Source organism: Campylobacter concisus (assembly GCF_003048875.2).
Lineage (GTDB): Bacteria > Campylobacterota > Campylobacteria > Campylobacterales > Campylobacteraceae > Campylobacter_A > Campylobacter_A concisus_AU.
Genome location: NZ_CP049264.1, coordinates 1,494,954 through 1,552,624, shown reverse-complemented (window position 1 = coordinate 1,552,624; position 57,671 = coordinate 1,494,954). Strand labels below are relative to the sequence as shown.

Annotated in this window: 53 protein-coding genes and 1 tRNA gene (2 of these 54 cut by a window edge); 28 read left to right on the top strand and 26 right to left on the bottom strand. The window is 39.0% G+C overall.

The features are described from left to right. From CVT07_RS07730 to CVT07_RS07720, 3 genes are all read left to right on the top strand, one after another. Nucleotides 1–49: the 3' end of a tRNA 2-selenouridine synthase gene (locus CVT07_RS07730; protein ID WP_103642957.1), read on the top strand. Its footprint begins 581 nt before the window's first position; 49 of the gene's 630 nt are visible here — the last part of the coding sequence; its start codon lies off the left edge, out of view; its stop codon occupies nt 47–49. Between the two features lie 235 nt (nt 50–284). After that, the gene (locus CVT07_RS07725; protein WP_103608510.1) at nt 285–890 is read left to right on the top strand and encodes a tRNA 2-selenouridine synthase; all 606 of its coding nucleotides are present in this window, start codon (nt 285–287) and stop codon (nt 888–890) included. Continuing rightward, nucleotides 890–4,450, top strand: a complete 3,561-nt coding sequence (locus CVT07_RS07720; RefSeq protein ID WP_107937334.1) for an Mbeg1-like protein — start codon at nt 890–892, stop codon at nt 4,448–4,450. Before CVT07_RS07725 ends, CVT07_RS07720 begins: the two co-directional genes overlap by 1 nt. Nucleotides 4,451–5,090: 640 nt before the next feature. Here the strand turns inward: CVT07_RS07720 and CVT07_RS07715 are convergent. After that, nucleotides 5,091–5,167, bottom strand: a tRNA-Met gene (locus CVT07_RS07715). 115 nt (nt 5,168–5,282) lie between these two features. Beyond that, a complete protein-coding gene (gene yedE / locus CVT07_RS07710) occupies nt 5,283–6,341 on the bottom strand; it encodes a YedE family putative selenium transporter (protein ID WP_107937336.1) in 1,059 nt (352 codons plus the stop codon). Nucleotides 6,342–6,477: 136 nt separating this feature from the next. Between yedE and CVT07_RS07705 the strand changes: the two genes are divergently transcribed. Next, nucleotides 6,478–7,677, top strand: a complete 1,200-nt coding sequence (locus CVT07_RS07705; protein WP_107937338.1) for a molybdopterin molybdotransferase MoeA — start codon at nt 6,478–6,480, stop codon at nt 7,675–7,677. An 8-nt stretch (nt 7,678–7,685) separates the two neighbouring features. Here CVT07_RS07705 and CVT07_RS07700 read toward each other — a convergent pair whose 3' ends face one another. The 3 genes from CVT07_RS07700 to CVT07_RS07690 form a co-directional block, all read right to left on the bottom strand. Then, complete coding sequence (locus CVT07_RS07700; RefSeq protein WP_107937340.1) at nt 7,686–10,874, bottom strand: Mbeg1-like protein; 3,189 nt, start codon at nt 10,872–10,874, stop codon at nt 7,686–7,688. Nucleotides 10,875–10,883: 9 nt separating this feature from the next. Next, nucleotides 10,884–11,507 (bottom strand): tRNA 2-selenouridine synthase, encoded by a 624-nt coding sequence (locus CVT07_RS07695; RefSeq protein ID WP_148823918.1) that lies wholly within the window; start codon nt 11,505–11,507, stop codon nt 10,884–10,886. A 113-nt stretch (nt 11,508–11,620) separates the two neighbouring features. Further along, nucleotides 11,621–12,682 carry a TRAP transporter substrate-binding protein gene (locus CVT07_RS07690; protein WP_021089010.1) on the bottom strand — a complete coding sequence of 354 codons (1,062 nt, stop codon included), beginning with the start codon at nt 12,680–12,682 and terminating at the stop codon, nt 11,621–11,623. A gap of 92 nt (nt 12,683–12,774) precedes the next feature. Between CVT07_RS07690 and pyk the strand changes: the two genes are divergently transcribed. Next, entirely contained in the window at nt 12,775–14,226 is a 1,452-nt protein-coding gene (gene pyk, locus CVT07_RS07685) for a pyruvate kinase (protein WP_107937348.1), read from the top strand. 548 nt (nt 14,227–14,774) lie between these two features. Here the strand turns inward: pyk and dnaJ are convergent. Then, on the bottom strand, nt 14,775–15,917 hold the full coding sequence (gene dnaJ / locus CVT07_RS07680) for a molecular chaperone DnaJ (RefSeq protein WP_103596171.1): 1,143 nt from the start codon (nt 15,915–15,917) through the stop codon (nt 14,775–14,777). A 123-nt stretch (nt 15,918–16,040) separates the two neighbouring features. Between dnaJ and CVT07_RS07675 the strand changes: the two genes are divergently transcribed. From CVT07_RS07675 to CVT07_RS07625, 11 genes are all read left to right on the top strand, one after another. Beyond that, entirely contained in the window at nt 16,041–16,712 is a 672-nt protein-coding gene (locus CVT07_RS07675; RefSeq protein WP_009294394.1) for a response regulator transcription factor, read from the top strand. After that, a complete protein-coding gene (locus CVT07_RS07670; RefSeq protein ID WP_107937761.1) occupies nt 16,709–17,965 on the top strand; it encodes an ArsS family sensor histidine kinase in 1,257 nt (418 codons plus the stop codon). Before CVT07_RS07675 ends, CVT07_RS07670 begins: the two co-directional genes overlap by 4 nt. Continuing rightward, entirely contained in the window at nt 17,962–18,534 is a 573-nt protein-coding gene (gene recR, locus CVT07_RS07665) for a recombination mediator RecR (protein ID WP_107937763.1), read from the top strand. The genes CVT07_RS07670 and recR overlap by 4 nt, the downstream gene beginning before the upstream one ends. Before the next feature lie 80 nt (nt 18,535–18,614). Beyond that, nucleotides 18,615–20,219, top strand: coding sequence for an anthranilate phosphoribosyltransferase (trpD, locus tag CVT07_RS07660; RefSeq protein WP_107937765.1), 1,605 nt, complete (start codon nt 18,615–18,617; stop codon nt 20,217–20,219). Further along, a complete protein-coding gene (locus CVT07_RS07655) occupies nt 20,219–20,833 on the top strand; it encodes a phosphoribosylanthranilate isomerase (RefSeq protein ID WP_107937767.1) in 615 nt (204 codons plus the stop codon). The genes trpD and CVT07_RS07655 overlap by 1 nt, the downstream gene beginning before the upstream one ends. Before the next feature lie 5 nt (nt 20,834–20,838). Next, the gene (locus CVT07_RS07650; protein WP_103650540.1) at nt 20,839–23,196 is read left to right on the top strand and encodes an AAA family ATPase; all 2,358 of its coding nucleotides are present in this window, start codon (nt 20,839–20,841) and stop codon (nt 23,194–23,196) included. Nucleotides 23,197–23,211: 15 nt separating this feature from the next. Then, on the top strand, nt 23,212–24,393 hold the full coding sequence (gene trpB, locus CVT07_RS07645; protein WP_107937769.1) for a tryptophan synthase subunit beta: 1,182 nt from the start codon (nt 23,212–23,214) through the stop codon (nt 24,391–24,393). Further along, entirely contained in the window at nt 24,386–25,135 is a 750-nt protein-coding gene (gene trpA / locus CVT07_RS07640; protein ID WP_103650541.1) for a tryptophan synthase subunit alpha, read from the top strand. Before trpB ends, trpA begins: the two co-directional genes overlap by 8 nt. Before the next feature lie 77 nt (nt 25,136–25,212). Next, complete coding sequence (locus tag CVT07_RS07635) at nt 25,213–25,632, top strand: chemotaxis protein CheX (RefSeq protein ID WP_002942548.1); 420 nt, start codon at nt 25,213–25,215, stop codon at nt 25,630–25,632. After that, nucleotides 25,629–25,946, top strand: coding sequence for a flagellar motor switch protein FliN (fliN, locus tag CVT07_RS07630; RefSeq protein ID WP_002942551.1), 318 nt, complete (start codon nt 25,629–25,631; stop codon nt 25,944–25,946). Before CVT07_RS07635 ends, fliN begins: the two co-directional genes overlap by 4 nt. Continuing rightward, nucleotides 25,943–26,821 carry an excinuclease ABC subunit A gene (locus CVT07_RS07625; protein ID WP_107937771.1) on the top strand — a complete coding sequence of 293 codons (879 nt, stop codon included), beginning with the start codon at nt 25,943–25,945 and terminating at the stop codon, nt 26,819–26,821. Before fliN ends, CVT07_RS07625 begins: the two co-directional genes overlap by 4 nt. Nucleotides 26,822–27,278: 457 nt before the next feature. Here CVT07_RS07625 and CVT07_RS07620 read toward each other — a convergent pair whose 3' ends face one another. The 14 genes from CVT07_RS07620 to CVT07_RS07555 all read right to left on the bottom strand — a co-directional run bounded on the left by CVT07_RS07620 (nt 27,279) and on the right by CVT07_RS07555 (nt 39,361). Continuing rightward, entirely contained in the window at nt 27,279–28,727 is a 1,449-nt protein-coding gene (locus CVT07_RS07620) for a Ppx/GppA phosphatase family protein (protein WP_107937350.1), read from the bottom strand. 3 nt (nt 28,728–28,730) lie between these two features. Beyond that, on the bottom strand, nt 28,731–29,948 hold the full coding sequence (locus tag CVT07_RS07615) for a sensor histidine kinase (RefSeq protein ID WP_196375762.1): 1,218 nt from the start codon (nt 29,946–29,948) through the stop codon (nt 28,731–28,733). A 38-nt stretch (nt 29,949–29,986) separates the two neighbouring features. Next, nucleotides 29,987–30,658: a homeostatic response regulator transcription factor HsrA gene (hsrA, locus tag CVT07_RS07610; protein WP_002942555.1), complete on the bottom strand. Its 672-nt coding sequence runs from the start codon at nt 30,656–30,658 to the stop codon at nt 29,987–29,989. Nucleotides 30,659–30,734: 76 nt separating this feature from the next. Then, complete coding sequence (locus CVT07_RS07605; RefSeq protein ID WP_002942574.1) at nt 30,735–31,061, bottom strand: dihydroneopterin aldolase; 327 nt, start codon at nt 31,059–31,061, stop codon at nt 30,735–30,737. Then, complete coding sequence (plsY, locus tag CVT07_RS07600; RefSeq protein ID WP_107937352.1) at nt 31,058–31,669, bottom strand: glycerol-3-phosphate 1-O-acyltransferase PlsY; 612 nt, start codon at nt 31,667–31,669, stop codon at nt 31,058–31,060. The genes CVT07_RS07605 and plsY overlap by 4 nt, the downstream gene beginning before the upstream one ends. 59 nt (nt 31,670–31,728) lie before the next feature. Next, nucleotides 31,729–34,017 (bottom strand): ATP-binding protein, encoded by a 2,289-nt coding sequence (locus CVT07_RS07595; protein WP_107937354.1) that lies wholly within the window; start codon nt 34,015–34,017, stop codon nt 31,729–31,731. 8 nt (nt 34,018–34,025) lie between these two features. Further along, the gene (locus tag CVT07_RS07590) at nt 34,026–35,108 is read right to left on the bottom strand and encodes a PilZ domain-containing protein (protein ID WP_107930677.1); all 1,083 of its coding nucleotides are present in this window, start codon (nt 35,106–35,108) and stop codon (nt 34,026–34,028) included. Between the two features lie 122 nt (nt 35,109–35,230). Further along, the gene (locus CVT07_RS07585) at nt 35,231–35,830 is read right to left on the bottom strand and encodes a peroxiredoxin (protein WP_002942572.1); all 600 of its coding nucleotides are present in this window, start codon (nt 35,828–35,830) and stop codon (nt 35,231–35,233) included. Between the two features lie 197 nt (nt 35,831–36,027). Further along, complete coding sequence (locus CVT07_RS07580) at nt 36,028–37,032, bottom strand: beta-ketoacyl-ACP synthase III (protein ID WP_107937356.1); 1,005 nt, start codon at nt 37,030–37,032, stop codon at nt 36,028–36,030. 3 nt (nt 37,033–37,035) lie between these two features. Then, the gene (gene plsX / locus CVT07_RS07575) at nt 37,036–38,025 is read right to left on the bottom strand and encodes a phosphate acyltransferase PlsX (protein WP_012001307.1); all 990 of its coding nucleotides are present in this window, start codon (nt 38,023–38,025) and stop codon (nt 37,036–37,038) included. Nucleotides 38,026–38,028: 3 nt separating this feature from the next. Continuing rightward, entirely contained in the window at nt 38,029–38,175 is a 147-nt protein-coding gene (gene rpmF / locus CVT07_RS07570; RefSeq protein ID WP_002942540.1) for a 50S ribosomal protein L32, read from the bottom strand. A gap of 11 nt (nt 38,176–38,186) precedes the next feature. Then, nucleotides 38,187–38,546, bottom strand: a complete 360-nt coding sequence (locus CVT07_RS07565; protein ID WP_103571456.1) for a hypothetical protein — start codon at nt 38,544–38,546, stop codon at nt 38,187–38,189. A gap of 14 nt (nt 38,547–38,560) precedes the next feature. Further along, nucleotides 38,561–38,974, bottom strand: coding sequence for a nucleoside-diphosphate kinase (gene ndk, locus CVT07_RS07560; RefSeq protein WP_107937358.1), 414 nt, complete (start codon nt 38,972–38,974; stop codon nt 38,561–38,563). Between the two features lie 102 nt (nt 38,975–39,076). Beyond that, the gene (locus tag CVT07_RS07555) at nt 39,077–39,361 is read right to left on the bottom strand and encodes an NADH-quinone oxidoreductase subunit I (protein WP_002942606.1); all 285 of its coding nucleotides are present in this window, start codon (nt 39,359–39,361) and stop codon (nt 39,077–39,079) included. A gap of 173 nt (nt 39,362–39,534) precedes the next feature. Here CVT07_RS07555 and uvrA point away from each other — a divergent pair, with 173 nt between their 5' ends. Continuing rightward, on the top strand, nt 39,535–42,363 hold the full coding sequence (gene uvrA / locus CVT07_RS07550) for an excinuclease ABC subunit UvrA (protein WP_107937360.1): 2,829 nt from the start codon (nt 39,535–39,537) through the stop codon (nt 42,361–42,363). 120 nt (nt 42,364–42,483) lie between these two features. Here uvrA and rpmA read toward each other — a convergent pair whose 3' ends face one another. The 3 genes from rpmA to CVT07_RS07535 form a co-directional block, all read right to left on the bottom strand. Beyond that, the gene (gene rpmA / locus CVT07_RS07545; protein WP_002942569.1) at nt 42,484–42,741 is read right to left on the bottom strand and encodes a 50S ribosomal protein L27; all 258 of its coding nucleotides are present in this window, start codon (nt 42,739–42,741) and stop codon (nt 42,484–42,486) included. Between the two features lie 11 nt (nt 42,742–42,752). After that, nucleotides 42,753–43,067: a 50S ribosomal protein L21 gene (gene rplU, locus CVT07_RS07540; RefSeq protein ID WP_002942523.1), complete on the bottom strand. Its 315-nt coding sequence runs from the start codon at nt 43,065–43,067 to the stop codon at nt 42,753–42,755. Between the two features lie 107 nt (nt 43,068–43,174). Further along, nucleotides 43,175–44,137 carry a hypothetical protein gene (locus CVT07_RS07535; protein ID WP_107937362.1) on the bottom strand — a complete coding sequence of 321 codons (963 nt, stop codon included), beginning with the start codon at nt 44,135–44,137 and terminating at the stop codon, nt 43,175–43,177. A 144-nt stretch (nt 44,138–44,281) separates the two neighbouring features. On the opposite strand from CVT07_RS07535, the gene flhB reads away from it, so the two are divergent. Then, nucleotides 44,282–45,355, top strand: a complete 1,074-nt coding sequence (gene flhB / locus CVT07_RS07530; protein WP_002942594.1) for a flagellar biosynthesis protein FlhB — start codon at nt 44,282–44,284, stop codon at nt 45,353–45,355. A gap of 44 nt (nt 45,356–45,399) precedes the next feature. Here the strand turns inward: flhB and CVT07_RS07525 are convergent, their stop codons facing one another. Continuing rightward, the gene (locus CVT07_RS07525) at nt 45,400–47,067 is read right to left on the bottom strand and encodes an anaerobic C4-dicarboxylate transporter (RefSeq protein WP_107937364.1); all 1,668 of its coding nucleotides are present in this window, start codon (nt 47,065–47,067) and stop codon (nt 45,400–45,402) included. A 331-nt stretch (nt 47,068–47,398) separates the two neighbouring features. On the opposite strand from CVT07_RS07525, the gene CVT07_RS07520 reads away from it, so the two are divergent. After that, a complete protein-coding gene (locus tag CVT07_RS07520; RefSeq protein WP_230855695.1) occupies nt 47,399–47,698 on the top strand; it encodes a fumarate hydratase C-terminal domain-containing protein in 300 nt (99 codons plus the stop codon). A 254-nt stretch (nt 47,699–47,952) separates the two neighbouring features. Here CVT07_RS07520 and CVT07_RS07515 read toward each other — a convergent pair whose 3' ends face one another. Continuing rightward, nucleotides 47,953–48,762 carry a DUF2971 domain-containing protein gene (locus tag CVT07_RS07515; RefSeq protein WP_107937366.1) on the bottom strand — a complete coding sequence of 270 codons (810 nt, stop codon included), beginning with the start codon at nt 48,760–48,762 and terminating at the stop codon, nt 47,953–47,955. 23 nt (nt 48,763–48,785) lie between these two features. Further along, complete coding sequence (gene polA, locus CVT07_RS07510) at nt 48,786–51,422, bottom strand: DNA polymerase I (RefSeq protein WP_107937368.1); 2,637 nt, start codon at nt 51,420–51,422, stop codon at nt 48,786–48,788. Between the two features lie 175 nt (nt 51,423–51,597). Here polA and obgE point away from each other — a divergent pair, with 175 nt between their 5' ends. From obgE to CVT07_RS07465, 9 genes are all read left to right on the top strand, one after another. Then, entirely contained in the window at nt 51,598–52,656 is a 1,059-nt protein-coding gene (obgE, locus tag CVT07_RS07505) for a GTPase ObgE (RefSeq protein WP_107937370.1), read from the top strand. Between the two features lie 46 nt (nt 52,657–52,702). Beyond that, nucleotides 52,703–53,038, top strand: a complete 336-nt coding sequence (locus tag CVT07_RS07500; RefSeq protein ID WP_107937372.1) for a GDP-mannose dehydrogenase — start codon at nt 52,703–52,705, stop codon at nt 53,036–53,038. Nucleotides 53,039–53,054: 16 nt separating this feature from the next. Further along, the gene (gene fmt / locus CVT07_RS07495) at nt 53,055–53,960 is read left to right on the top strand and encodes a methionyl-tRNA formyltransferase (RefSeq protein WP_107937374.1); all 906 of its coding nucleotides are present in this window, start codon (nt 53,055–53,057) and stop codon (nt 53,958–53,960) included. Nucleotides 53,961–53,976: 16 nt separating this feature from the next. After that, entirely contained in the window at nt 53,977–54,765 is a 789-nt protein-coding gene (gene thiD, locus CVT07_RS07490) for a bifunctional hydroxymethylpyrimidine kinase/phosphomethylpyrimidine kinase (RefSeq protein WP_107937376.1), read from the top strand. 1 nt (nt 54,766) lies between these two features. Further along, nucleotides 54,767–55,402, top strand: a complete 636-nt coding sequence (locus tag CVT07_RS07485; RefSeq protein ID WP_107937378.1) for a biotin--[acetyl-CoA-carboxylase] ligase — start codon at nt 54,767–54,769, stop codon at nt 55,400–55,402. Next, nucleotides 55,399–56,181, top strand: a complete 783-nt coding sequence (locus CVT07_RS07480; protein WP_002939402.1) for a ParA family protein — start codon at nt 55,399–55,401, stop codon at nt 56,179–56,181. The genes CVT07_RS07485 and CVT07_RS07480 overlap by 4 nt, the downstream gene beginning before the upstream one ends. 15 nt (nt 56,182–56,196) lie before the next feature. Continuing rightward, a complete protein-coding gene (locus CVT07_RS07475) occupies nt 56,197–57,057 on the top strand; it encodes a ParB/RepB/Spo0J family partition protein (RefSeq protein WP_009294347.1) in 861 nt (286 codons plus the stop codon). 95 nt (nt 57,058–57,152) lie between these two features. Further along, complete coding sequence (locus CVT07_RS07470) at nt 57,153–57,575, top strand: FoF1 ATP synthase subunit B' (RefSeq protein ID WP_009294346.1); 423 nt, start codon at nt 57,153–57,155, stop codon at nt 57,573–57,575. A 9-nt stretch (nt 57,576–57,584) separates the two neighbouring features. After that, nucleotides 57,585–57,671 carry the 5' portion of a F0F1 ATP synthase subunit B gene (locus tag CVT07_RS07465; protein WP_012001332.1) on the top strand. 426 nt of this gene lie beyond the right edge of the window, so 87 of the gene's 513 nt are visible here — the first part of the coding sequence; it begins with the start codon at nt 57,585–57,587; its stop codon lies beyond the right edge, outside the window.

Below are 57,671 nucleotides of genomic sequence, written 5' to 3'. Positions count from 1 at the left end.
ATTTATACTAACTAATGGCAAATTTGAAAGAGTAAGTAAGGATAAGTAATGCAACCTAAAAAATCAAGTAAAGAGCTGATAAATTGTTTTAAAGACTACATTGATATTGCCGATGCAAGTTATGCAATGCTTCATAACATTTTTGAGAATAAAAGAAATAAACTAAACAATAGCTTCAATCAATAAAAAATTTAACAATCTACAAATAAAACATAATAAATTAATAATATTATAATTTCAAAAACAATAAAATAAGCAAAATAAAATTTCTAAAAGGATATAGGATGAAATTTATAGGCATTATACTTCTACTACTAACAAGCATATTTTTAATAGCTTGCTCTGCAAATCAAGCAAGCAATAAGATAAGCAACTCTGAGCTAGAGAATTTAGCTAGCAAATATGGTGGAGTTTATATATTTAATGAGAAATTTGAAAAAGAGATAACTACTAAAGAAAAGATAAGACGAGAAGCAGAATTGGCAATAGTGAATGCTTCAAAAACGGATGCTGAGATGAGAAAGAATTTAAAAGGATTTGATACAAAATATCCACAAACTCTCTCAAACGGCAAGCCATACTTTAAGGGTGGCACATCTAGTAAAATTTCAGAAAGCTGCTATGAAGAAATTTATAAATTCATAGGTGATGAAAATTTAAAAAAATATAAACCTTGGATATTTTCAAATCTATATTACAAAGATAAAGACGAAAGAATTGTTCAAATTTCATGTACTGTTGCATACGAAAGAGTAAAAACACAATACGGCTTATTTGGAGACGAAGCCAAAGGTATTAGTTTTAAGAAAAACAGCTTTGAAAGTGTTGGTGGTGGTAATAAATTTATACTAGTAAATGGCAAATTTGAAAGAGCAAGCAAGGATAAATAATGCAAACTAAAAAATCAAGCAAGGAACTGATAAATTGCTTTAAAGATTACATTGACATTGCTGATGCCTCTTATGCTCTTTTACATAATGTCTTTGAGAATGAAGAGGGAGAGCTAGATAGATTATCAAAAAAGCATGGGTTGGAAAATTTACCAGAAAATACAATAAACTCTTGTAAAAAAGAAGAAATTGATAATCCTGTTTGGAGATACTCGGACAATATACGACTTGGTGATAAAATAACAGAGGATAACCAAACTAGACAATCAAGAATAAATAACCGTCAGCTTGGTGATACCACTGCCTATGCTCTAGCAATAGAAGCTAACTTTATGGCCGATAAAATAGTTAAAAAGCCAGTTGGCGAAAATGGAGAATTGAAAGACGTAAAAATAGATAATGATGTTAAAAATTTTATATATTACGACAAAGACTCAAAAGAACAAAGACTAATTGTAGGTAAAGATGAAATTTATACCATTTCCCCTCGCACAAAACTCTTTGTCAATCGCTACGAGCTAGTAAAACATATACCAAACCAAAAATCAGGCTTTAGCTCGTCAGTGTTTTATGACACTGAAAAGTCAAACTATATCATAGGCTTTAGAGGAACTGAGATAAAGGGAAACGACTTTGTTGACGACTTTTTTATGGCTATTACCTCTAAGGCCATTATGCAGATATCTGCACTAACATCACTCCAATCAAGCATGGTTGAAGCTATAAATTCTCATAGTTTAAATTTAAATAGTGTGGATGGCGAGGATGAAAGCTCTTTAAATTTAGACCAAGAGCAAGCCTCTCATGGTCCTAAAGAGGTCATCCTCTCAGGTCACTCACTAGGCGGACATCTAGCACAGATATATGCTGTTACATTTAAAGATAGTGGAGTAAAAGAGCTATATACTTATAATGCCCCAGGAATTGATGGTGGGATAATTGGCTCAGCTTTTACTTGGGTGGTAAGGTTTCTTAGTCTTATAGCTAAAGGCATAGTAAGAGGGGCAAAGTATGTAGCAAGACTTGTTGATCCAGATGGCTTTTTAGGAAAGCTAGTAAATTCTGCTTTTAATAAAATAAAAGGTATGTTTGGTTTTAAAGATGACAAGAGCACGGTGAAAGAGTGTGTAAATGCAGTTGAGAAGAACGATAAGGCGTGCAAGACTCTATCAAACAAAGATACAAACCTAAATATAAAAAGAGCTAGCAAGGGTGATGATCTAGGCATAGAGATACATCATATAGAAAGTGTAAAGCAAAGCATCAGCAAAAATGAGGATGGCTATGAAAGAGATTGGCATATGTTATGGGAGCCTACGCTTTCTGCTATATCTGATCTTGGGTTTAAGCTAGGTGTTGGTATGGCTGATGAGATAGAGTATAAAAACACTGATAATAGACACTTGATCAATATATTAGTCAGGTCACACTCGCTAAAAGATAGTGTGATGGTTTTATACTTGATGTGCTATCTTTTAGAGCATAAAGAAAACGAAAGCAAGATAGAGGGTAAAGATATCGTAGGCGCTCTAGACTACCTAAATGAGTATATCCAGTCGCTTAAATTTAAACTAAGATGTATAAGGATGAAGCTAAATTTAGATGTGGATATAGATAGTATAAGCAACACCTCGATGCTTGATACACCTTTATATATATTCTATGCTTATCTAAACCTCTTTTATGAGCAAGGGAAATTTAGCGATGATAAATTTAAACAAGATATGGTTGGATATATCATCGAAAATTTAGGCAAAAATATAGATAAAAATAGCGACAAAGAGGCTCACTTAGTTAGGCTTTTGGATGCCGAGGATATAGAAAAGCTAAATGCCTCGCAGATAGTGAGCAGTGCTAGAGCTGGTGATATAGATATGCTAGTGGCGATATGTGCTTTAAATTTATTTGTCTTTGATAAGAAGATAGAAAAAGACGAACTAGGTAAATACTTCGCTTATAATAAAAATATCTATAAGAGCATAACAACCCTGTGTGATGACAAGGTGGATATGAAGCTTGCTACTACGTACGTAAAAGATAGGATAGAGATACTAAAAAGCATAATAAGCCTAAAATATGCCGACTACAAAAAACTTGAAGAAAACGAGAATTTCTTAGCTAGCGTTAGCTCTAATGAGGCAAGCTCTAGTGATGAAGCGATAGTCATAGCGCATAAACCATCAACTTTAAGCAATAACGATATAGCACGCAATAACAAACTAGCAACTGAGGATATAAGAGCTCTTGCAAATGAGAGCTTTGGGGATATCTTTCATAAAAAAGAAAACACTCTTAGTGTAAGTGCTGAAGATAAAAGCATCATAGATGTGGCGGTTTTAAATGATATATTTAAACTAGATAGTAAAAATATGGAGCAAAGAGTATATCTAGGCTCTATGCTCCTAAATACCGCCACTGAGCAATCAGACTATCCACTATACTTTAAAAAAGAAGAGGACGGGGAGGAGTCAAATTCTAGCCTGCTAAGCTTCTCTCATCAGCCAAGAGATGAGGATAAAGACAAGGGAAGACTAACTATCGATTATAAAAACCAACGAGCTTGTGTGCTAAACTACTCTTTGCTAAACAAAAGCCTAAATATAGACCTAAAGCCAACAAACAAAGAGACCAAAGAGTCACTTGAAAAGGCAAATGAGAGGCTAAACTTAGAAAAGAAAAGTAGTGCGCTAAGTGCTAGTGGTACTGCCTTTGCTAATCCAATAATAGAAGATGACGTGGTAGTTTGCCCACATGGTGGCCATGTGATCTTAAAAAGTAGAGCAGGCAAAAGCATAAGGTCAGATGATCAAGGTGTGATACTTGATGTTGATTTTATAAACTCACCGATAGTTGGCTGCTCAGCTAAAAACCCTTGCACAAAGGTAGCATACGTGCCAAGAGCGGCTCTTAGTCTAAAAAGTATGAATAACCACTATGCTGTTATGCAAGACCTAGTGCCAGCGTGCCTAAGCAACACTGGCTCACCGCTAAGGTGCATAAAAAAAGAAAACAGGATAAAGCTAGCTCATAGCATAGGTAGTCCTGCATCTCAAAACGATAACCCTGCGGTGCTAAATCCAAATTTAAATAGCGCTCACATAAGACTGCATGTAAAATCAGCCCTTAATCAAGCAGACAACCTTGCTGTTTGCATATATAAGCTAAATGATGTGGAGCATAAAAACCAAGAGGGATTTAAAGAGATGGAGCTAAATTTAGACGAGGGCTCTGACGTAAAAGATAAGAAGCTAAAAGAACATCTAAGCTCTCGCTTTAGAGATGATAAATTTAGCATCTCGTCATTTAACTTTAAATACTCGCTCATGGATAAGAATTTCATCTTTATAACACCTAAATATATAGAGGCTATATACAAAAATACAACGCTTCCAAAAAGTGGTATAGGATTTTTCCAGTTTGTAGATGATATAAGCGATGAGAGTAACCTTATCTATGTCACACCTAGCAAGGCAAAGACGGTGGATATAAAATTTGCTTGTGGGCTTGATAGCAAATATAATGACGATATAAATACAACAAAAACAGTAGTGGTGGCTTAATAGTCTATGTTCAGTGAAAGAAAATCAAACGCCACCTTTAAACAATCTGTACGCCTTTTGAAATTTTCGTCACATAACCTTTCAATATTCTTAAGAAAATTTATCTAATCCTTATAAAAAGCTTAGACGTTTTATCTGTAAAAATTAGTTTTTAGAGATAATGGTTTGTCTGAGCTTTTATATTTTTATTCTATTATGAGAATAAAAATATTGGCCGTCTGCCAAGACCTTACAGCAAACTCAATTTGAGTTTGCTAAGTAAGTATTATCATACATACTATGAAAAAAATTATTTTATGCTTGTATATTGATAGATGATATTATTTTATGAGTGTGTCAAGAAGGAAAATGGTTTCTTGACAACTTAAAATAAAATAAATATTTTTTTAATATTAAAATTTATTTTTAATATTTACTTAAATAATAGATATAATGAGTTGTTTTTTTATAATTTCCGCATAAGCTCAAATGGTTTTTGGTGTCTTGGTAAAATTTTAAAATTTTTACAAAAACGTGTTAAAATTACTGCAAGCTTAAAAATTTGCTACATAAAATTTTATTTTGCTACAAACTTTAAGCTATATTTTATGAAAGGTGACTGCAATATAATATTGTAGAAACATTGTAGTTTAGGTATTTATGGTGTCACGGGGGAGACTTGAACTCCCGACCTCCGGCTTATGAGACCAGCGCTCTAACCAGCTGAGCTACCGTGACAACTTAAAATAAGTTTTGGATTATACAACCTAAGAACTTATTTTTAGCTAAAATTTATCTCACTCAAATTTTATAGATAAAAAGCAAATTTGACTGCAAAAGCAGCCAAATTTAGTTAAGCTTTTTTAGTGAAAAATCCAACGTAAATAGCGTAGACAAAGCCGATCACTACGGCATACGGGGCAAAAGGTGTGATGCCAGCTCCTGAGCTTGCAAGCACGAAGTTGTGACTTATAGCAGCACCTGCGCCCATGCCTAAAACAAATACGGCTGAGCTTAAATTTCCAGCTCCCATTTGCACTAAATGTTTGCCAGGGCAGCCGTAGCTTAGACTAAAGCAAAGGCCAGCGAGCGTCATACCTAAGAAATTCCAAAGCATATCATTGTGAGCGATAGGTTGTCCTTCAAAGCCAAATTTGTATTGATTTAGCACTAAATTTGTGATACTTGCGCAGACGATGATAGAGATGACGCCATAAAACATCGAAAAGTCACGTTCAAAAATTTTGCTGATAGCTCCCACTGAGCAAAATTTACTTCTTTGCATAAATGCGCCGATGATGATCGCACAAATAAGTGAGATAAATAAATTTGCATGCTGTGAGCCTGGACCTTTTTCTGAGCTAAATAATGCGCCATTTTCGCCAAGTTTTAGACCAAAGATAAGTGCTAGTAAAAGCAAAATAGCGATGATCAGTGGCAAAAACCCTATCGCCTTTGCAGTGGTTTCATTTTCAGGTAAAACGTAGCCATTTTTCTTAAAAGCTCGTCCCACAAAGACACCAGCAAACAAGCCAACAAGCCCTGCGATGGCGGTCATATCTCCGCCTCCAAGACGCAAAAACGCCCTCCAAGGGCAGCCTAAAAATATGAGGCAGCCTATCATCGCAAACACGCCTAAGAAAAACCTAGAAAATGCCGCGCTACCAGATACTGGAGTGAAATTTCTACTCCAAAGCATGCTAGCTAGAAAGCCTCCGATGATAAGCCCTAAAATTTCAGGCCTTAGATACTGCACGACTTTGGCCTGGTGAAAGCCAAGCGCACCCATGCTATCTCGTAAAAAGCAAGCCGCACAAACGCCCATATTTGCTGGGTTGCCAAAATGAACGAGCACCGGACCAAGTATGCCAAGGCTCGCACCTGCGATGATGTAAAGTAGTGTTTTGTTCATGTAAATTCCTGTGTAAGGGTAAAACCAGACTGGTTTCTTAAACGACATTTTAATAATCATTAAATAAAACAAAGATTAATTTTTTGTAAAACAGAAGTGGCTAAAATATGCAAAAATTTCATAAAAAGGACAAATGATGAAAGATTTTATGAGCTATGCAGATAGCCTGAAAATTCTAAAAGATACGATAAATGCGTGGGAAAAGGTCGAAAAAGTAGCCATCACAGATGCGCTTGATAGAAATATCGCCTATGATGTGAAAGCCGCTGAAAACTACCCAGCAAAGCCAGTTTCGGCGATGGACGGCTACGCTTTTGCCTTTAAAGATGGACTAAGTGAGCTTGAGCTCATCACAGACCTTCCAGCAGGTAGTGACAAAGGGCTGCATGTGGAGAGCAGTAAATGCGTCAAAACCTTCACCGGCTCGCTAATGAGCGAAGGTACCGACACTCTTGTGCCGGTTGAAAATGTCGAGGTTAGCGGCTCAAAAATAATCATCAAAAAGAGCGTGCCAAAGGGCTTTGCCGTGCGAGCAGTGGGTGAGAGCTACAAAAAAGGCGAAATTTTAATAAAAAAAGGCACACGTCTAACTTATGCTGAGATCGCACTTCTTGCCGAGCTTGGCGTCTTTCACGTAAGCGTCTTTATCCGCCCAAGAGTGGCGATACTAGCAACCGGTAGCGAGATAAAAGACCTTGGCGAGCCTCTTGATAGTCCAGCGCAAATTCACAGCTCAAATCACGTAGGCATCGCTATGCAGATACGAAAAATGGGCGCGGAGCCGATCCTTTGTGAGATCGTAAGAGATAAGGCCGAGCTTGTCGAAAAAGCGATCATCAATGCACTAAAATCAGCCGATATTTTAGTGACGACTGGTGGCATCAGCATGGGAGACTATGACTTTGTAAAGGGCGCTTTAAATGAAAACTTTAAGCTCATCATCGAAGGCGCTGCGATAAAACCGGGCCGCCACATAAGAGTGGCAAAATCAGGCGATAAATACATCTTTGCGCTGCCGGGATTTCCGTATTCGGCGATGGTTATGTGCGTGCTTTATGTGAGAGTGCTTATAAACACTTGGTTTAGCCAAGAAGAGCCAAAGATCACGGCGATAATGGACGAAGACTACAAAAAACGCTCGCCATTTTTGGAATTTACAGCGGTAAATTTAGAAAACAAAGATGGCAAAATTTTTGTAAATTTAAACGGCAAAAAGCTAGGTAGCTCAGCGATCGTAAATAACCTAACAAACGAAGCTGCACTGCTTATCATCCCTAAAGAGACAGAATTTATCGCAAAAGGTGAAGTAGTAGAAGTTTTAAAGATGCCTTGCTAAGGGTAAATTTATAGCCCTTGAAGCACTACGACGTCGGTTATCTCGGCGTCTTTTTCTATCTTAGCGTCTAGCCCTTTGGCTATTTTTATAGTGATATCTTTTGTTTGATTTGGCGTTAGAAAGATCAAATTTCTAACGTCGTTTTCGTATTCGCTAAGTCTTTCGTAGTAGCCGTTTATGCCGTGCTTGCTCTTATACTCTGGCTTTATGAAATTTAGTCTAAAAACATCTGCGCCATACTTTAGCGAGTACTCTTTAAATTCATATTTTCTTTGGCTGGTAGTCTTAAAGTTTTCATTAAATAGCTTTAAAAGTGCCTTGTCGCTAACGTCTCTTGCGTCGCTCTCTTTTAGCACGATCTCGTCAGCCCCATTTGGCTCTTTGTACTCGGTGCCGTTTATGGAGTATATGGCGACGTGCATGTTATCTCTTTGTGATGCAGCGCTTTTCATGAAAAACCTTAGCCTTGGATTTTGCGTGATCTGCACATCTTTTGGGGCTACTTCGTTGCCGTTTGCATCAACGTATTTTATCCCTTCAAAATTTAGCAAATTTGACTTTTTAGCCACTGATAGCGCGCAGCCTTTATCACTTAAGCAGTGATGAACTAGGTCTTGCATGAGAGCGTGGTTGTCATTTACTCTTTTGGCACTTAGTGCGCTCTTTGGCACGTGTGCTACGCAGGTGCATGGCGAATTTGCCGAGCAGCCAACTATCGGCGAGCCTAAGAAGTCTTGACCTAGTATGAGTGGTATGCCATTAGATGTGATACTCCTGCCAGCTTTGCTTTTTAGCACCACTTGGCCACCATGCGGGCAAGTGATGACGTCGTCTTCTATGACTGGGTGAGCGGTGAAATTTGTAGCTACTGCACCAGGAGGCATGCTTTGATGATTTATCGCTTCTCTATCTTGTGCTTGCTTCTCTTTTTTCTCATCATTGTTGGCTCTTTTTAGCTTTACATCTAAGCTACCCCTATCTATATCATAGCCAAGCACTCTTATGCTAGTGTTTTTATTTGTGATATCAAGCGAGCCTTTAGAGCTTTCATCATCTCTTGGGCTAAAGTAGTAAAAGGGCTTTTGATCTTCTTTGTTCTCAAAGAGATCATGCTCTTTTTCATCTTTGAAATTTGTAAAGCCAAATTTATAGTCTTTAGCTTCGTTTGCACCTTTTAGAAGTGTAGCGTTTAAAAAGAGATCGACCTTGTAGTTTTCTGGGTTTTCCACGCCAAATTTATCTCTTATCTTCTCATATATCTTATCGATATCCACTATGTCTTTATCTTTTGTAAATATGGCTAAACTCTCTTTATCCTTATCCACATATACGCTAGAGCTAGCTGATAAAAAGCCAAATTTTATCTCGCCTCTATCTTTTACGTCGTATAAATTTATAGAGCCACTCTGCGTGCTGTTGTCAAATAAAAGAGAGTAGGTCTGCTCTGATCTTTTCATAAAGTATGCCTTCTCATCTTGTGATGAAAGCGACCTTGTGAAATTTGACGTATAGGTGTAGAGCTTGCTAGCATCAGCCTTGGTGGTGGTGATATCACTAGAGCTCTCATCTACTACCTTGTATGTCCTGCACTTGTGCATAGCTCTTTTATCTTCTATCTTTTCACATCCACTTTCTTTAAATTTCTCAACTTCATCTTTGCTTATTATCTTTGTGTATCGCTTCTTGTCACTAAGCTTAAATATATCTTCTATTATCAAGGCTTCTTGCTCGTCTTCTAAATTGTGATTAAATATCTTAAAGTCGTGTTTTATATTATTTAATAGTATAAGCAACATCCAGTTTTTGTTTTTGTTATATAAAAGAGGTGGGAGTGTAGCTTTGTTATCTATATAGGATGTCTCATTTTTATATGCTAAAGATAAATTTGTATCAAGATCAAAAATAAGCTTATAGTTTTGCTCCATAAATTCATTTAGATATAAAAATGTGCCTTTTAGGCTAACATTTTTTGTCTTTTCGTCATTATCTTTTTGCTCTAAAAGATATGAGAAAAAGTATAGTGTAGCAGCCGTATAGGTAAGAAAGTGCGAGCTTATACTCACATTTGTATTTAGTATCGCATCTACGTTGCCTATATTTATAAGTACTTCATTGCCATTTATATCAACTCCAAGGTCTTGTATAGCGTTTTCATAGAGTTTATTGTTAAAGGCTAGGCTATCATTGTCTGTTTTCATGTGATATATGTTATTAACATTTAAAGGTGTTGGTAGGTAGGTGTGATCTTCGTTTGCAGAATACATATTCAAGTAAAGCGTTTTTTTATAATTTATATTAGTTCTGATTCTAGTATCAAGAGAGGGATCTCTTAATGCTTGGCTTATTATAAATATTTGGCTCGAAAGACCTTCTTCGATATTGAGCTTGCTTAATAATCCAGGCGAATTAAATGTATAAATTTCATCTATATGTTCAGCAAAAGTAAAAGCACATATCTGGGTTAGATATCCACCAAGAGAGTGACCGCATATATTTATCTTTTCGCCCTCTTTTAATATAGGTATAACATTATCCATAAAAAAATATATTAAAGAGGTTGCCTGGTTTGTTATGCGGTTAGTTGTTAACTGAGCATCTGCGTATAAGTCTCCTAGAGTGATCTCGGTGCCTCTAAAAGCTAGTATTCTTTTATTATTGTCTTTGGTATCTTCAAAAAGCGTGGCACTAAAACCTTCATCGTCATTTTTTTGATGTTTTAGAAGTCTAAACCTTGATGTGAAATTTTTGGTACGTTTGGAGAGATTGTCTATTGTGTAAAATAAATACTGCCTTTTATTTCGAGGGACTTTTATAAAATTTTTTATTTGATTAGAAATTTGTACTTTTTCTTCTTCTAATTCATCATCTTCTTTTGGTTTTTGAATAGTTAAGTCTTGCATAAATCTAGCTTCAACGCAAAGGGCGTAAGCGGTAGGAGTACCAGCAGCTTTTATAGTATTTCCGTTTTCGTCTTTAACGTCAAATTCTAAAGTATGACCATAGTAACTATAGTCTGCATAATCCCATCTAGGATTTGGTTTTTTTAAAATTCTCTCATTATGAAATTTATCCGAAAAACTCCAAATTTCATTCTCATCTATATACTCAAAAAACGCATAAGCAACATCGGCTATATCAGCATAGTCTTTTATCTTATTTACCATCTCTTTGTTGGTTAAATTTTTAATAGTATTCATTTATTTGTCCTATTTATTTATCTTTTGAAATTTGTTGTCTATGAAATAAAAATAGTTATCTCCAGCTACGTTTATATATCTGTTTTTGGTAAATTTTATCCCACTTGCTTCATCACCTGAAAGTGTATATGTTATTTCGACAACGTAGTAGTCTAAACTTAGATCGATTACTCTTACTTCATCATTATCATCGATATAAAAATAGCCCAAGTCATAAGATGGTTTAAATTTTTCATAATCTTCACTGCCAATAAATTCTTTTATTTTATCTTTGTAAATTTGTGGAGTTTTTATCTTTTTTCTAGTCTCATTTTCATAATCAATCCATCTGAGGTAATATTTTTTACCATTAGATAAAACTCTAGGTAATTTTTCATTCATAATAGCTTGATCATTTAAGTCAAAATCTCTATTATTGTTTTTAAAGAAATCATCAAGATACTTATCCCTCTCTTCTTCTCTCTTATCTATCTCCTTCTCTAACTTCTCATCAAATACATAAATACCACCATACTTTTTAGCAATGCTCTCTTGTTCGCTAGTTAGATCAGAAATTCTTATGAAGCCATTAAAATAAGCAAGTGGTAGCAGTATAAACAAGCAGATAAAAACTATAAATTTGACTTTTTTCATCATAAATCCTTTTAAATTTTCACTATTGTCTTATCTTTTGCTTTAAAGTCTTATTGTGATTGGTTGTTGTGGAGTTTTAAATTTTAAAAAGCAGGGAGAGCTCCCTGCTGTGGTTATTTCTCTTCGTTTGTTTTGATGTAAGCGTAGTCAGAAATTTTAGTCCACTCTCTTGCTTTTTTGAGGAAAGCTCTTTGAGACTCGACGATCTCTTTAAATAGCGGATCTTTTGCGCTCTCTTCATCAAGTAGCTCGTTTGTAGCCTTTTTAAGAGCTGCGATGACCTCTGGTGGGAAAGATTTTACTTGGATGTCTGGGTACTCAGCCTTCATCTTGTCCCAGTACTCTACGTTTGCGTAAAATACCTTAGTATTCACATCTCTTGCCACTTCAGCAGCAGCCGCTTCAAAGATAGCTTTTAGATCATCTGGAAGTTTTTCATATGCATTTTTGTTGAAGAAAAACTGAGTTTCGCCATCTGGCTCTTGCCAGCCTGTGTAGTAGTATTTTGCCACTTTGTGAAAGCCAAGTGCCATGTCATAAGCTGGGCTAACCCACTCGACTGCATCGATAGTGCCCATCTCAAGAGCCATGTAAAGCTCGCCAGTTGGGATAGTGTTGATGTTTGCGCCAAGTTTAGCGTAAATTTCACCGCCAAAGCCCGGAATTCTTATCTTTAAGCCTTTGATATCATCAACTGACTTGATCTCTTTTTTAAACCAGCCGCCCATTTGCATGCCAGTGTTACCAGCTCTAAAAATTTTGATGTTATATGGGTCAAAAACTTTCGCCTCTAGCTCTTTGCCGCCGCCAAATTCATACCAAGCTGTTTGCTCGTCGGTATTCATCATAAATGGTGTCGCTGTAAAAAACATAGTCTTAGGGTCTTTGCCCTTGTAGTAGTAGCTAGCTGTGTAGCCGATGTCGTACTGACCGCTCTTTGCAAAGTCAAGCATCGCAAAAGGTGACTTGTGCTTTGACGGGTAGTCGATCCTGATCTCGATGCGGCCGTTACTCATCTTTTCGACCTTCTCTTTTAGCTCTTTTGGCACGTCACCAAGCACTGGCATAGTGCTCTCCCATGAGGTTGCAAGCTTGAGCTTATAGACTTTGTCATCTCCCATGGCAGCGCAAGCAAGAGCTGCTAGGCCAAGAGATGCTAATAAAAATTTATTCATACTCTCTCCTTTAAAAATTTTGCATATTATACAAAAAATTTACATTATTAAATTGTGTTATAATCGCAAAAATCAAATTACAGGGCACAAAAATGATAAAAAAGACGAAAATTGTAGCGACTTTAGGGCCAGCAAGTGACAACGAAGAGACGATGGAAGCGATGGTTAAAGCAGGTGTTAATGTTTTTCGTTTAAATTTTAGCCACGGAACACACGAATACCACAAATCAAACATCGACAAGATAAGAAACATCGAAAAAAGACTAAACAAACGCATAAGCATCTTGCAAGATATCTGCGGTCCAAAGATCAGAGTTGGCAAGCTTAGCGAGCCATTTTACTTAAAAGCTGGCGACGAGCTTAGCATCTACGCAGAGGATATCGTGGGCGAAAAGATCGAAAAGGGCGTTTATAGAGTGAGCCTAAATCAGCCTCAAATTTTACCTATGCTAAAGGCTGGCGAGTACGTCTATCTCTACGATGGCTCGATCAGAGCAAGAGTTACAGGCGAGGGCAAAGATGTGGTAAAAACCATCATCGAAAATGACGGACTTTTAAACTCAAACAAAGGGGTAAATTTCCCAAATACCGCCCTTGGCATCGACATTATCACGCCAAAAGATAAAGAAGATATGGAATTTGGCGCAAAGCAGGGCGTAAATTTCGTTGCTATTAGCTTCGTGCAAGACGCAAATGACGTGATAAAAGCAAGAAATATCTTAAAAGAATTTGGATCACGTGCGGCTATCCTATCTAAGATCGAGAAATTTGACGCGGTCGAAAATATAGACGACATCATCGCAAAGAGTGACGGTATCATGGTAGCTCGTGGCGACCTTGGCATAGAGGTGCCATTTTACAGGGTCCCAACCATACAAAAGCTCATCATCAAAAAGGCAAATGCAGCCAGCAAACCAGTCATCACAGCAACTCAGATGATGCTAAGCATGGCTGAGCATGAAACCGCTACAAGAGCGGAGATCAGCGACGTGGCAAATGCCGTGCTAGACGGCACTGATGCGGTTATGCTAAGCGAGGAGAGCGCGATCGGCAAAAACCCAGTCGCAGTCGTAGAGGCGATGAGCAAAACAATCATCCAGACGCAAAGCATCTACCCATACAATAAATTTGACGAATTTGACTTTTTTGACGAGACTGACATGGTCGCAAATAGCGCAGCTTCGCTAGCCGTGCGCATCAAGGCAAATGCGATACTCTCTATCACAGGCTCTGGCAAATCAGCCATAAAGCTAGCTAGAAACCGCACAAACATCGACATCATCGCTATCGCACACGACGAGCAGACAGCTCACATGCTTACCCTTGCTTGGGGCGTGACGCCAGCGCTTGTGCTTGAAAAGACAAAGCTAAATGTCCTTCTTGCAAATGTCATCAAAAAGGCTTACGACGCTGGATACGTCGAGCATGACAAGACCTATCTCGTCACAGCTGGCCACCCAACAGGCGTAGAGGGCAGCACAAACCTCATACGTATCATCAGACGCGACCAGCTTGATTATTACTTAGACCTTGCAACTGAGTAAATTTATGGATTTTAGTGCCTGATATTTTGGGCACTAAAATTTCTTTTAAATTTATGCGCTTTTATGCAATCGCCTTGAAAATCTACCTAATTTAAATTCTTTATTTTGCCACTAAATTTAGAGCCGTGATATGCCAGCTCTAAATTTGAAATTTAAACTATGTGCTTTAAAATAAAACTACTACTTTTTTGCAAATTTTAAAATTCCATTCACTCATAAGAATTGACTACTAAAATTTGGCTTCGCTTACAGCTTAGCTCAAATTTTAGAGCCGAAATTACTCGTTCATGAAATTTTAAAATTTGCTTGACACCTATCTAATTTAACAAAGCAATTCTGCAAATTTTAAAACTTTACTCACTCGTCTTAGCAACTTACTAAATTTAGGGCCCATAACTATTCGCCACTAAATTTAGAAGCGTGATATGCTCGCTCATAAATTTTAAAATTTGCCAGAGTTTTGCGCATTTGGTCTAGTTGTATAATCGCATTCAAAATAAGATTTCGAAAGAATTTGTGACGCCAAATTTAACGTCACAAATCTAAATTTATTTTTTCTTTTTGCCCTTTGGCTCGTCGCCTTTAAACCAGCTTTTTATCTTATCAAAGACGCTCTCATCGGTGCTTGACTTGCCTGAAACTATGCCAAAGCTAGCTTGAAGCTTGTTTAAAAGCTCTTTTTGCTCATCGCTTAGTTTATCAGGTGTTTGGATAGAAATTTGAGCTACAAGTCTGCCTTTTTTGCGTGAATTTACGCCCTTGATGCCCTCATTTTCAAAGATAAATTGCTGTTTATCTTTCGCGCCAACTGGCAGTTTTAGCTCGGCTTCACCGCGAAGTGTTGGGATTTTTATGCTCTCGCCAAGAACAGCTTGGGTGAAAAAGACTGGAATTTCTATATAAACATCGTCATTGTGGCGGATGAAGTGCTTGTCCTCTTTTACGTTTATGCTCACGTAAAGATCGCCTTGAACGCCGTTTGCACCGATGTTGCCTTTGCCAGCGACCCTCATCCTCATGCCACTATCAACGCCCTCTGGGATCGTGATCTTGACGCTTTGTTGCTGGATTTTATAGGCTTTTGCGTTGCAATCAGGACATGGCTCGCTTATCACTTCGCCAGATCCGTGGCAGTATGGGCACTCTTGAACGATATTCATAAAGCCATTTCCACGTGTGATCCTGCCGCTTCCGCCGCAGTGCTGGCAAGTTTTGTTTTTGCCATCTTTACTGCCTGTTGCGTTGCATGTTGGGCAAGGCACTTTTTGATCAAATTTGATCTCTTTTTCGCAGCCAAAAACAGCTTCATTAAACTCTAAATTTATAGGAATTTCAAGATCTGCTGAGTATTTTTCGCTTCGTCTTTTTCTCTGTCTAGAGCCACCGCCAAAACCGCCACCAAAAAACGAGTCAAAAATGTCTGAAAGGTCAAAATCAGCGCTAAAGCCACCGCCACTGCCAAATCTACCCTCAAGCCCTTCTTTGCCGTATCTGTCATATATTGAGCGCTTTTGCTCATCGCTTAAGACCTGATAGGCTTCGTTGATCTGTTTAAATTTCTGCTCAGCCTCTTTGTCGCCAGCGTTTCTGTCTGGATGGTATTTTAAAGCGAGCTTTCTAAAGGCTTTTTTTATCTCGTCGCCACTTGCATTTCTTGAAATTTCAAGGATCTCGTAATAATCAAACTCCACATTTTTCCTTGTTTATTAAGCTTATTTTAAATGTGAGATTTTATCCAAAAAAGTTTAAATTTAAAAAAGAATTTACATTTTTGCCGTATAATCTCTACTATTTTTCAATGAAAAGGATGATTTATGATTAACGTTTTAATGATAGAAGACGATCCAGAATTTGCACAAATTTTATCTGAATATCTTGATAGTTTTAATATAAAAGTGACTAACTTTGAAGACCCATATCTAGGACTAAGTGCCGGCATAAAAAACTATGACCTGCTCATACTTGACCTTACATTACCTGGCATTGATGGTCTTGAAGTTTGCAAAGAAATTCGCCAAAAATACGACATCCCTATCATCATAAGCTCGGCTCGCAGTGACATCAGCGACAAGGTCGTTGGACTTCAGCTTGGAGCGGATGATTACTTGCCAAAACCATACGATCCAAAAGAGATGTATGCTCGTATCACAAGTCTTATTAGAAGATATAAAAAGACAAACGAAGTTCAAGAAGAGGTCGTTGATAGCGCATTTAGGATAGACGACAAGCGCCATGAAATTTACTTTAATAATGAAGCCCTTGCTCTTACACCAGCTGAGTATGAAATTTTAACCTATCTCATCAAACAGCACAGCTTTTCAGTATCACGTGAGCAGCTAGTTTATAACTGCAAGAGCCTAAAAGACAAGGACTCAAAGAGCCTAGATGTCATCATCGGACGCCTTAGAACAAAGATCGGCGACAGCTCAAAAGCACCAAAACATATATTTTCAGTTAGAGGCATAGGATATAAGCTTATCGGATGAAATACTCCATAACCACCAAGATAACTATCATCTTTGCCATCGCTTTCTCGCTGATGTGCTTGCTCTTTGTGACATTTGCAAACATTCAGCAAGAAAGTGCGCTTGAGAAGCTAAAAGACAAGCAAATAAGCGCTATGAACTATCTTGTGGCGCTTTATGAGCGTGGCAATCCTCCAAGAGATTTGGAGCACTACTTTAAAAATTTCAACCTAGAATACGTCGGCAACAAAAATTTAGCCACCTCTGTTACTACAAGCGGAAACGCAATTTTTACGCAGCACACGCCTCTTGGCTTGATGCAGTCGGTTAATTACAAAGGCGATTTGTATCTGCTTATCAAAAATCCATCTTTTCAGCTCTTGCTTGAGAGCAACGACGCAAGACACGTAAATGATCCGCTTTGGGTGGCATTTTTGATCATCTCGGCTCTGCTCATCTCGCTTTATGTTTCGGTGCTTAGAAGCCTTTTGCCGCTTAGAAGACTTAGCAAAGATATCAGGAAATTTGCCAGCGGAAATATGGAGATGGCGATGACTGCTAGGCTAAATGAAAACGAGCAAGACGAGATCGGACAGGTTGCGGTCGAGTTTGACAACGCCGTTTGCAAGATAAGAGAGCTCATTCGCTCAAGGCAGCTATTTTTGCGTGCGATCATGCATGAGCTAAAGACGCCTATAGGCAAGGGCAGGATCGTCTCTGAGATGGTGGCAAACGACACTCAAAAGATGAGGCTCATAAACGTTTTTGAGCGCCTTGAGATGCTTATAAATGAATTTAGCAAGGTCGAGCAGCTCCTTTCAAAGAGCTACGCGCTAAACTATCAAGAGTGCCATTTTTCGCTCATTTTAGAGCAGGTGCAAGATATGCTTATGCTTGATAAATTTGAAGAGCGAGTGAGCTGTGATATTAGAGATGACGTCATATTAAGAGTGGATTTTCAGCTTTTTAGTTTGGCGATTAAAAATTTGATAGACAATGCCCTAAAATACGCAGAGGACAAAAAGGCCATCTTGATCTGCGATAGCGAATTTATAGCGGTTAAAAATTTAGGTAAAAAGCTAAATCACCCTATCGACTACTACAAACAAGCCTTTGTGAGAGGCGATAAGGTGAGTGCTGGAAGCGGCATGGGGCTTGGACTTTACATCATCGAGCAAATTTGCCAGATGCAAAAATTTGAGCTTGTATATGACTACGAGGACGGCTATCACGTCTTTAAAATTTTACTTCGTGCAAAGGCAAAACGCGCATGAAAAGGGGCTTAGAGAAATTTAACGAGCTAACTGAGTCTTTTGCTAAGCTACCAGGTGTTGGTAAAAAGTCAGCAGCAAGATTTGCTTACTTTGTCTGCATGCAAGATAGCTTTGCAGGGCTAAGGCTCGCGCAAAATATCGAAGATGCGGTGAGATTTATCAAGCGTTGTGAGCGTTGTGGTGGGCTAAGCGAAAATGAAATTTGCGACATTTGCAGCGACGAGAGCAGGGACAACGAGGTCATCTTGCTGGTTGAGAGCCCAAAAGATATCTTGGTTTTTGAGCAAAATGGCATCTACAATGGCCTTTACTTCGTGCTTGACGAGATCGATGATGACACCATAGAGAGGCTGCGAAGTGCTATCACGCAAAATGGCTCAAAAGAGGTCGTCTTTGCCTTTACGCCGGGGCTAAATTCAGACGCACTCATGCTTTACGTCGAGGATAAGCTTGGCATGAGTGAAATTTCATTTAGCAAGATCGCTCAGGGCGTGCCAACTGGTGTAAATTTAGAAAACGTCGATATGCTCTCACTTCTAAAAGCCTACGAGAGCCGCACAAAAGCCTAATTAAAATTTCTTTTAGTTATAATCTCACCTAAATTTATAATATTTAGCCCAATCCGCCGCTAAATTTAAAAGGATAGAGATTGATTTTACTTATAGATAACTACGATAGTTTTGTCTTCAACGTTGAGCAGTACGTAAAAGAGCTTACCAGCGAAGAGGTTAGATGTGTTAGAAACGACAAGATAACGCTTGAAGAGATCAAAAAACTAAGCCCAAGTAAGATCATCCTAAGCCCAGGTCCAAAGCACCCAAAAGATAGCGGAGTTTGCCTAGAAATTTTAAAAGCAGACCTTGGCGTGCCGGTGCTTGGCATTTGTCTTGGACACCAAGCCATAGGGCTTAGTTTTGGCGCAAAGATAAAAAGGCTAGACGATCCACTTCACGGCAAGACCTCGTTTATCGACGTGAAAAACAAAGAGCCACTCTTTGCTGGGCTGCCTGAGCGATTTGAGGTTATGCGCTACCACTCGCTCTATGTCGATGAGCTCCCAGCTAGCTTAAGCGCTGATGCGGTCAGTGATGATGGCGTAGTCATGGCACTTAGCGTAAAAGATAAGCCGATCTTTGGCATCCAATTTCACCCAGAGAGCTACTTCACACAATACGGCAAAAAGATCGTTGAAAATTTTGTAAATTACAAAACAAAAGATGAGGTTAAAGAGCCTAAAGTCCGCTCACTTAAGCCATATCTTATCAAGCTTCAAGAGAATATCCCACTTGATGATAGCGACTTTGAGCAAATTTGCGAGATAATAGCCAGCAAAGAGTACGAGATCGTGCAGCTTTCAGCCCTTTTGGTGCTAATTAGCGAAAAGAGCCTCTATCCAAAAAGCCTCGCTGCGCTTGCAAAAAATATCCTAAAATACTCGCAAACTTACCGCGACGATACGCCTATGATCGATCTTTGCGGCACTGGAGGCGATGGCTTTAAGACGATAAATATCTCAACTACAGTTGCATTTATCCTTGCAAGTCTTGGCATAAAGGTTGCAAAGCACGGCAACAAGGCAGTTTCAAGCAAGTCAGGCAGCTCTGATGTGCTTGAAATTTTAGGTGTAAAAAGTGAAAAATCACTGGCAAAACAGCGTGAAAATTTAGCTAGTAAAAATTTAGCCTTTTTTCATGCGCCGTTTTTTCATCCGCTAGTTGGCGAAGTGCGAGAGGTGCGCCAAAGACTTGGCATAAGGACCGTATTTAACGTGCTTGGACCGCTTTTAAATCCAAATTTAAACCTTACAAATCAGCTAGTTGGTGTCTATCACAAACCAGTGCTAAAACTCTACGCCCAGACGCTTAAGATCCTTGGCAGAAAGCACGCTTTGGTCGTTCGTGGCGATGACGGACTAGACGAGATCACGCTTTGTAGTGAAACAAGCGTTGTGGAGCTAAAAAATGGCGAAATTTTTGAATACAGCATCACGCCAGAGCAGTTTGGCTTTAAAAGGGCGCTTCATAGCGACATAGAGGGCGGCACACCTGAAGAAAACGCCAAAACTTTGATCCGCACGCTAAAAGGCGAGGAGCAGGGGGCGAAATTTGACATCGTAGTCTTTAACGCGATGTTTGCACTTTACGCAGCTGATGGCGCAAAGAGCCCAGACGAGGCCAAAAAAATGGTGCTTGAGGCTATAAATTCTGGCAAGGCGTATAAATTTTATGAAGAGTTTATAAAGGCACAGGCGTAATGGCGCTAGTTAAAATTTGTGGCATCAAGACGCTAGATGAGGCGAGTGCGGTTTGCGCTTTGGATGTTGATTTTATCGGGCTGATATTTGCCAAAAGCAAAAGAAGGGTCGAGCTAAATTTAGCTAGGCAGATAGCGAGATTTGCTCACAGCAAGGGCAAAAAAGCAGTTGGCGTCTTTGCTTTGCAAAGCGAGTGCGAGATAATGGAAATTTGCCAGTTTGCAGGGCTTGACGTGGCTCAGGTGCACGGAGCGATCAGTGAAAATTTGCATGCAAATTTAAAAGATATGGGGCTTGAGATTTGGCAGGTTTTTAGCGTGAAAGATAGCTTGCCAGAGATTGATTTTAAGCATTTTGACATGGCGCTTTTTGACTGCAAGGGCGAAAATGCCGGCGGAAATGGCACTAGCTTTGAGTGGGAAATTTTAAAAGAGGCTAAATTTAAATTTGGCATGGCTGGTGGCATAGGCGAGCATAACATAAAAGAGGCGCTGAAATTTAGGCCATATCTAGTCGATATCAACTCCAAAGTCGAGGACGAAAACGGCATAAAAGATGCGCAAAAGATAGAGAGAATTTTAAAGGTAGTAAAATTTAACAACACATTGGAGTAAATACAATGTTTAGTAATTTTTGTGGCGTAAAAATTCATGGAAAATGCTTTGAAGGTGAAGTAAAATTAAATTTTTTTGAGAAAGAGTACCATAGATTTTGTTTAATCTATGGCAAAAATGGAAGCGGTAAAAGCACTATTTCGCAAGCTTTTGATGCCGTCAAACAAAACAATCAACTTCTTATTGTGAGTCAAATTATAGATAAAAGCGGCGCAGCAGTAGATTTAACAAACGAAGATCAGAAAAAGAATATTTTTGTATTTAATGAAGAATATGTAAATAGTAAAGTTAAAATTAAAGATAATGGTTTGGACGCAATAGTTTTACTTGGAGACGCGGCAAATATAGATAAGAAGCTTAAAAAAGCAAAAAGGATTAGCAAAAAATTAGAAGGAAGACAAATTAAATATCAAGAAGAGTTCCAAAAATATAATGATAAACAAAATACAGATAATCCTGAAAAATATGAAAATGATATAGTATTAAATTTAAAGAGTAACTTTGCCGAACGAGAGAAAAATATCCTAGGAAATACAAATAGAAATTTACAAAATAAAACAATAGAATTAGCAAAAAATATCATAGATCATTTTGAAACAGATGTAAGTACAGATGAGCTGAAAAATAACTTTGATGATAAATTCAAATCTTACAAAGATATCCGAAGCAATTTAAATTTTACAGAAGAGATAAAACAGCTAAATTTTGAAGATATTAAACAACTTTTATTATACCAATTAGAACAAAAACAATTAACTCCAAAAGAAGAAGAAATAAAACAAGCCATAGCAGAAGCAGATCATGTAATAACTAAAAATATAATGAAAAGTGATAAAGATATTTGTCCATATTGCTTTCAAAAACTAACAAACGAATATAAAAAAGAAATTTTATCAAGCTTAGAAACAGTCTTTAATCCGAACATACGAAACCATCAGAGGAATTTAGAAAACAAGAAGCAGGAAATTCAAAATTCACTAAATAGTTTAAAAAATTTGCCAGATATGGATAAACTAGATAAAGATTTATTTGATACTATAAAAATGAAAATTGATAATTGCCAAACTGAAGTCACTGAAAAACTAAATCAAAAGATACAAAATCCATTCATCGCCTTAAATTTAGATGTAAATTTTGATAGCTTAGTTGATGAATTAAATCAAAATTTAGAGCAGCTTGAGAAAAAAAGACAAACTTTTATGGCGCAAAAAGCTAGAGCAAATGAGCTAAAACAAGAGCTTGAAAAACTAAACAACCAAATAGCTTATTGTGAGATAAAAGATGATTTTAATCATTACAAAGAAAAGCTAAAAGCTAAGCAGACTTTAGATAGTAACAGAGAGCATAATGATAAACGACTAGAGTGTATAACTAGTAAAATTTCAAAACTAAATGCTCAAAATAAGCAGATAAATATAGCTCAAGATAAGATTAATGAATATCTAAAATATATTTTTTTTAAAGAAGGCAGGTTAGAGCTTTGTGAGCCGAATGATCAAAAACAATATGTCTTAAAATCAAATGGCAATAGAGTAAAAGCCAAAAACATTTCGACTGGCGAGCGAAACACCATTGCATTAAGCTATTTTTTTACCGAAATTTTCAAAGGTGAAAATAGCGAGGAATTTTATAAAAAACCAAAATTTATAGTTATAGATGATCCGATTTCCAGCTTTGATTTCGAAAATAAAGTTGGGATAATGTCGTTTTTAAATTACCAAATTCATAAAATTATGACTGGTTGCAATAAAAGCAAGATGATAATTTTAACTCACGATTTGATGAGTGCGTTTGATATACAAAAGATTATAAGTAATTTGCCAAAAATAGAATTTTATGATGAACGAGAAAGTAAAAATAAAAAAGATGTTATCTTTATGCAAAAAGAGCTCAAAGACCAGAAGCTTGTTGATTTTGGCAAAAATTATTCAGAATATAAAAATCTTTTGGATGGAATTTATGATTATGCAAATAATTCTGTATCAGAAAATGCTAATATTGGTAATAATATGAGAAAAGTATTAGAAGCCTTTGGCACATTTAATTATCAGTGCGGTATAGAAGATATCGTAAGAGACAAAACAATAGTGGCTAATCTAAGCCCAGAGCAACAAGCTTATTTTGAAAATTTAATGTATCGTTTGGTTTTACACGGTGAAAGTCACGCAATGGATAAAACAAAAACTCTTGATTTTTTCTCGTGCATTAGCGAAAGTGAAAAACAAAATACTGCGAAAGATATCCTTTCTCTTCTGTACTTACTAAACAAAGCACACCTACAAAAGTATTTACAAAAGGAACAGGTAGAAAAAATAGAGCAGTGGGTTGGAAATTGTAGGATATCAAACAACAGAATAAATTAAAAGTAAAGGATAAAAATGAATAGTAAGGCGTATTTTGGAAAATTTGGCGGGCAGTTCGTGCCTGAGACGGTGATGTTTGCCCTTGATGAGCTAGAAAATGCTTATGAGAGCATCGCAAAGACAAAAGAGTTTAAAGACGAGCTTGATGATCTTTTGAAAAACTACGTTGGCAGGCCTAGTCCGCTCTTTTTTGCAAAGCGCCTAAGCGAGCACTATGGACATGAAATTTACCTAAAAAGAGAGGATCTAAACCACACGGGTGCGCATAAGATAAATAATGCGCTGGCTCAAGCGCTGCTTGCTAAAAAGATGGGTAAAAGGAAAATTTTAGCTGAGACTGGAGCTGGTCAGCACGGCGTGGCAACAGCGACTGCGGCGGCGCTTTTGGGCTTAGAGTGCGACGTCTATATGGGAGCTACAGACGTGGCTAGACAGCAGCTAAATGCCTTTCGCATGCAGCTTCTTGGCGCAAAAGTGGTGAGCGTAGAAGATGGCTTAAAAACGCTAAAAGAGGCGACTACGGCGGCCATACAAGCGTGGGTAAATGAGATAGAGAGCGCATTTTACGTCATCGGCTCAGCCGTTGGCCCACACCCATATCCAAAGATCGTGCGTGATTTTCAAAGTGTGATCGGCGCAGAAGCCAAAGCTCAGCTTGCAGACTACGGCAAAAAGGCCGACTACGTCATCGCTTGCGTTGGTGGCGGCAGTAATGCTATTGGCATTTTTAGTGCGTTTTTGGATGATGAGAGCGTAAATTTAGTAGGTATAGAAGCTGGCGGCCTTGGCATAGATACGCCTTATCACGCAGCTACGCTTAGCAAAGGCAAAACCGGCATTATCCATGGCATGAAAACGACCGTCTTGCAAGATGAGTACGGCATGATCTCGCCAGTGCATAGCATCTCAGCAGGCCTTGACTATCCAGGCATCGGCCCAGAGCATGCCCACCTAAACGATATCAAAAGGGTAAGATACGAGGCCGTAACCGACGATGAGTGCATAAATGCCTTGTATTTTCTAAGCAAGATGGAGGGCATCATCCCAGCCATCGAGAGCGCACATGCGGTGGCGTATCTGGAGAAGCTTTGCCCAAAACTCGATAAAAAAAGTGTCATCGTCGTAAATATCTCAGGCAGGGGCGATAAGGACATAAACACAGTCATCGGCTATGAAAAAGGAAAAATTTATGGATAAGGTAAAAAGCGCATTTAACGGCAAAAAGGCAAACATCGGCTACATCGTGGCTGGTTATCCAAGCTTAGAAAAAACAAAGGAATTTTTAGAAAATTTAGATGAGAGCACGCTTGATCTGCTAGAGATCGGCATCCCATACTCTGACCCGCTGGCTGATGGCAAGCTCATCGCGCAAGCTAGCTTTGAGACAGCTCAAAGTGGCGTAAATACCGATGTTGTCTTTGATATGCTTGAGGGCTGCAAGGCAAAAGTGACAAAGCCACTTGTTTTTCTAGTTTATTACAACATTATCTTTGCTTATGGCGTGGATAAATTTCTAAAAAGATCGCGTGAAGCTGGAGTTAGCGGCTTTATCGTGCCTGATCTGCCTTGTGAGGAGTGTGAGGAGTTTGCTCTAAAGTGCAAGGAGTTAAATTTATGCCTTGTGCCACTTATAAGTGTCACGTCTGGGAGCAGGGCGGATGAGATATTAAAATTTGGCTCAGGATTTATCTACGTGCTAGGTGCTATCGGCGTTAGCGGCTCAAAAAGAGCCGATGAGGATAGGATAAAAAATTTAGTCCTAGAGCTTAAGAAAAAGAGCGATCTGCCAGTGGCTGTGGGCTTTGGCATCAAAAATAAAGATGATGTTAGTGAAGTGAAAAAATATGCTGACGCTGCGATCATAGGCACGCAAATAGTCAAGCTTTGCGCTAAATTTGGCGCAAAAGAGCTGGTTAAAGAGGTCGATAAACTCTTTTAAAATGCTTAATAAATTTATAGCTAATTTAGTAAAGCCAAAGTATAATTAACGCGCATTTCAAGTCTTAAGGAAGAGATATGAGAAAAGTTATAGATGAAGCCACGAGCTATCTTTGCAAGGATACTTTGGGGCTGGATTTAGAGTTTGGCAAGAGCCTTGGTAAAGGATTTTACGGGGCTAGCATACCAGTTTATAAGGGCAAAAGCGAGTATCAGTTTTATCTATTTTTTAAAAAAGATACTTTGAAAATTTTCATGAATGCCTTTTTTGGTCACGAAGATGTTGATGGTGGCGATCTGGACGATCTTTGCAAAGAGATAGCTAATCAAATCATCGGCAAGGCTAAAAATCTGCTAAATGAAAAAGAGCCAAATGCTTATAAACTCGGAACGCCTGAATTTTTGGGTGAGGTTGAGAATTTTGGCATAAAGCTAAAAGAGAAATTTATATATAAGATAAAAAATAGAACATTTCAAATAGGCTACAAGATACAATGAACGACGAAGGTGCGATAGAGACACTAGAACAGCTAGGGCTTTTTAAGAGCTATGATGAGCTTATGGATATAAGCGTTGATTTTATAGCTGAGCTAGGAACTACCACAGTTAGCATAAATGAGCTTTTGAAATTTGAAGCTGGCTCGGTCATAGACCTCGAAAAACCAGCTGGCGAGAGCGTGGAGCTATATATAAATAATAGAATTTTTGGAAAAGGCGAAGTAATGGTTTATGAGAAAAATTTAGCCATCAGGATAAATGAAATTTTGGACTCAAAGTCAGTTATTCAGTACTTCAAAAAAGAACTTTTATGAAATTTATACTATTTTTTGTGCTTTTTGCTACGCAGATCTTTGCCTCAAACTTGCTAACATACAACATCTATGAGCGCACCGACAGGGTCGATATCATGCTTAGCTTTGATGCGCCGTATGAGGGCAACATCTTTCAAAAGCGTGAAAAAGATACGACCTCTTTGATACTAAATTCTCTAAGCTACGATCAAAGCGCGAGCAAGGACATAAACTCAAAGATCATTCAAGAGCTAGATATTGAGCCAAAGCAAAACTCTTTGGTCTTAAATTTACGTTCAAACGATGCGATCATCGTAAATGCTTCAAAGACAACAGATAGTTTCGGACTTCGCATCCGCGTAACACTAAAAAACACAAAAACGCAGGTGCAAAATATGCCTCAAGCTAGCGCAAAGATAGAGACTACTAGCACGCCAAAGGCAGAAAATGAACCTATGGTTAATATAGACTCAAGATACTTCATCGTCCTAAGTGTGCTCATCGCGCTTCTTATATTTTTATATGTTTTTAAAAGATATATCACTTCAAAAAGTAGTGATTTTAGTGGGTTCAAAACACCACAAAATCAACCACAAAACGACACAAAGTCGATGAACTGGCTGCTTAAAAATCAAAATAGCGGCGTCAATATCATCTATGAAAAATACCTTGACCGCGCAAATAAACTAATGCTTCTAAGCTACGAAAATAGGCGCTATCTAGTGATAGTTGGTAGCTCAAATGTCATGCTTGATAGCTTTGGCGAGGACAAGATCCAAAATGAACAGGACTTCGCGGTATTTTTTGAAGAAAATAAGAAAAAACTTGGCTCATTTTTGCAAGAGCGTCAAAATAGCCTAAATAACTACAAAGACAAAATGAGCGGGGAATTTTAGTCCCGCTTCGCTACTAAATTTAGAAGAGTGTTTTTGCAAATTTTAAAAGCGGCTTCGTATCCGCCGAAGTTGCTAGCCTGCGAAGTAAAATTTGAGACCTTTCGTCACCTTTTGGATAAAACAAATTTACAAATTTAATAAAGATCTTTCGTAAATTTTAAAATTCCATTCACTCATAAGAATTGACTACTAAAATTTGGCTTCGCTTACAGCTTAGCTCAAATTTTAGAGCCGAAATTACTCGTTCATGAAATTTTAAAATTTGTTTCACACTAAGAACATGGCACTTTGGCACTATTGCATACTTTGAACGTGTGCTGAAGGATAAAAAGAGTGGGGGGGGGACTTCGTATCTGACTTGCATTGCGAGCCTACAAAGTAAAATAGAAGCCTTTATCCCCCCCTTTTTTTTATTTTTATAAAATAAATTTATAAATTTGACCGCTAACTTTTTGACCTACACAAACGAAATGGCAAAAATTTCAGGTTTTGCGATCTTTTTTATCTCTTCTTTTGCCATGGCAAATTCTTTTGCGCCCTCTATTTTTAGTGTGTGGCCGCTAAACTCAAAGCTTAAATTTAGCTTCTCACAGGTTGTATCAAGTGCCTTGGCTAGCGCAAGGATGAAGCTTAGCCACCTTACACACTCAGCCTTTGGTAGTAAATTTTTATACTTTTCAAACTCATAAATATTTTTCTTGCCATTTGTGCCGATGACTGCAGCTATTAGTGCCTTTTGCTCGTGTGAGAAGCCGTAGTTTAGGGCATTTAGTATGATATAGGCTGAGTTTTTGTGATCGCCGTAAAAGCCTATCTCTTGACCGACGTTGTGGAGTTTTGCAGCAATTAGCAGTGTCTCAAGATAGCTCTCATTTAGCCCATGAAGTTTTCTAAGCGCCACAAAAATATCCTTTGCGTATCTTGCCACGGCTTTGTTGCAAGAGAGGATGAAGCGATCTTGTAGGCTTTTGACGCTTGGGTTAAAATTTTCTGGAAATTTAAGACTTGGACGCAAAAAGTCTTTTAAAAAGACGCCCTCTCTTACGCCAACGCCACTTGTGATGACATTTTTGGCATTTAGCGCCTTGGCAAGGGCTAAAAATATATGTGCGCCCTCTCTGATGGTATCGTATCTATCTTTTTTTATAGGGAATTTATTTAGTTCAAGCACGCTAACGTTTGCGATGCTCTCGATGTAGGCTTGCTCGTCGCTAAGTTTGTAGCAAAAGCCATGTAGTGATGAGAGCGGATATAAATTTTTGCTCATTATGGCTGATGAGATCGCTCTTAAAGAGCCGCCGATGGCTATTAAATTTGGACACTTAAATCGCTCATCTATCTGCGCTGTGATCTGCGACAGAAATTTAGGTAGTTTGTTTAAATTTTTCTTATCAAAAAATAGCTCTTTTAGCCTCACTGTGCCTATATCAAGCGAGAGGACATCTATTATCTTGCCGTTGCTTATCCTAGCAAGTTCGGTCGAGCCTCCGCCGATGTCGATAGTGACGCACTCGGCTAGATCGTGAAGCAAATTTTTAGCCGCTATCGCTCCAAAAGTAGCCTCTTCTTTGCCGTCAATGACTTTTAAATTTATGCCAAGTTTTTTTCTTAAAAGAGAGATCAAAACGCCTGAGTTTGGAGCATCTCTAAGCGCTGAAGTGCCTACACATAGGACTTTGGAGCATTTGTAGCTTTTTATGATGTTATCAAATTCGCTAAAAGCTTTGATCGCTTTTTGCATTGAAGCTTCTGAAATTTCGTTGTTTGAGCCATATCCTCCTTCGCCTAGACGCACTTTGGTTTTGTATTCAGCTAGTATAAAAAATGCTAAGCGTGACGTGCGCTCAAATATCGCCATGCGCATAGAATTTGAGCCAAGATCGATCACTGCGGTTCTCTTTGCCATTTTTTATCCTTTTAAATTTAAAACGAGGCTTGCAACTGCTCCGTTTGTGTTCTCTCTATTTTTGATAGATATCTCAGCGCCAAGTGCCTGTGCTGCACCTTTTGCGAGAAATAGTCCAAGCCCAGCACCACCTTTGTTGCCATATCTTTTAAATGGAGCAAACAGATCCTTGCTCTCGTCTATACCCACGCCCTCGTCGGCAACCTCGATGATAAATTTGCTCTTTTCAAGCCTTGAGCTAATCGTAATCGTGCTATTTTTTGGAGAAAATTTGATAGCATTTTGAACGAAATTTTGCACGATGTGAGTTAGTAGGCTGGTTTGGATGTTTAGGTTAAAAATTTCAGGTTTTAGATCGAGTGTGAGATTTTTTTCTTCACCTTTTGCGAGCACTTCGTAGTTTTTGCCAAGTTTTTTCAAAAATGCGATCACGTCGGTATTTACTGGCTCTTCAAACTGCGCGCCCTCCTGACGACCTATCTCAAGAACTGAGCCTATCATAGCGTTCATGCCGTTGATCGCTTCGTTGTTTGATTTTAGCGCTTCTATGTATTTTTCGCTCTCGCGTGGTTTTAAAAGTGTCACTTCGTTTTTGGTTTTCATGACGGCAAGTGGCGTCTTTAGCTCGTGTGCAACGCCTACAAAGAGCTCTTTTTGGTATAAGACAAAAGTTTGTATGCGAGTAATTAGCCTATTTATGCTATTACCAAGTGGCAAAAACTCATCTGGCAGGCTTTTGATGTCGATTTCTTTTAGAAATTTCTCATCTAAATTTGTAAGCTTGTGACTTAAAATTTTTATAGGTATTAAAAGCATTCTTGATAAAAATAGTGCGTAAAATAGCACCAAAAGTATCGCTGTGACGTTTACGATTATAATATCTATAAAAATTTCTTCGACTATCTGGCTTTGAAGCGTCGTCTCTTTTTCTAGGACTAAGTAGCTACTGTCATCTAGCCTTGTTGTTAGAGTGGTTATACTCTTATCTTTTATCTTTTGCATCACAAGGTAGGGCTTTTCGCCTTTAAGCTCGCCCGCTTTTACGGTGGCTAGAGTTTTGTTTGGGATTTCTATAGTGAAAGTTTTTAGATTGTTAGGATTGAAATTTTGTGGATTGTTTTTGTAAGCTGTGGCTTGCTGGTTTAGCTCACTAACTACGCTTTGAAAAACGGTGACTCTTATGTAGTGATAGAGCATCACCGAAACAACGGCAATTAGCATCATCGCACCAGATGCTAATTGCAGTATAAATCTATTTCTTAAGCTTTTTTGGGAAAGCAAAATCTATATCCGCGTCTTCTAACAGTTTCTATTGTCGAAATATTTAGCGGTTTGTCCATTTTTTGGCGGATTTGGTTGATAGCAACCTCGATAACGTTTGGAGTTACGAGCTCTGGCTCTTCCCAGATAGCGTCAAGTAGTTGCTCTTTAGATACGATTTGATCTGAGTGCCTTGCAAGGTGAGTTAGTACCTCAAATGGCTTGCCTTTTAGCTCGATGTCGCGGCCAAGATATGTAATCTTCTCTTCATCAGGGTTGATGATAAGCTCGTCTATCTTGATGATATTTGTGCCACCAAAGCGTAGTCTAGCCTCTAGTCTGGCTACTAAAATGTCAAAATCAAATGGTTTTTTGATGTAGTCATCAGCGCCAGCTCTAAGTGCCTTTATCTCGCTCTCTTTGTCGTCTTTTGCAGAAAGAACTACAACTGAAGTGCGTGGAGATTTATGTTTTATAATGTTTATAAGATCGACGCCGTCACCATCTTGAAGCATCCAGTCAGTCAAAACTAAGTCGTAGTTTCTGATGCCGATGTAGTACTCAGCGTCTTTGAAATTTTCAGAGCTATCTGTCTGATAACCAAACTCTTGCAACCCCTCAGCAATCGTCTTATTTAGCGTTACTTCGTCTTCTACTATTAAAATACGCATTTCTTTTCCTTAAACTAAAATTTATGGTCGATTGTATCATAAATTAAGAAATATTTCAAGATACTTTAATAAATTTTTAAAAAACAGTGCTGATTTTTGCACCGACGATTGCATTTGGTAAAATCTCGGTTTTTAAAATCTCCATATCCAAGCTAGTAAGTGAGCTAAACCTCTCTTTTAGCGCTTTGCAGGTTGCTTCTAGTGACTCTTCTACGCTTTGAAATTTCATCTCATTGTAAAATTCTTTTATAAAATCCGCCACCAAAACATAATCAATCAAGCTAGTTGAGCGAAATTCTAAGCTTACTTTTACCTCTTGCTTTGCAACTCGCTCAAAGTCAAACATTCCGATAACAGTTTGAAATTTATAATCCTTAATGATCGTTGTTATTTCACTTTTCATACGACTTTTTGCTCCTTGCCTGAAAGCAGGCGAACGATATTTGGTATGTGTTTATAAACCACCAAAAATGCGATGATAAGTATCGGCGCGTGAGTGTAAATTTCATCAAGCTCTGGGTGGATGATAAAGCTTGATGCGATGAGAGCTATCAGCGCGCATAGCGAGGCTAGAGAGCTTATCTTTAAAAATTTACCGACCAAAAACCAAACGACAAGAGCGATGATGATTTCAACTGGTAAGAAAAATGCGAGTACGCCAGCTCCGGTTGCCACGCCTTTGCCACCTTGAAAGCCTAAAAATATAGAAAAACAATGCCCCGCAACGCTTAAAACTGCCATCGTCCAAAGCGTACTTTGGCTAGCTCCAAGCAAAGAGGCTATGATGAGTGGCAAAACGCCCTTTAAAACGTCACAAACTACGGTTAAAATGGCTAATTTTTTGGCGAGTTTTGGGTTTGTTTGCTTTAAAACCCTTAAAACATTTGTCGCGCCTATGCTTTTGCTGCCCTCTTTTTTTATATCAACATGTCCGAAAATTTTTGCTAGTATGAGCCCTGATGGGATGCTACCAAGCAGGTAGCTAACGGCATAAAGTATTAAATTTTGCATATTTTACCTTTTAAATTTAAAGAGAAATGATATTAAAAAAATACTAATTTTTTTATAAATCATCTCCACAAAAGCACGATTTTTTCGTCGTAGATGTCGCTTTTCTTTGGTGAAATTTGCGTTTCGTTTATCGTGATGTTTTTAACATCATTTGCCTCTTTTAGCGCGTCGCACTCTTTTGTAAATTTCTCTTCGAGCTCGCTTATGGCCAAATTTATATCATTTACACTTTGCTCGCTAAGCTTAACGTCGCTTCGCTCTTTTAAGACCTTGTTTGCACTTCTTGCGCTTGAGGCGATCTTGCCCGCGTTTTGGCGAGATAAGAGCTTATTGCCAAATATCGCTCCAAATATGCTTGCGCCTATATTTATAGCTGCGTCAAGGCCGCTTGTGGTCATCTCTTTTTGCTCTTTATCAAGCTTTGCAAGGGCTTTGCTTAGCTTATCTTGCAAGCTCTTTTGCTCTTTTTCAAATTTAGTCGTGAGCTTTGCAGTTTGATCCTCTAAAATTTCATTGCACTTATCCTGAAGCCTTATAAAAAACTCCTCTTTTGACTCGTTTTCTTTTGAGTAAATTCTCATCGCCTCAAAGGTGTTAAATTTGAAATTTCTATATAAAAACTCTTTAAAATCTTTCTCTAAAGCGTCAAAATTTTTAGCACTCGTTATGAAATTTGGCACAGCTGCAAAGCTTGCGCCGCTTGGTTCATTTTCGCTCGCATCAACGTGCATGCCTTCGCTAGCCTCGCTCCAGTTTGGCTCTTTGTCATTTTCACTAAGCTCGTAAAGGTAGCTCACCTCACAAACGCTGTCTATGCCCTTTTTAGTGTCGTAAATTCTCACTTTTGCGCTTGCTAGCAAATTTGGCGTAAGGCTTTTTGAGTTAGTGTAAAGCTGTGTGATCGCACTTGAGATGATAGGTTTTGCGCTAAATTTCATCTCACTTTTATCTACACCTTGGCTGCTTAAATTTTCTTTTTTATCTTTCATCAAATTTGAAATTTGCTCGCGGCTAAGTGGGCCTTTTAGATAGCTAAGTGCCCAGCGCGTGGAGATGACGTTTAAGCCGTCCTCATTTATATTTTTGAGTAAGAAATTTCTTTTGGCTAAATTTGATATGAGATTTTCAAGCGAGGCTTTGTCTAAGCTTGAGCCTGCGATGCCGCTTAGTCCGTCGATCACGCGGGCTTTATCCTGCGCTGTTTGGAGACGGCCGATGAACCAAGTGCCGATGTTGCTAAGGCCTTTGTAGTCAAGATCGACTGGGTTTTGCGTGCTTAAAACACAGCCTAAACCAAATGCACGGGCTTGTTTTAAGAGTGTGAGCATAGGCGTTTTTGACGGCGGATTTGCGTTTGGCGGAAAGAAGCCAAAAATTTCATCCATATATAGGATCGCTCTAAGTGAGCTAGTGCCCTCTGTTCCGCGCATCCACGCGATGATCTCGTTTAGTAAAAGGGTGGCAAAAAACATCCTCTCAGCGTCATTTAGATGTGAGATCGTAAAGATATTACACTTTGCTTTACCGTTTTCGTCAAAAAGCATCTTTGAAATTTCAAGCCTAACGCCCTGTGTCCAGCCCTTAAAGCTTGGGCTTGCGATGAGCGCGTTTATCTTCATGGCAAGCTTTAGACGCTCACTGCTTGGATAGAAGGTATCCACGTCAAAAACGCCTATCTTTTTAAACGGCGGATTTGCTATGAAATTGATAAGCTCTTCGATAGTGACGTCTTTTTGCTCTTTAAATTTGCTCTCAAATATAGTGGATATAAGCAGCTGTTCTTTTGAGCTCATATCCTCAGAACTCATGCCAATAAGCGATAGCACCGACGCTGCGAGCGAGTTTATATAGTTGCTAAAAATTTCATCGTCACTAATATTTGGGCAGGCAAAGTCGCTAAGTAGCGCCACACCTATGCCAGCTGAGCTTTTTGGCGTGTAGATATTAAAGCTAGCGCTATCTTTTAAAATTTTTACTCGTTCAAGGTCTTGAAAGCTCGACTCTATACCGTTTCTCCAAAGCTCGACCTGAGCGGCGGCAAATTCCTCTACACTTTGACCTTTATTGGCCGCTTCTGCTTCATCGACATAAGGTAAAAAATCCTCCGGCCTCATCTGCGGAAAGGTGAGGGCTAAATTTGTGATATCGCCCTTTGGATCGATGATGATAGAGGGGATGTTGTCTATGCAGGCTTCTTCTAAAAGCGTGATACCAAGGCCTGTTTTGCCGCTACCAGTCATACCAATGATGGCTGCGTGAGTGGTTAGGTCCTTGTTTTTATAAAAAAATGGCTCTTTATCTTTTAGTCCGATGTAAAAAAGTTTTAAATTTTCTTGTATGGTTTTCACTAATTGCCTTATTCGTATAAATTTATGCGTGAGCGAAGTTCGTCAAGTGTCTCTTTGACGCGCTTTTGCGTGAAGTCTTTTATCGTTTTGTCATCATCAACTAGCTGCATGCAGTATCTGATGTAGCCCTTGTATGCTAGCTCTGTGACTAGCTTTAGCTTTAAAGAGACGTTTTTTACTTCATTTGGTGAGAGCAAGATGTCAAAATTTGCCTCTAACTCTTCTCCGTCTTTGAAATTTGTAGCTTGTGAGCTTAATATGCTCATGCCGCCCTCTGAGATGTCATAAAGGCTGCCAACAAGCTCGCCTTGCTCTCCTTTTAGAGAAATTTTGGTAAAGCGGTTTGGCAAGACACGCTGGAATTTTCTCTTGTTTGCGTGCATGGTCGCTGTGCGCGAGAAATTTGAAAGGGTGACGCTTTTATCGGCGATATTGTAGTCGATGATGTCGGCGCGAAGTTGTTTTGAGAAGAAGCTGTTTGGCAGGATAAAGCCCTTGCCATCTTGCTTCATGGCTAAAATTTGCATCATATCTACGCGGAAAACGACGCTATCTTCTTTAACCTCTAAAATTTCGGCTTCGTATTTTATATTTAGTCCGTCGTATAAATTTAAAAACTCAGGGCGGACTTTGGCATTTTTCATGCGTGTAAATGTGTTGATCGGATCTTCGTAGAAAAATGAGCCAGTATCGATCATCGTTTTTACTGTGGCTTCTTGGTGATCCTGCGTGTTATATAAAATTTCTTTCATCCTTGAGACGGCATTTACAAAATAGCCCACATATACTGCATCATCGCAGGCGTGACTAAAATTTAGTGTCAAATTTAAGAGCAAGAAATTTACTAGCTCATCTTTTGCATTTAGTTTTGGTATTAGGCTGTTTAAGTCGTCGCGAATTTGTGTGGCATTTGGCTTTTGGATGAGTAGCGCGTCAAAGATACTCTCAAGGCAAATTTTCATCTGCTCGTGTGGCACTACAAGGGTTAGTTGTCTGCAAAATTTGATGCCCTCATCTATAAATTTAGCTCTTAAACCAAGTATGCAATCCTCGCAATTTTCGACAAGTTCTTGCCTGCCCTTAAACTCCATGGGGTCTCCAAAAAAGGTTATTTATTAAAACATCGCTATCATATATAAAGTTATATTAAAAAAATATTTAAATTTGTGTAGAGAGGAAATTTCTAGGCAAAGCTGCCTAGAAATTTGAATAATTATAGTTTGCTTTCGTTGTGTGAAAGGTAGTCAGCAACGCCTTCTGTGCTTGGTTTCATACCAGCATCACCTTTGTGCCAGCCAGCTGGGCAAACTTCGCCGTGCTCGTTTGTAAATAGCATAGTATCTACCATTCTGATCATCTCGTCGATGTTTCTGCCAAGTGGTAGGTCGTTTATAACTGCGTGGCGAACTGTGCCATCTTTGTCAAGTAGGAATGATCCGCGAAGTGCTACGCCAGCGTCTTCTAGAAGTACGTCAAAGCCGCGAGCGATTGATTTTGTCATGTCAGCTACGATCGGGAAGCGAACTTTGCCGATACCGCCTTTATTTACTGGAGTCTCTTTCCATGCAAAGTGTGAGAACTGGTTGTCGCAAGAAACTGCGATAACTTCGATACCGCGTGACTTGAACTCGTCATATCTTTTATCAAATGCGATGATCTCGCTTGGGCAAACAAATGTAAAGTCCATTGGATAGAAGAAGACAACAGCGCCCTTTTCGCCGATGTTTTTGTAAAGGTTGAAATCATTTACGATTTGATTGTTTCCTAAAACTGCTGCAGCTGTAAAGTCAGGTGCTTTTTTTGTTACTAACATATTTTCTCCTTAATAATAAATTTTATTGATTGCGAAATTATATCCATAAAAATTTAAATTCTAATTAAATAGATCTAGAAATTTAAAACATTGTAATTTTAATATGCATTTGAAAATGAATGGAAATTTTTAAAAATTTATAGAAGGTGTTGTAGAAAATTTATTAAATTTAGAGTTTTGGGTATAGAAGCGGCTAATTACAGATCGCTAAAATTTCTACCGCCAAATTTTAGTATCGCCGAACCCCAAGTAAAGCCACCACCAAATGCATCAAGAAGCAAAACAGAGCCATTTTTGATGCACCCATCCTCGTAAGCATCATTTATCGCCATTGGGATCGAAGCAGAGCTTGTGTTGCCATATTTTGCAACTGTCAAAACGCACTGCTCGTCAGTGAAATTTAGCCTATTTTTTACGGCGTCTATTATCCTGATATTTGCTTGATGAGGTATGAAAAAGTCGATATCTTCGCTTTGCATTTTGTTTGCGTGTAAAATTTCTATTACACTTTTACTAAGCGTTTGAACCGCTATCTTAAAGACCTCATTTCCGCTCATGTGGATGAAATTTAGTCTATTTTTTAGCGTCTCATCGCTAGCTGGAAATGCACTGCCACATCCTGGAGTTATCAAAAGCTCAGCCTGTCTACCATCGCTTGCAGTGTGGATGTCGATGATCTCGTTTTCTTCGCTAGCGCTTATCACAGCAGCGCCAGCTCCGTCACCAAAAAGTATGCATGTGCTTCTATCTGTGTAGTCGATTATCGAGCTTAGTTTTTCAGCTCCTATGATCAAAACATTTTTTTTAGCACCACTTACGATAAGAGAATTTGCAAGCTCTAAAAGATAGATAAAACCTGTGCAAGCCGCACTTATATCAAAAGCTGTAATGCCAAAATTTAAGCCTAAATTTGAAGCTATCTTGCAGGCAGTTGAAGGCATGCAAAGATGATCCGGAGATATCGTAGCGCAGATTACCGCATCGATTTGTGATTTTTCAAGCCCCGAGCGCTTTATAGCTAGCTCGGCAGCTTTTGTGCCAAGATCGCTTGTTATCTCAGTCGTTGCGATATGTCTTTGCTCTATACCGGTTCGCTTCACTATCCACTCATCGCTCGTGTCGACCATTTTTTCAAAATCAAAATTTGTTAAAATTTTTTCTGGGACATATGACGCAATGGAGATCAATGAAGCTTTTGGCATATTTTACCTTGCAAAGTGTGAAAGTTCTTCTTCTATAACTTTATTTATATTTGAATTAGCAAATTTAATTGCTTGAAAGATTGCATTTTTTATAGCTTTTGAGTTGCTTTTGCCGTGGCTTATGATGACGCAGCCATTTACGCCAAGAAGCGGAGCACCGCCATACTCATCGTAGCTAACCTGTTTTTTTAGAGTTTTAAAAACTTTTCTCATAAGCACTGATCCAGCCATAGCAAGAGGTGATTTTTTGACTTGCTTTTTGATGATCTTGCCTATGGCATCAGCGACACCTTCGCTCGTTTTTAGTAGGATATTTCCCATAAAACCGTCGCAGACCATGACATCAATGCTGCCATCAAAAATTTGATTGCCCTCTGCATTGCCAACGAAACTATCAAGCCTAGAAACTAGTTTAAAAGCCTCTTTGCTGACTTCATTGCCTTTGCTCTCTTCTTCGCCGTTTGATAAAAGACCTACTTTTGGCTCTTTTCTGCCTAAAATTTCTTTTGCATAGGCTTCGCCCATTATGGCAAATTGAAATAAGTGTTCGCTTCTGCAATCAACATTTGCACCAACGTCCAAAACCAAAGTAGCTGTCTCTTTTGAATTAGGCATAAGCGTAGCGATCGCTGGACGAGATACATTTTTTAATCTACCAACTCTTAACGTAGCTAAACTCATAGTAGCACCGCTGTGACCAGCAGAAACGACAGCATCGACTTCTTTTTCTTTTAAAAGCTCAACAGCTTTGTAGATCGTGCTATCTTTTCTTTTTAGTGCGTCTGTGGCTCCGTCTGACATCGAGATGACTTCGGTAGCTTCTATAAATTCTATATTTTTTAAATAGGGTTGTGGGATGAGTGGTTTTATGGCATTGCTATCGCCAACTAATACAGCTTTAAATTCTGCCTCTTTCAGTGCTTCGATAACGCCAGATATTATAGGCTCTGCACCAAAATCACCACCCATAGCATCAATAGCAATGCGAATCATATTTTAGTATTCACCTGTTGTTTTGTTTATGCGGTGAGGCATTTTCCAAGAACCATCTTTGTCTTTTACAGGCACTGGAAGTGTAACTTTGTAATGTGTTCTACGTTTTGCTGCACGAGAATGACTCACTCTTCGCTTTGGTACTGCCATTTTACTCTCCTTTATAAATTTTTACATTTTTCACAATAAAAATAATCGCTCTTAAAAGCTTCTAGCTCACTTTCAAAAACTTCTTTTAAATCAATATTGCCATCAAAAAATTCAACCGTATCGCTAAGCTCATTTTCTCTGTCTTTATAGACACCGTCACTTAAATTTAGCTCTACGTCTTGATCGATAGGCAACATAAATTCATCACCGCATCGATCACAAATATATTTTATCTCGCCCTTTATGGTGCCTTGGCATTTTACCAAAAAAGGGTCTTTTCTTTTTAAAATTCCACTAAAAATTAGATCATTGTTTCTTACTAGCTCAAAGTTTATCTCTTTGTTTGCTATTTTAGAAAACGGAATAATCAAGTTTTAGTCCAAAATTAGTAAATTTCTCTTGAAGCAAAGAAGAAATTTATCTCATTTACAGCGTTTTCTAGGCTGTCACTTCCGTGAACTGCGTTTGCGTCAATGCTATCAGCAAAATCAGCTCTAATAGTACCAGGAGCTGCTTCTTTTGGGTTAGTTGCGCCCATTAGCTCGCGGTTTTTAGCAACTGCATTTTCGCCCTCTAAAACCATAACTACAACTGGTCCGCTTACCATAAAATCAACTAGATCGTTGAAGAAAGGTCTATCTTTATGAACTGCATAAAATGCTTTTGCATCGCATTTGCTAAGTTTGATTTTCTTTGCAGCTACGATTCTTAAGCCATTGCTTTCAAATCTATCTATAATCTTTCCAACAACATTTTTCTTAACAGCGTCAGGCTTAATAATAGAAAGTGTTCTTTGCATAAATTTTCCTTAAAATTTAGGTTATTTAAATGAAGTTGGCAATTATATCAAATAAAGCTTAAAAATAAAATAGGCTCAAATTTGAGCCTAAATTTTGTAAATTTATTGGATAACTGGAGTGCTGCCAGTGCGAGCGTCAGCGCCGATTTGATCACGTGAAGGTTGTCCTGCTACTACGGCGTCCCAAACGATACAACCATCAGTTGGACAGGCAGATGCACAGGCTGGCTCGTCGTTGTAACCTACGCACTCAACGCATTTGTTTGAATAAACATAGTATGTATCTGCTCCAGTTGGGTTGTCGCTATCATCAACAATAGCTGAAACTGGACACTCATCGATGCATGAACCACAGCTTATGCATATATCGGTTATTTTTACAGACATTTTTTCTCCTTAAATAAAATTTTGGCGTAGAATATCAAAAAAAACTGAAAATGATATAAATATACTCTTAAATTTTCATAACACGCTTAATTTCTCTAAACTACTTTATAAAGTTTTTATCACTTTTAGACTAAATTTACAGATTAAAATTTTAAAAAGGTCGTATAAATTTAATGAATGATACTATAAAAATAACTGGCGCGCGAGAGCACAATCTTAAAAATTTAAACCTTGAAATTCCTAAAAATAAATTAGTAGTTTTTACCGGTCTTAGCGGCAGCGGCAAGAGCACGCTAGCCTTTGACACGCTCTATGCTGAGGGGCAGCGCAGGTATATGGAGAGCCTTAGTAGCTACGCTAGGCAGTTTTTAGACCGTGTGGGCAAGCCTGATGTTGATAAGATCGAGGGTTTAACGCCTGCAATCGCGATCGATCAAAAGACAACTTCAAAAAATCCTCGCTCAACGGTTGGCACGATCACTGAAATTTATGATTATCTAAGGCTTTTATACGCAAGGGTTGGCGTGCAGCACTGCCATAAATGCGGCAAACCTATCTCAAAAATGAGTGCGAGCGACATCATAAATGAAATTTCAAAGCTCCCACTTGGCGCAAAAGTGATCATCTATGCGCCGCTAGTTCGTGAGAAAAAGGGCACATGGGCGGACTTGATCGAAAATTTACGTCAAAAAGGCTTTGTAAGGGCGCAGATAGATGGCGTGGTGGTGAGGCTTGACGAGGAGATCGAGCTTGCAAAAACGAAAAAGCATACGATAAAGGTCATCGTTGATAGGATCGCCATCGACGAGCAAAATCACGAGCGCCTAGCAAGCGACGTAGAGAAGGCGCTAAATGAGAGCTTTGGTGAGGTCGAGATAGAGATCGCAAATGCCGATGAGCTTGGCTTAAAAGAGAGTTTTATACATTACAGCGAGCACATGGCTTGTTTTGACTGCAAAATTTCATTTACGCCACTTGAGCCGCTAAGCTTTAGCTTCAACTCACCAAAGGGTGCCTGCGAGCACTGCGACGGACTTGGCATAAGATATAGTCTAGATATGAGCAAGATCATTGATGAGGAAAAGTCGATAGAAAACGGCGCTATCAAGCTACTTTACGGCTATAACATGAGCTATTACTATAAATTTTTACTTGCGTTTTGTGAGCAAAATGAGATCGACATTAAAAAGCCCTATTACGAGCTTAGCGAAGATGAAAAGAGGCTCGTTTTATACGGCAACGTCAAGGAAGTTTCGTTTTTTTGGAAGCGAAATAAACTGCTTAGAAAATTTGATGGCGTGGTTAAAATTTCACACGGGCTTTTGAAGGATTATAAGGACTTTGACGAGTATATGAGTGAGAAAATTTGTGACGCTTGTAACGGCCACAGACTAAAGCCTCAAAGTCTAGCAGTCAAGGTCGCTGGCCTTGGACTTGGTGAAATTTTAGATATGAGCATAGAAAACTGCACCGCATTTTTCTCAAACGAGAAAAATTTTGCCTATCTTAGCGACTACGACAAGGCGATCGCAAAGCCTATCTTAAAAGAGATCAACGAGAGGCTTTTCTTTTTGTATGACGTGGGGCTTGGCTATTTGTCGCTTGGACGCGATGCTAGGACGATCAGCGGTGGCGAGGCACAGCGTATCAGGATCGCGAGCCAGATAGGAAGCGGGCTAAGTGGCGTCATGTATGTGCTTGATGAGCCAAGCATAGGCCTGCACGAGCGAGATACGTTAAAACTCATAAAGACGCTTAGAAATTTACAAGCCAAAGGCAACTCCGTGATCGTCGTCGAGCATGATAAAAAGACGATAGAGGAGGCTGACTATATCGTAGATATCGGCCCTGGAGCTGGTAAATTTGGCGGTAGTGTGGTCTTTGCAGGCACGGCAAAAGAGCTTTTAAGCTCAGACACTCAGACTGCACAATACATAAATGGTAAGAAAAAAATTGACTATCAAAAAAATAGAAAGGCTGAGAAGTGGCTTGAAATTTCAAATGTAAATATCAATAATATCTCAAATTTAACCGCTAAATTTCCGCTTAGAAACCTTGTTGGCATCACTGGCGTTTCAGGATCTGGCAAGAGCTCGCTAGTGCTTCAGACCTTGCTCCCAGAGGCGCAGGAGCAGCTAAATAGAGCTAAAAAAGTGAAAAAAATAGCTGGGGTAAATTTAAGCGGACTTGAGAATTTAGACAAGGTCATATATCTTGATCAAAGCCCGATCGGCCGCACCCCACGCTCAAATCCAGCGACATACACTGGTGTGATGGATGAGATAAGAAATTTGTTTGCGCAGACTAAAGAGGCCAAGCTTAGAGGCTATAAAATAGGGCGCTTTAGCTTTAACGTCAAGGGTGGGCGCTGCGAGAAGTGTCAAGGCGAGGGCGAGATCACGATCGAGATGCATTTTTTGCCTGATATAAACGTGGTTTGTGACGTTTGTAATGGCGCTAGATATAACGCTCAGACCTTGGAAATTTTATACAAAGGCAAAAATATCGCCGAAGTGCTAAATATGAGCATAGATGAGGCGGTTGAGTTCTTTAAGGCTGTGCCAAAGATCGCTTCAAAGCTTACAACATTGCAAGACGTGGGGCTTGGCTACATCACGCTTGGGCAAAACGCAGTCACACTTAGTGGCGGCGAGGCGCAGCGTGTGAAGCTAGCAAAAGAGCTTAGCAGAAGCGACACTGGAAATACGCTTTACATCCTTGATGAGCCAACCACAGGGCTTCATTTTGCCGATGTTGATAGACTAGTAAAGGTGCTAAATCACCTGGTTGATCTTGGAAATTCAGTCTTTGTGATCGAGCATAATATGGATGTCATCAAAAACTGCGACTATATCGTAGATATGGGACCAGAAGGCGGCGCAAAAGGCGGTAAAGTGATAGCGTGCGGCAGCGTCAAAGAGGTAGCCAAAAACTACAAAAAAACTGGCAGCTACACAGGGGAATTTCTAGCGCAAGAGCTTGCTTTGTTAAAAGCTAAATAAAATAAATTTAGTAGTTTGGTATTTGTCTAAAATGCCAAGCTATATATAAGTATGTAAGATAAATTAAATTTGTTAAATTCTAAGTGATTTTAAAAGAAAAAGGGGCGAATGCCCCTGGGATTATGCAGCTGGATAAACAGATACTTTTTTTCTGTTTTTATCAAGTCTTTCAAATTTTACAAAGCCATCGACTAATGCAAAAATAGTGTGATCTTTGCCAAGACCTACGTTATTTCCAGCGTGAGTTGCTGTTCCTCTTTGGCGGATGATTATATTTCCAGCACGAACGAACTCGCCACCAAATTTCTTAACACCTAATCGGCGTCCGATACTATCACGGTTATTTTGGGTTGAACCTTGACCTTTTTTGTGTGCCATATCTTATCTCCTTAAGCTGCGATACTTACGACTTTTACACGTGTAAATTGTCTTCTAAAGCCGCGTTTTAGTTTTGAGTCTTTACGTCTGCGTTTTTTGTAGATAACTACTTTTTTGTCTTTGCCTTCATTAACGACCTCAAGAACAACTTTTGCACCCTTAACAAATGGCGCACCTACCTTTACTTCGCCGTCATTTACAGCTAAAACTTCTGTAATCTCAACGGTTGATTTAGCTTCAGCGCTAAAGTGATCTAGCTTAAGGAACTCGCCCTCGCTAACACGATATTGCTTACCGCCGTGCTTAAATATAGCGTATTTTGACATACTCTACCTTTCTAAAATTTGGTAAGACCAAAAAGCACTTTTTTGCAAAAGATTTATGGAGCTTTGTTGGTTGTAAGGTGTGAATATTAGCCAAAAGTTTATAAATTCTACTTTAATGCCCCTGATCTTATGATCTCATCAGCCAAATTTCTTATCATAGATGTGTGATCTAAGAAAAATGTTTTGTCACTTGGCAAATGTGGCTGATATATCAGCGTTTTGGTTACTGGTGCGCTTAAGATCACATTTATCAGTTCAAGCTCAGGTGGAAAAGTAAAATAAAGTTTTGGCTTGGGAATTTCATTTTGAAAGAGCCTCTTTGCGTAAAATTTACTGAAATTTTCATTTTTTGGTAGCTTTATCTCTTTAAAGAGTTCAAGCGGTAAAAAGTAGCGCGCCAAAGCGTGAAGTCCGTGCGCAAAGATGTAGAGGCGTTTTTCAAATTTTGGTGCATCTGTCCTGCCAAAAGTGGAGCAAAATTTCTGCAAATGCTCGCTCATAGCAGCCGTATCTTTTTCATGCAAGGCTAGCATAAATTTAACCGCCTCTCTTTCATTTGCTGGCTTTTTGGACTCTGCAAAAGTGCGAGCTTTTTCTAGGGCAGGGGCGAGTAAATTTTCATCTTGCCAAAGCATCGCCGTGAGCAAATCATGCATAACGCATAGAAATTTATAGCCGTTTTTGCTAGGTGGCAAGCCTTTTGGAAAGATGCTTGCCATACTATCTGTGTCGCCACAAGCGATAGCAAAAAATGCCGGTATGAGCTTCTCGCACTGATCATATCCACCGCTGCATCCTGGGAGTAAATTTAGCTTAGCGTATTGAAAAATGAGATCATTTAGCGCCTCAGCGTCGCCATCAGCTAGGCACTTTTCAAGACAAAAGTCGTAGCGTCTAGCTCTTGAAAAAGAGAGTAATCGTATGAGCTCACATAAAAAGTCGTATTCGTTTAAATTTTTCTCTTTTATTTCAGCGTAAATCATCGCATACTCGTCTAAAAGTAGTTCTTCGTCGCTTTTTGGTGGTTTTTTGGCTCTAAAAATGTTAAACAAGCCTTCTAAAAATGACATTTTGCATGCTCCTTATTTTTGCTAATTTTAGCCAAAAACGCCTAAAATGGCTTAGTTTTTTTGAATTGCAAAATTTAAATTTAGCGGATAGTTTAACCGCATTTTGGCTATAATCGCCCAAATTTAAGCGAGCTTAGGACAAAGATGGCAGGCGAAGATCAGGAAAAAACCGAAGAAGCGACCCCCAAAAAGATAGAAGATGCCAAAAAGGACGGCAACGTCCCCAAAAGTCAGGATCTATCAGGCTTCGTGACCCTGGTTATTGCTATTGGCGTGCTGCTTGCGATGCTAAATTTTATGAAAGATCAGGTCATCTCGCTTTACATCTACTACTCTAAATTTATCGGTCAGCCACTGACTTTACCAACGGTAAAAATGATCGTTGTAAATACCTTTGGCAGGGCGCTTTTGATGATCCTGCCAGTTTGCATCTGCGTCGCGGTTGCCGGCATAATCGCAAATGTAATGCAGTTTGGCTTTATATTTACCACAAAGCCAATAACGCCAAATTTTGGCAAGATAAATCCGCTAAAAGGGCTAAAAAATTTATTTTCTATGAAAAAGGCGATCGAGAGCGTTAAGATCGTCGTTAAGGTAAGCATCGTCTTTGGAGTTGGATTTTACTTTTTCTTGCAGTTTATAAAAGAGCTGCCTCACACGCTATTTTTTTCTATGTTTGACCAGCTTGCGTGGCTAAAAGAGAAGCTCATCATCCTAGTTAGCGTCATGCTTTTTATACTTTTTGTGATCGGCCTTGCTGACCTGCTTATCGTGCGTTTTCAGTATTTTAAAGACCTTCGCATGAGCAAGCAAGAGATCAAGGACGAGTACAAGCAGATGGAGGGTGATCCGCAGGTTAAGGGCAGGATCCGCCAAGCGCAAATGCGTGCGGCCAAGCGCCGAATGATGCAAAATATCCCACAAGCTGACGTCGTCATAACAAACCCAACTCACTACGCCGTGGCGATCAGATATGACAAAAGCCGCGACGAAGCGCCGATAATACTTGCTAAAGGGGTTGATTTCTTAGCGCTTCAGATAAAAAAGGTAGCGGTTGAAAACGGGGTGCAAATTTATGAAAATCCACCTCTTGCAAGGGAGCTTTATAGGGTTTGTGAGGTCGATGATACGATACCAGCGCACCTTTTTAGGGCTGTGGCTGAAGTGCTAAGCTTTGTTTATATGAGCAATAAGCAGAAATTTCAAGATAAACTTTGATGAAGAAATTTCTTGCCACCAAAAGGTAGCAAGAAATTTATCTATTATAGATAGCCAAACGCAGTAGCGAAGATATAGCCAAATATACAAGAGACTATAACGCCGATAAGGCCTGGGAAGATGAAGCTGTGGTTGATAACAAATTTACCAATGTGCGTTGTACCACTTCTGTCAAACTGAATGGCCGCAAGGTCGCTTGGGTATGTTGGTAGGATGTAGTATCCATAGCAAGCTGGTGCAAAGGCTAGGATTACAGCAGGATTAACGTCGATGTTTAGTGCTAATGGCACGAATGCAACCAAAGCTGCAGCTTGAGAGTTAACAAATTTAGAGATGATAAGTAGCATAACCGCATAGGTCCAAGGGTGTTCTTTTACGATGCCACCTAGTGCTTCTTTCATCATCGGAGTATGCACTGCAAACATTGTCTCAGCCATCCAAGAGATACCAAATACCGCAACAAGAGCGATCATACCTGATCTAAAAATCTCGTTTTTACCGATCTTGCTAGCATCTGTTGGAGTGAATATCAAGATGATTGCACCTGTTAAAAGCATGAAAATTTGGATAACATGAACCATGCTTAGGCTCTTTGAAGAGGCTAGTTTGTTGCTTATGTTGATATAAGCACCTTGAAATTCCTCTTTTGCGCCTTTTTCATTTATATATGTTACTGCACCATCAGCTGTGCGAGTAAGAGTTTGATTTGCATCTTTGCCGATGATTTTGACTGATTGAGCTTTTTGATTTGAGTTTAGCTTGTCGTTTGAAACTTTTAACTCAGCAGCTTCAGTTTGGATGCTGGCGTCTTTTATTTTTAAGGTTTTTAAGACTTTTTGCTCAGTTGGAAGGTTTGCTACTATTTGAACGACTGTTGCGTCTTTATAGGTAGGCCAGCTTGGGCGAAGATCTTTAAAGTATCCAAGAAGTGCGACTACAAGGATAGATCCTAAAAATATCCACATTGCAGCCCATTGGTGCATAGGAAGTTTTTTGCCTAGAAGTGTTGCGCTGTCGCCATAAACGTATTTTTTAAACTCAGGGTCTTGAAGCTTTGCTTGAAAGACTTCATCTTTATCAAGGTCTTTGCCTCTAAACCAACTAAAAATTCCTATCGCCAGAACGCCACAAAATGTTGATGGGATAGTGATCTTTAAAAGGTCCAAGTATCCATCAAAGCCAGCTAAGTGAGTTTTAGCATTGATAAGAAAGCTAGTAAGGGTTACAACAGCGACTGAAACTGGGCTAGCGATGATACCCATTTGTGAAGCGATAGAGCTTGCAGCCATTGGACGCTCTGGGCGGATGCCGTTTTTGATAGCGATATCATAAACGATAGGAAGCACGGTATAAACAACGTGTCCAGTTCCGCATAAAATAGTAAGCGTACATGTTACAAATGGAGCTAAGATACTTACATATTTTGGATTTTTTCTAAGTATGGTTTCTGCTATTTGAAGCATAACGTCAAGACCGCCACTAGCTTGAAGTGTAGCACTTGCCACAACGACAGCAAGGATGGTTAGCATAACATCGATGGCAGGCTTACCAGGTTCGATGTTAAATCCAAAAACGAGAACTACAAGACCGATACCGCCCAGCATACCAAGCGCTATACCGCCTTTTTTAGCTCCGTAGAACAAACAGATAAGGACGATGAGAAGCTGGATAGCAAACTGCATGCCTTCACTCAAATTCATGAGAAAATCCATGAAACCTCCTAAGTTAAATGTAAATTTAATGTTGATTATATCTCTTATGAATTGAGATTAAACTTATATTTTAAGATTAATTTGACAAAAGCGAGAGTTTTGCATTAGATAAAAGCTTGTGCTAGGTGGTTTTGGTCTAAATTTCTGCATCATCACCACTCTTTTGAAATTTATAAATTTTACTTTGTATAAACTATAAAATCTAAATTTTCATGCTTTGTTTTTAAAAATTATTAATAAAAAAATTTAAGTTTTATTTTATATAATCCTAAAATCTGAGAAGCATTTTTATCTGTGTTAAAATCTGCGAGATAAATTTAAAAGGATAAATTTGAAAGAAGATGCTAAAGAAGCTATAAATTTGCCTATAAAAAAAGATGAGTTTAGCCAAAAAAGAAGAGTAGGTTGGGTAGTGGATGCGACGCAGGTTGAGGAGATCGAGAGTGCTGACTGGACGGAGCTTGGGATGCCAGAGGTTCTTTGGAAGTGTCGCGTGAAGGAGTTTAGCTTATTAATAGTCTCGATAGATGCACACGGAAACAACTTTTTTGAGCAAAATAAGGTCAAATTTAACGAGAAAAAAGACGAGGCATTTGCTGAAAATTTACCGCAGATTGGGTTTATAAAGTAGTTAAATGCGGCGGACTTTGGTTTTTAATTTTTTGTTCTATGTTGCCTATTTAAGAGCTTTTGGATAGGCTCAGATGTAGGCTAACAAAAGAACACATGAAAATTTTTGTAAATTAGTACTAAGCCTTTACTTAGTACTAATTTACAAATTTAATATCACCTAAAAAAGAATTTTGTAGTAAAAAATATGTAAAATGTAAAAATTGATTATATATAGACTTTATAAAACTTCTACATTAATTATGATATATAATTTTACAAGTTATATTTCTTTTTAAAATACTCAATGTCATATAAGTGAGATTTTTCAATATTGTCTTTCTTGAAATCATATCTTTTAGTTAAGATACTATTTAACCTTCTAACGCGCAAATCAGTTGCCACAGGTGAAAGAATGATTTTGTCTATGGCTTCTTTGAAATATCCAGTATGTAAAAATTTTTCCTCTTTAATTTTAAGAAGCTCTGGCACAAAAAAAACTCTATATTCGGACTCATACTCGTACTCCTTCTTTTTTATAGATAGCGTCTTAAAAGTTAAATTATAATAATCAAATTGAGGTTCGCCTGTAGTGCTCTTAAAATGGTCTGCAATCTTTTTATCTGAAAAATACTGAACTTTTTTTATTTTTATTACTCCAGACAATTGATTCACGATATCTATAAAATTTCTGTCTTTTAACCAAGCTTTATTATCTAGAACAGATTTAATCATTGATTTAACTATTTTTTTAGAAGAAGTATAAATTAACACACCATTTGAATCTGCAAAATTTTTCCACATAGCATAACATTCGCTTTTCTTTCTAATGGTAGACATTGCATAAAATCCATCAGAAATATTTAATTTATTTGCGTAAACATAACATGAATGATTTACTAACTTTGATATAAAATCTTCAAAAGGATCACTCCAATTCGATGGTTTCTGAAATGTAAATCTATCTTTTTTTAAAGCATCCAAGAACCACCTTAATTTATAATATTTTTGCAAAGGGATATTTTTCATATTATTTTTTTTCATGACAGCATCTACTAGATTATCTATATTTATATCTTTAAACATATATTCTCCTGCTTATTGCAAATCTACTTCAACTCGCCCCAGTTTTTGGCGATATTTAGCGATGTTTTAAGTGGCACATTTAACGTGTAAATTTCCTCCATCGTCTTTTGTGTCGTTTTGCCAAATTCCTGCGCAAATTCGTCTTTTACTTCAAAGATCAGCTCGTCGTGTATCTGAAGCAACATACTCGCTTTTTCATCTAAATTTGCTCTAACTTTTACCATCGCCATCTTAACTAGATCTGCTGCAGAGCCTTGAAAGACCGTATTTACCGCTTCGCGCTCAAACATCGCTATTTGCATAGGCGTAGCGCTTTTAAAGTCAAAGTAGCGCTTTCTGCCAAGTAGTGTCTGCACAAAGCCATCGTTTTTGGCTGAAATTTTTATGCCCTCTAAAAACTCTTTGATCGTCTCAAACGCCTTAAAATAGCGCTCTATATACTCTTTTGCCTCGACTCTTGTGATATTTACTTGATTTGCCAGCTTGCTTGAGCCCATGCCGTAAATTAGGCCAAAATTTATGCTCTTTGCCACGGCTCTATTTTGCCCGTCACTGCTACCAAATATACTAATAGCCGTCCTTGCGTGGATATCCTCGTCATTTTTAAACGCTTCAAGTAGTGCAGGATCACGGCTAAAGTGAGCTAGCAGTCTAAGCTCGATCTGGCTGTAATCAAGCCCCACAAAACTATACCCCTCACGCGCCTCAAAGCACTCTCTGACATCCTTTGCGAGGCTGCCACGAGCTGGGATATTTTGTAAATTTGGATTTTTGCTTGAAAGCCTGCCAGTGCTCGTGCCAGTTTGCAAAAAGCTCGTGTAAATTCGCGAGCCCTCATCCTTTTTCGCAAGTGCTAAAAGTGGCTCGCAGTAGGTGCTTTGCAGTTTATATAGCTCTCTGTAAGCTAAAATTTTCTCTATCACTGGATGAGCGTCCGTAAGCTCAGCTAGCACGCTCTCATCGGTGCTATATCCTGTTTTTGTCTTCTTTTTGGTAGGAAGCTTTAGGTGCTCAAAAAGTATGACGCCAAGTTGTTTTACGGAGTTTATGTTGAAATTTTCGCCGCTTAGCTCGTAAATTTCACTTGTTAGCGCCTTTAGTTTGGTATCGTTTTCAAGGATGAGCTTTTGCATCTTAGCTTCATTTATCTTGATGCCGTTTTGCTCCATGTCAAAGAGCGTGAGGATAAAAGGAAACTCGTGCGTATAGGCAAGGGCGAGTAAATTTTTATCAAGCGTGTTTTGAAAAGTTTTATAAAATTTAAGCGTTATCCAAGCGTCCTCACTCGCGTATTTAGCGGCATTTTCTAGTGGCACATCGCCAAAAGTCTGCCCCTTTTTAACCACATCTTCAAATTTGATAGTGTCGTAGTCATATAGCCTCTTTGCCAGCGCGTCCATGCCGACACTTGAGTTTGGATCGCTAAGCCAAGCAAGTATCATCGTGTCTTTGAAATTTGCTGGGGGATTGAGCCCAAGGTTATTTTTCACGATCTCAAAGTCATATTTTAAATTTTGTCCGATCACGCAACCTTTATAAATTTGCCCTACCGCCCAAGTGGCAAATTTTAGGTCTATTTGCTTTGGCGCGCCTAAGTAGTTGTGAGCCACTGGCACGTAGTAGGCGTCCTCGTCGTTAAAGCAAAAGCTAAAACCAACGATCTTTGCGCTCTTGCTATCAACGCCCGTGGTCTCGGTGTCAAAGGCGACGATGGTCTCTGGCGTGACGCTAGAGAGCAGCTTTTCGATGCTTGCCTCATCAAGTAGTAAATTTGCTCTAAAGCCAAGCTTAAATTCAGCATTTTCCTCTTTTTGCAAGCTCTTAAGAAGCCTGTTTAGATCGTATTCTTTTAAAATTTCTGAGATGTTTATCAAAGGATTTTGCTCTGGAAATTTGGACTGCTCAAGATCAAGCGAAGTGATCGCGTCATCAAAGAGCGTGGCTAGTTTTTTGCTCAAAAACGCCTCGTCCCTTGCAGCTGCAAGCATATTTTTGGTGCGCTCGTTTCTAATGAGGGCTAAATTTTCATAAATTCCCTCTAAGCTACCATACTCAGCTAAAAGCTTCTTAGCTCCCACTGCGCCGATACCTTTTACGCCTGGGATGTTATCTGAGCTGTCTCCTGCGATGGCTAAAAAGTCCCTCACCTGAGCTGGATAGACGCCATACTTTTCAAAGCAGCTAGCGCTATCGTGGTCGATCTTGCTTTGTGGGCTGTAGATGCTCACTTTGCCGTCTTCTATGAGCTGGTAAAGGTCCTTATCATGCGTGACTATTCGCACAAATATATCTTTATCTTTGCAAAATTTAACCGCACTTGCGATGATATCATCGGCCTCGTAGCCCTCGCGGCTAAGGCTGTAAAGTCCCATTTTTTCTATCATATCTATACAAACTGGCAGCTGCTCTTTTAGCTGAGCTGGCGGCTCGCTCCTGTTTGCCTTGTATTCGCCCAAAATTTCATGGCGCAGGGTCTTGCCCTTGCTATCAAGTGCGAAGATGAGGTAGTCGCTTTGGTACTCATCTTTTAGGCTCGCTATGAAATTTGCAAAGCCACTTATCATGCCACTTGGTTTGCCATCTCTGTTTTTAAGCCCGCTCATAGCGTAGTAAAGCCTAAAAAAGAAGCCAAAAGTATCAATAATCGTAAGTGTTTTCATTCTCTATCCTTTTGTGCCATTTTATGAAATTTAGGCAAAAATTTGGCTGATTTTATAAATTTATCAGATGCTAAAAGCAAAGTGAGATTTTAAACGCAAAACAAATTTTAATCATTTAAAAGATATAATCTCGCCTAAAATTCAAACTAAAAAATAGATAAATTTAAGGTAAAAAATGTTTATAGATAGCGTGAAATTAACCCTAAGCTCAGGGCATGGCGGTGCTGGTGCAGTAAGCTTTCGCCGCGAAAAGCACGTCATTTTAGGCGGCCCAGACGGCGGTGACGGCGGTGACGGCGGAGATGTCTATTTTGTCTGCGACAACAACACTCACACACTAGCAAACTACAAGGGCAAAAAGGCGATGAGAGCAAGCGACGGCGAAGCTGGCATGGGCAAAAGAATGACTGGCAAAAAGGGTGAGAGCCTAGAGCTTATCGTGCCACCAGGAACGGCGGTCTATGACGCGCAGACAAACGAGCTGCTTTGCGATATGGTAAATGAGGGGCAAAGGACGCTATTTTTAAAAGGTGGCAAGGGCGGACTTGGAAATTTTCACTTTAAAAACTCTATCAACCAAGCTCCAGAATACGCTCAAAAGGGCATGCCAGAAGAGAGCGTAGAGGTCAGGCTCGAGCTAAAACTGATAGCTGACGTGGGCCTTGTTGGCTTTCCAAATGTCGGCAAATCAACCCTTATCTCAGCCGTCTCAAACGCCAAGCCACAGATCGCAAACTACGAATTTACCACGCTTACGCCAAAGCTCGGACTTGTTGAAGTCGATGAGTTTAGCGGCTTTGTCATGGCTGACATTCCTGGCATCATCGAGGGAGCAAGTGATGGACGCGGCCTTGGCGTGCAGTTTCTAAAGCATATCGAGAGAAATAAAATTTTACTTTTCATGATAGATAGTGCAAACTACAGAAGCATGAGCGAGCAGTTTAGCGTGCTAAAAGAGGAGGTGGCTAAATTTTCAAGTGTGCTTGCTAGCAGGGACTATGCTATCGCTGTCACCAGAGTCGATGCGGCTGAAAATTTAGATGAAAATATAAAAGAATTTATGAAAAGTATAAATTTAGAGCCAAATCAAGTTGGTAAATTTGTCTATAAGCAAGACCTATACAGCTTTGATGCGAAAAAACCATACTTTGTTTTGCCAATCTCATCAGCGACAAACGAGAACATCGACGAGCTTAAATTTGCACTGCTTGAGCTGCTAAAAAAAGAGCTTTGAGTTGCGAATTTTTAGTGCTTTGAACTTAGAAATTTAAGAAGATAAAATGAAGAAAATTTTTTGCATTATGTTATTTTGCCTTGGTGCATATAGCTGTGATCCAGCGGATCCAATATATATGTTTTTGGATTTTAATGACATAGATCGCGACGGCATGCTAAATTTAGATGAGTGGGTGGCGTGCAAGGCGCCACCAATGCTAAAAATAGCACCAGATCTATGCACTAGTGATGAATTTAAAAGGCTGGATCTTGATCGTAGTGGCAAAGTTAGCGTTAATGAGCTAAGAAATTTAGTATTGCAAAAGATTAGTTGGCAGAAAGATCCATGCGCCTCTTGGCCGCCAAGCAGCAAAAACATAGATCAAAATAAAAGTCGTTGAAATTTAAAGGAAAGTGATGAATATAGTTTTTATGGGGACGCCTGACTATGCCGTTAGGATACTTAGGCACCTAAAAGAAGCTGGCTTTAATATAAAAGCGGTCTTTACCCAGCCTGATAAGCCAGTTGGCAGAAAGCAAATTTTAACTCCAAGCGAGGTCAAAATTTACGCGCAAAACGAGCTAGTAGGCGTGCCAGTCTTTACACCAAATACACTAAAAGATGAGGCGGTGGTTGCCGAGCTAAAGGCATTTGATCCTAAATTTATCGTTGTGGCAGCTTATGGCAAAATTTTGCCTAAGAGCGTGCTTGACGTGGCGACTTGTATAAATTTACACGCTTCGATCTTGCCAAAGTATAGAGGTGCTAGCCCCATTCAAAGCGCGATCCTAGCAGGCGAGAAGCAAACTGGCGTCACAGCTATGTTAATGGACGCTGGCCTTGATACTGGTGATATGCTAGACTTCATCTATACGCCTTGCGAGAGCAAGATGTCAAGCGAGCTTTTTAGTGAGCTAGGCGAGCTTGGTGGCGAGCTAATCGTAAAAGTGCTTAAAAATTTTGAAAATTTAAAGCCACAAAAGCAAGATGAGAGCAAGGCCACGCACTGCAAAAAGATAAGCAAGAGCGACGGACTTTTTAGCTTTGATGAAGAGGCTGGGCAAATTTATAATAAATTTCGTGCGCTCACACCTTGGCCAGGGCTTTATCTGGCAAGCGGACTAAAAATTTTATCGCTTGAGCTAAGTGAAAAAAGTGGCAAAAGCGGAGAAATTTTAAGCATAGAAAAGGACCACGTCGTGGTTGCTTGCAAGGGTGGTGCGGTCAAAATTTACGAGCTTCAAGAGCCAAGCAAAAAGCCAACAAACGCAAAAGCATATATAAATGGTAAGCGCCTTAGCGTCGGCGATGAATTAAAATAAATTTAAAGGAGAGGTTATGAAAAATGCGTTAAGTATAGCAGGGGTTGATCCAAGTGGCGGAGCTGGAGTTTTAGCTGATATAAAGGTATTTATAGCACACGGCGTATATGCGATGGGAGCGATCACGGCGGTCACTGCTCAAAATACAAAGGGCATCTTTGGCATGCAGTTAGTTGAGCCAAAGCTCATCGAGGATCAGATAAAAGCGATATTTGATGATATAAGAGTTGATGTGATAAAAATAGGCGTTGTCCCAAGCGTTGAGATCATCAAAAGCGTCGCAAAAACGCTAAGAGAGATCAAAAATTTACCACCAGTCGTGCTTGATCCTGTTATGAGCTGTAAAAATGGCGACATCTGGCTAGAGGGCGCTGCAAAAGACGCGATCGTAGAGGAGCTTTTCCCGCTTGCAAGTGTGATCACACCAAATATCTTTGAAGCGCGCGAAATTTTAAAGCGTGAGCTAAAGGGCGAGAGCGAGCTAAAAGAGGCTTGCAAGGAGCTTTTGAAATTTGGCACAAAGAGCGTCTATCTAAAGTGTGGCGAGATAGAAGGCAAGTCGCTTGATATATTTTATGATGGCAAGGAATATGAAATTTTTAGCGACGAGCGCATAAAAACGACTGCGACACATGGCTCAGGCTGCTCGCTATCAAGCGCGATCGCTTCAAATTTAGCAAACGGGCTTAGTCTAAAAGAGAGCGTGAAAAACGCGCATGATTATATCTTTAACGCTATCAAAAACGCGGTCATCATCGGCGGCGGACAAAATCCAGTAAATCACTTCTATAAATTTAAGGTGTGATTTGCAAGTAGAGTTTTTTCAAAGTCTGCCTTCGACGCAGGAATTTTTGATAGAAGCCCTAAAAAACGGCGAGATAAAGCCACCGCACATGGTCGTGGCGTACAATCAAACAAAAGGGGTCGGCAGCCGCGGCAACAGCTGGGAGGGGCTTGGCGGAAATTTGTTTATGTCATTTTGCATAAGCGAAGATGAGCTGCCAAGCGACATACCTCCGCCCTCGATCTCGATATATTTTTCTATGCTGATGCGTGAAGTCTTGAGCGAACTTGGCTCAAAGTGCTGGCTGAAATGGCCAAATGATTTTTACGTGGACGAGCGTAAAATAGGCGGCACTTTGACAAATAAAGTGGATGAAATTTACATCTGCGGCATGGGGATAAATTTAGCTAGCGCGCCCGAAAACGCGAGCATTTTGGATATAAAAGCTAGCGTAGATGAGCTAGTTTGGGGCTTTGTTAGCATGCTTGATAAAAAGATTTTATGGAAGCCAATTTTTAGCAAATTTAGGATAGACTTTTGCAAGTCAAAAAGTTTTATTACGCATATTGCAAATAGAGCTGTTTCGCTTCAGGATGCTGAAATTTGCGAGGATGGAGCGATATTATTAAACGGGGAAAAGGTATATTCTTTAAGATGAGCGAGATAATAACAATAGCTAACCAAAAAGGCGGCGTTGGCAAGACCACAACGGCCGTAAATTTAGCCGCATCACTGGCGGTTGCTGAGAAAAAAGTATTATTAATAGACATCGATCCACAGGCAAACGCGACGACCGGACTTGGTTTTAGCAGAAGCGACTACGAGTTTAACATCTATCATGTCTTAACAGATAGGAAAAAGCTCTCACAAATCGTGCTAAAAACTGAGATCCCAACGCTTTTTCTAGCTCCGTCAAACATCGGACTTGTCGGCATCGAGCAAGAATTTAACGATCAAAGCAAAGACTATAAACTAATCCTTAAAAACAAAATTTCAGAAGTTGTAGATGACTATGATTTTATCATCATCGATAGTCCTCCAGCACTTGGCAGCATCACGATAAATGCTCTTAGTGCAAGCGATAGTGTGATCATCCCGATCCAGTGCGAATTTTACGCACTTGAGGGCTTGGCACAGATCCTAAACACAGTCAAGATCATCAAAAAAACGATAAATCCAAAGCTAAATATAAAGGGCTTTTTACCGACTATGTTTAGCTCACAAAACAATCTCTCAAAAGAGACAATTGCAAATTTAAAGCAGCATTTTGAAAATAAGCTCTTTAAAAGCAAGGACGGCAAAGAGGAATTTGTAGTCGTTCCAAGAAACGTCAAACTTGCTGAAAGCCCAAGTTTTGGCAAGCCAGTGATACTTTATGATATAAAATCACCAGGCTCGATCGCATATCAAAATTTGGCATATTGTATTTTAAACTAAAAAATAAGGAAAAAAATGGCGAAAAAAGGTGGATTAGGGCGCGGACTTAGCGCGATACTTGAAGATGTAGAGCAGGCCTACAGCAAAGAGATCGCAAATTTAAACGACTCTGAGATAGTCGAAGAGATAAATATAGATGAAATTTTACCAAACCCTTACCAGCCAAGGACGCATTTTGACGAAGAGGCTTTAAAAGAGCTAAGTGCTAGCATCAAAAGGCACGGTCTCATACAACCAATAATCGTCATCAAAAAAGATGACGGCTATATGCTAATAGCTGGTGAGCGTAGATACCGCGCTACAAAGATGCTGGGAGCAAGCAAGATAAAAGCGATCATCGCTGATATTAAGTCTCAAAATTTAAGAGAGCTTGCTCTTATCGAAAATATACAACGTGAAAATTTAAATCCAATCGAACTTGCAAAGTCATATAAAGAGCTTATAAACGAGTATAAGATCACGCAAGATGGCCTAGCAAACATCATACACAAGAGCAGAACTCAGATAACAAATACGATGAGACTTTTGCTGCTTAGCGACTACACGCAAAGACTTTTGCAAGAAGATAAGCTCACGCAAGGTCACGCTAAAGTCATCGTAGGACTTAGTAGCGAAGAAGAAAGAATGGTTGTTGATACGATCATCGGACAAAAGCTGAGCGTCAGAGATACAGAAATTTTAGTAAAAAAGATAAAAAATAAAGAAGAAGTAAAAGAGCCAAAGCCTCAAATTTCAGAGGAAATGAGCAAAAAATTATCAAATTTACAAGAAATTTTTAAAAATTTAAAGATAAAGACGAAAGTAAAATCTAAAAATTTAATATTAGAATTTAGCGACATTTCACAGGTAGAAGAATTTATCGCTAAGCTAAAATAGAATTACAAATTTATTTTTATTTTTAGTATTTTATTGTAAAATCAGACTTTGATTTGAATATTAAATAAAACTTAATAACAAAATAAGGAGAGTGGATGTTAGAAATAGATGTGCCATTGATGCTTTTAACGGCTATCGTTCTCTTTGTCTTGATCGCCATTTTAAATCCTTTGCTATACAAGCCAATGCTTAAATTTATAGATGACAGAAATGCCTCTATAAAAAATGACGAAGAGAGCACTAGCAAAAATGCAAGCGACTTAAGCGTTCATGAAAAAGAGATCGAAGAGATCATACAAAATGCAAGATCTGAGGCTAACAAAATAAGACAAGAGGCCTTAAATTTGGCAAAAGAAGAGTCTTTAAAAGAGATAAATGCGGTAAAAAGTAGTTTAGAGGCTGATTATAATGAGTTTTTAAATGCTTTAAGCTCTCAAAAAGATAGCCTAAAGGCAGATCTATCAGCTAAACTACCTGAGCTTAGAGCAGCTTTAAACGCTAAGCTCTCTAAAATTTAAAGGAAATTTATGAAGATAAAAATTTTATTTTTTCTAGCACTTCCGTTTCTAGCATATGCTAGCGAGCATGGTGGAACAAACTACGACATAGTCGAG

Bases quoted from the DNA above. Each gene is read 5' to 3' on its own strand.
- CVT07_RS07725 (WP_103608510.1), top strand. From the start codon at position 285: ATGAAATTTATAGGCATTATACTTCTACTACTAACAAGCATATTTTTA.
- CVT07_RS07695 (WP_148823918.1), bottom strand. From the start codon at position 11,507: ATGAAAAAAGTCAAATTTATAGTTTTTATCTGCTTGTTTATACTGCTA.
- trpA (WP_103650541.1), top strand. From the start codon at position 24,386: ATGGATAAGGTAAAAAGCGCATTTAACGGCAAAAAGGCAAACATCGGC.
- ndk (WP_107937358.1), bottom strand. From the start codon at position 38,974: ATGCAAAGAACACTTTCTATTATTAAGCCTGACGCTGTTAAGAAAAAT.
- CVT07_RS07635 (WP_002942548.1), top strand. From the start codon at position 25,213: ATGAGAAAAGTTATAGATGAAGCCACGAGCTATCTTTGCAAGGATACT.
- plsX (WP_012001307.1), bottom strand. From the start codon at position 38,025: ATGATTCGCATTGCTATTGATGCTATGGGTGGTGATTTTGGTGCAGAG.
- fliN (WP_002942551.1), top strand. From the start codon at position 25,629: ATGAACGACGAAGGTGCGATAGAGACACTAGAACAGCTAGGGCTTTTT.
- CVT07_RS07720 (WP_107937334.1), top strand. From the start codon at position 890: ATGCAAACTAAAAAATCAAGCAAGGAACTGATAAATTGCTTTAAAGAT.
- trpB (WP_107937769.1), top strand. From the start codon at position 23,212: ATGAATAGTAAGGCGTATTTTGGAAAATTTGGCGGGCAGTTCGTGCCT.
- CVT07_RS07670 (WP_107937761.1), top strand. From the start codon at position 16,709: ATGAAATACTCCATAACCACCAAGATAACTATCATCTTTGCCATCGCT.
- CVT07_RS07620 (WP_107937350.1), bottom strand. From the start codon at position 28,727: ATGGCAAAGAGAACCGCAGTGATCGATCTTGGCTCAAATTCTATGCGC.
- uvrA (WP_107937360.1), top strand. From the start codon at position 39,535: ATGAATGATACTATAAAAATAACTGGCGCGCGAGAGCACAATCTTAAA.
- hsrA (WP_002942555.1), bottom strand. From the start codon at position 30,658: ATGCGTATTTTAATAGTAGAAGACGAAGTAACGCTAAATAAGACGATT.
- CVT07_RS07675 (WP_009294394.1), top strand. From the start codon at position 16,041: ATGATTAACGTTTTAATGATAGAAGACGATCCAGAATTTGCACAAATT.
- CVT07_RS07615 (WP_196375762.1), bottom strand. From the start codon at position 29,948: ATGCTAATTGCCGTTGTTTCGGTGATGCTCTATCACTACATAAGAGTC.
- plsY (WP_107937352.1), bottom strand. From the start codon at position 31,669: ATGCAAAATTTAATACTTTATGCCGTTAGCTACCTGCTTGGTAGCATC.
- fmt (WP_107937374.1), top strand. From the start codon at position 53,055: ATGAATATAGTTTTTATGGGGACGCCTGACTATGCCGTTAGGATACTT.
- CVT07_RS07655 (WP_107937767.1), top strand. From the start codon at position 20,219: ATGGCGCTAGTTAAAATTTGTGGCATCAAGACGCTAGATGAGGCGAGT.
- CVT07_RS07475 (WP_009294347.1), top strand. From the start codon at position 56,197: ATGGCGAAAAAAGGTGGATTAGGGCGCGGACTTAGCGCGATACTTGAA.
- CVT07_RS07525 (WP_107937364.1), bottom strand. From the start codon at position 47,067: ATGGATTTTCTCATGAATTTGAGTGAAGGCATGCAGTTTGCTATCCAG.
- CVT07_RS07500 (WP_107937372.1), top strand. From the start codon at position 52,703: ATGAAGAAAATTTTTTGCATTATGTTATTTTGCCTTGGTGCATATAGC.
- polA (WP_107937368.1), bottom strand. From the start codon at position 51,422: ATGAAAACACTTACGATTATTGATACTTTTGGCTTCTTTTTTAGGCTT.
- rplU (WP_002942523.1), bottom strand. From the start codon at position 43,067: ATGTCAAAATACGCTATATTTAAGCACGGCGGTAAGCAATATCGTGTT.
- obgE (WP_107937370.1), top strand. From the start codon at position 51,598: ATGTTTATAGATAGCGTGAAATTAACCCTAAGCTCAGGGCATGGCGGT.
- CVT07_RS07480 (WP_002939402.1), top strand. From the start codon at position 55,399: ATGAGCGAGATAATAACAATAGCTAACCAAAAAGGCGGCGTTGGCAAG.
- recR (WP_107937763.1), top strand. From the start codon at position 17,962: ATGAAAAGGGGCTTAGAGAAATTTAACGAGCTAACTGAGTCTTTTGCT.
- thiD (WP_107937376.1), top strand. From the start codon at position 53,977: ATGAAAAATGCGTTAAGTATAGCAGGGGTTGATCCAAGTGGCGGAGCT.
- CVT07_RS07705 (WP_107937338.1), top strand. From the start codon at position 6,478: ATGAAAGATTTTATGAGCTATGCAGATAGCCTGAAAATTCTAAAAGAT.
- CVT07_RS07625 (WP_107937771.1), top strand. From the start codon at position 25,943: ATGAAATTTATACTATTTTTTGTGCTTTTTGCTACGCAGATCTTTGCC.
- CVT07_RS07650 (WP_103650540.1), top strand. From the start codon at position 20,839: ATGTTTAGTAATTTTTGTGGCGTAAAAATTCATGGAAAATGCTTTGAA.
- CVT07_RS07605 (WP_002942574.1), bottom strand. From the start codon at position 31,061: ATGAAAAGTGAAATAACAACGATCATTAAGGATTATAAATTTCAAACT.
- CVT07_RS07470 (WP_009294346.1), top strand. From the start codon at position 57,153: ATGTTAGAAATAGATGTGCCATTGATGCTTTTAACGGCTATCGTTCTC.
- CVT07_RS07515 (WP_107937366.1), bottom strand. From the start codon at position 48,762: ATGTTTAAAGATATAAATATAGATAATCTAGTAGATGCTGTCATGAAA.
- yedE (WP_107937336.1), bottom strand. From the start codon at position 6,341: ATGAACAAAACACTACTTTACATCATCGCAGGTGCGAGCCTTGGCATA.
- rpmA (WP_002942569.1), bottom strand. From the start codon at position 42,741: ATGGCACACAAAAAAGGTCAAGGTTCAACCCAAAATAACCGTGATAGT.
- rpmF (WP_002942540.1), bottom strand. From the start codon at position 38,175: ATGGCAGTACCAAAGCGAAGAGTGAGTCATTCTCGTGCAGCAAAACGT.
- CVT07_RS07535 (WP_107937362.1), bottom strand. From the start codon at position 44,137: ATGTCATTTTTAGAAGGCTTGTTTAACATTTTTAGAGCCAAAAAACCA.
- CVT07_RS07590 (WP_107930677.1), bottom strand. From the start codon at position 35,108: ATGGAGTTTAAGGGCAGGCAAGAACTTGTCGAAAATTGCGAGGATTGC.
- CVT07_RS07690 (WP_021089010.1), bottom strand. From the start codon at position 12,682: ATGAATAAATTTTTATTAGCATCTCTTGGCCTAGCAGCTCTTGCTTGC.
- flhB (WP_002942594.1), top strand. From the start codon at position 44,282: ATGGCAGGCGAAGATCAGGAAAAAACCGAAGAAGCGACCCCCAAAAAG.
- CVT07_RS07700 (WP_107937340.1), bottom strand. From the start codon at position 10,874: ATGAATACTATTAAAAATTTAACCAACAAAGAGATGGTAAATAAGATA.
- CVT07_RS07555 (WP_002942606.1), bottom strand. From the start codon at position 39,361: ATGTCTGTAAAAATAACCGATATATGCATAAGCTGTGGTTCATGCATC.
- CVT07_RS07580 (WP_107937356.1), bottom strand. From the start codon at position 37,032: ATGCCAAAAGCTTCATTGATCTCCATTGCGTCATATGTCCCAGAAAAA.
- CVT07_RS07585 (WP_002942572.1), bottom strand. From the start codon at position 35,830: ATGTTAGTAACAAAAAAAGCACCTGACTTTACAGCTGCAGCAGTTTTA.
- pyk (WP_107937348.1), top strand. From the start codon at position 12,775: ATGATAAAAAAGACGAAAATTGTAGCGACTTTAGGGCCAGCAAGTGAC.